Source organism: Mesorhizobium sp. M1295 (assembly GCF_040318135.1).
Lineage (GTDB): Bacteria > Pseudomonadota > Alphaproteobacteria > Rhizobiales > Rhizobiaceae > Mesorhizobium.
Map to the genome: position 1 here is coordinate 226,229 of NZ_JAMYLU010000004.1, position 55,522 is coordinate 281,750.

Annotated in this window: 57 protein-coding genes and 2 pseudogenes (2 of these 59 cut by a window edge); 29 read left to right on the top strand and 30 right to left on the bottom strand. The window is 63.5% G+C overall.

Annotated elements, in window-relative coordinates:
• Both NKH29_RS08455 and NKH29_RS08460 read right to left on the bottom strand, forming a co-directional pair.
• Nucleotides 1–284 carry the 5' end (the start) of a class I SAM-dependent RNA methyltransferase gene (locus tag NKH29_RS08455; RefSeq protein ID WP_352999371.1) on the bottom strand. The gene continues 958 nt to the left of window position 1, outside the view, so 284 of the gene's 1,242 nt are visible here — the first part of the coding sequence; it begins with the start codon at nt 282–284; its stop codon lies beyond the left edge, outside the window.
• Nucleotides 281–1,090: a TlyA family RNA methyltransferase gene (locus NKH29_RS08460; RefSeq protein ID WP_352999373.1), complete on the bottom strand. Its 810-nt coding sequence runs from the start codon at nt 1,088–1,090 to the stop codon at nt 281–283. Before NKH29_RS08460 ends, NKH29_RS08455 begins: the two co-directional genes overlap by 4 nt.
• Nucleotides 1,091–1,265: 175 nt before the next feature.
• Between NKH29_RS08460 and NKH29_RS08465 the strand changes: the two genes are divergently transcribed.
• Entirely contained in the window at nt 1,266–1,667 is a 402-nt protein-coding gene (locus NKH29_RS08465) for a GFA family protein (RefSeq protein WP_352999374.1), read from the top strand.
• Between the two features lie 3 nt (nt 1,668–1,670).
• Here NKH29_RS08465 and NKH29_RS08470 read toward each other — a convergent pair whose 3' ends face one another.
• The 7 genes from NKH29_RS08470 to NKH29_RS08500 all read right to left on the bottom strand — a co-directional run bounded on the left by NKH29_RS08470 (nt 1,671) and on the right by NKH29_RS08500 (nt 7,432).
• The gene (locus NKH29_RS08470) at nt 1,671–1,964 is read right to left on the bottom strand and encodes a hypothetical protein (protein WP_352999376.1); all 294 of its coding nucleotides are present in this window, start codon (nt 1,962–1,964) and stop codon (nt 1,671–1,673) included.
• A 206-nt stretch (nt 1,965–2,170) separates the two neighbouring features.
• Entirely contained in the window at nt 2,171–4,084 is a 1,914-nt protein-coding gene (gene dxs / locus NKH29_RS08475) for a 1-deoxy-D-xylulose-5-phosphate synthase (protein ID WP_352999377.1), read from the bottom strand.
• Nucleotides 4,085–4,165: 81 nt separating this feature from the next.
• Complete coding sequence (locus NKH29_RS08480) at nt 4,166–5,086, bottom strand: pirin family protein (RefSeq protein ID WP_352999379.1); 921 nt, start codon at nt 5,084–5,086, stop codon at nt 4,166–4,168.
• 9 nt (nt 5,087–5,095) lie between these two features.
• Nucleotides 5,096–5,362: a DUF2277 domain-containing protein gene (locus NKH29_RS08485; protein ID WP_352999380.1), complete on the bottom strand. Its 267-nt coding sequence runs from the start codon at nt 5,360–5,362 to the stop codon at nt 5,096–5,098.
• Between the two features lie 109 nt (nt 5,363–5,471).
• The gene (locus NKH29_RS08490; protein WP_352999382.1) at nt 5,472–5,723 is read right to left on the bottom strand and encodes an exodeoxyribonuclease VII small subunit; all 252 of its coding nucleotides are present in this window, start codon (nt 5,721–5,723) and stop codon (nt 5,472–5,474) included.
• A gap of 3 nt (nt 5,724–5,726) precedes the next feature.
• The gene (locus NKH29_RS08495) at nt 5,727–6,653 is read right to left on the bottom strand and encodes a histone deacetylase family protein (protein WP_352999383.1); all 927 of its coding nucleotides are present in this window, start codon (nt 6,651–6,653) and stop codon (nt 5,727–5,729) included.
• 125 nt (nt 6,654–6,778) lie between these two features.
• Nucleotides 6,779–7,432 (bottom strand): TetR/AcrR family transcriptional regulator, encoded by a 654-nt coding sequence (locus NKH29_RS08500; protein ID WP_352846054.1) that lies wholly within the window; start codon nt 7,430–7,432, stop codon nt 6,779–6,781.
• Nucleotides 7,433–7,550: 118 nt separating this feature from the next.
• Between NKH29_RS08500 and NKH29_RS08505 the strand changes: the two genes are divergently transcribed.
• Nucleotides 7,551–8,774: an MFS transporter gene (locus NKH29_RS08505; protein WP_352846051.1), complete on the top strand. Its 1,224-nt coding sequence runs from the start codon at nt 7,551–7,553 to the stop codon at nt 8,772–8,774.
• Nucleotides 8,775–8,833: 59 nt separating this feature from the next.
• Here NKH29_RS08505 and ribB read toward each other — a convergent pair whose 3' ends face one another.
• Complete coding sequence (ribB, locus tag NKH29_RS08510) at nt 8,834–9,934, bottom strand: 3,4-dihydroxy-2-butanone-4-phosphate synthase (RefSeq protein WP_352483720.1); 1,101 nt, start codon at nt 9,932–9,934, stop codon at nt 8,834–8,836.
• 98 nt (nt 9,935–10,032) lie between these two features.
• Entirely contained in the window at nt 10,033–11,142 is a 1,110-nt protein-coding gene (gene aroC, locus NKH29_RS08515) for a chorismate synthase (protein WP_352483721.1), read from the bottom strand.
• A gap of 276 nt (nt 11,143–11,418) precedes the next feature.
• Here aroC and NKH29_RS08520 point away from each other — a divergent pair, with 276 nt between their 5' ends.
• Nucleotides 11,419–11,682, top strand: a complete 264-nt coding sequence (locus NKH29_RS08520) for a DUF1344 domain-containing protein (RefSeq protein ID WP_023716902.1) — start codon at nt 11,419–11,421, stop codon at nt 11,680–11,682.
• A gap of 52 nt (nt 11,683–11,734) precedes the next feature.
• Here the strand turns inward: NKH29_RS08520 and NKH29_RS08525 are convergent, their stop codons facing one another.
• Both NKH29_RS08525 and fabI read right to left on the bottom strand, forming a co-directional pair.
• The gene (locus tag NKH29_RS08525; protein ID WP_352937181.1) at nt 11,735–12,322 is read right to left on the bottom strand and encodes a histidine phosphatase family protein; all 588 of its coding nucleotides are present in this window, start codon (nt 12,320–12,322) and stop codon (nt 11,735–11,737) included.
• A gap of 31 nt (nt 12,323–12,353) precedes the next feature.
• Nucleotides 12,354–13,172 (bottom strand): enoyl-ACP reductase FabI, encoded by an 819-nt coding sequence (fabI, locus tag NKH29_RS08530; RefSeq protein WP_352937183.1) that lies wholly within the window; start codon nt 13,170–13,172, stop codon nt 12,354–12,356.
• A gap of 440 nt (nt 13,173–13,612) precedes the next feature.
• On the opposite strand from fabI, the gene NKH29_RS08535 reads away from it, so the two are divergent.
• The 7 genes from NKH29_RS08535 to NKH29_RS08565 all read left to right on the top strand — a co-directional run bounded on the left by NKH29_RS08535 (nt 13,613) and on the right by NKH29_RS08565 (nt 23,271).
• Nucleotides 13,613–14,518 carry a tyrosine-type recombinase/integrase gene (locus NKH29_RS08535; RefSeq protein ID WP_352792124.1) on the top strand — a complete coding sequence of 302 codons (906 nt, stop codon included), beginning with the start codon at nt 13,613–13,615 and terminating at the stop codon, nt 14,516–14,518.
• Nucleotides 14,519–14,522: 4 nt separating this feature from the next.
• The gene (locus tag NKH29_RS08540; protein ID WP_502911226.1) at nt 14,523–15,716 is read left to right on the top strand and encodes an IS91 family transposase; all 1,194 of its coding nucleotides are present in this window, start codon (nt 14,523–14,525) and stop codon (nt 15,714–15,716) included.
• 632 nt (nt 15,717–16,348) lie between these two features.
• Nucleotides 16,349–19,375: an ATP-binding protein gene (locus NKH29_RS08545; protein WP_031193359.1), complete on the top strand. Its 3,027-nt coding sequence runs from the start codon at nt 16,349–16,351 to the stop codon at nt 19,373–19,375.
• Nucleotides 19,372–20,604 (top strand): YcaO-like family protein, encoded by a 1,233-nt coding sequence (locus tag NKH29_RS08550; protein ID WP_352483723.1) that lies wholly within the window; start codon nt 19,372–19,374, stop codon nt 20,602–20,604. The genes NKH29_RS08545 and NKH29_RS08550 overlap by 4 nt, the downstream gene beginning before the upstream one ends.
• Nucleotides 20,605–20,606: 2 nt before the next feature.
• Nucleotides 20,607–21,395 carry a TfuA-like protein gene (locus NKH29_RS08555; RefSeq protein ID WP_023716890.1) on the top strand — a complete coding sequence of 263 codons (789 nt, stop codon included), beginning with the start codon at nt 20,607–20,609 and terminating at the stop codon, nt 21,393–21,395.
• A gap of 53 nt (nt 21,396–21,448) precedes the next feature.
• Nucleotides 21,449–22,645 carry a gluzincin family metallopeptidase gene (locus NKH29_RS08560; protein ID WP_023716889.1) on the top strand — a complete coding sequence of 399 codons (1,197 nt, stop codon included), beginning with the start codon at nt 21,449–21,451 and terminating at the stop codon, nt 22,643–22,645.
• A 110-nt stretch (nt 22,646–22,755) separates the two neighbouring features.
• A complete protein-coding gene (locus NKH29_RS08565) occupies nt 22,756–23,271 on the top strand; it encodes a hypothetical protein (protein ID WP_051409559.1) in 516 nt (171 codons plus the stop codon).
• Here NKH29_RS08565 and NKH29_RS08570 read toward each other — a convergent pair.
• Nucleotides 23,268–23,597: a hypothetical protein gene (locus NKH29_RS08570; RefSeq protein WP_023716887.1), complete on the bottom strand. Its 330-nt coding sequence runs from the start codon at nt 23,595–23,597 to the stop codon at nt 23,268–23,270. The two genes, NKH29_RS08565 and NKH29_RS08570, sit on opposite strands and share 4 nt — an antisense overlap.
• Nucleotides 23,598–23,731: 134 nt before the next feature.
• Here NKH29_RS08570 and NKH29_RS08575 point away from each other — a divergent pair.
• Nucleotides 23,732–23,908: pseudogene (locus NKH29_RS08575) on the top strand (hypothetical protein); the annotation flags it as partial.
• Nucleotides 23,909–24,198: 290 nt separating this feature from the next.
• On the opposite strand, the gene NKH29_RS08580 reads toward NKH29_RS08575, so the two are convergent.
• Entirely contained in the window at nt 24,199–25,125 is a 927-nt protein-coding gene (locus NKH29_RS08580; RefSeq protein ID WP_023716886.1) for a DnaJ C-terminal domain-containing protein, read from the bottom strand.
• 100 nt (nt 25,126–25,225) lie between these two features.
• On the bottom strand, nt 25,226–25,687 hold the full coding sequence (locus NKH29_RS08585; RefSeq protein WP_023716885.1) for an RT0821/Lpp0805 family surface protein: 462 nt from the start codon (nt 25,685–25,687) through the stop codon (nt 25,226–25,228).
• 39 nt (nt 25,688–25,726) lie between these two features.
• Here NKH29_RS08585 and pdxH point away from each other — a divergent pair, with 39 nt between their 5' ends.
• The 4 genes and pseudogenes from pdxH to NKH29_RS08605 all read left to right on the top strand — a co-directional run bounded on the left by pdxH (nt 25,727) and on the right by NKH29_RS08605 (nt 27,310).
• Nucleotides 25,727–26,344, top strand: coding sequence for a pyridoxamine 5'-phosphate oxidase (gene pdxH / locus NKH29_RS08590; protein WP_023716884.1), 618 nt, complete (start codon nt 25,727–25,729; stop codon nt 26,342–26,344).
• 27 nt (nt 26,345–26,371) lie between these two features.
• Nucleotides 26,372–26,545 (top strand): annotated as a pseudogene (locus tag NKH29_RS08595) (CopG family ribbon-helix-helix protein); the annotation flags it as partial.
• Between the two features lie 49 nt (nt 26,546–26,594).
• The gene (locus NKH29_RS08600; protein ID WP_245278506.1) at nt 26,595–26,939 is read left to right on the top strand and encodes a type II toxin-antitoxin system RelE/ParE family toxin; all 345 of its coding nucleotides are present in this window, start codon (nt 26,595–26,597) and stop codon (nt 26,937–26,939) included.
• Nucleotides 26,940–27,010: 71 nt separating this feature from the next.
• Nucleotides 27,011–27,310, top strand: a complete 300-nt coding sequence (locus NKH29_RS08605) for a hypothetical protein (RefSeq protein WP_023716881.1) — start codon at nt 27,011–27,013, stop codon at nt 27,308–27,310.
• A 72-nt stretch (nt 27,311–27,382) separates the two neighbouring features.
• Here NKH29_RS08605 and NKH29_RS08610 read toward each other — a convergent pair whose 3' ends face one another.
• Both NKH29_RS08610 and NKH29_RS08615 read right to left on the bottom strand, forming a co-directional pair.
• Entirely contained in the window at nt 27,383–28,135 is a 753-nt protein-coding gene (locus tag NKH29_RS08610; protein ID WP_023716880.1) for a crotonase/enoyl-CoA hydratase family protein, read from the bottom strand.
• Between the two features lie 36 nt (nt 28,136–28,171).
• Nucleotides 28,172–29,935 (bottom strand): acyl-CoA dehydrogenase family protein, encoded by a 1,764-nt coding sequence (locus NKH29_RS08615; RefSeq protein ID WP_023716879.1) that lies wholly within the window; start codon nt 29,933–29,935, stop codon nt 28,172–28,174.
• 554 nt (nt 29,936–30,489) lie between these two features.
• On the opposite strand from NKH29_RS08615, the gene NKH29_RS08625 reads away from it, so the two are divergent.
• Nucleotides 30,490–31,650: a glycoside hydrolase family 25 protein gene (locus NKH29_RS08625; RefSeq protein WP_502906681.1), complete on the top strand. Its 1,161-nt coding sequence runs from the start codon at nt 30,490–30,492 to the stop codon at nt 31,648–31,650.
• Nucleotides 31,651–31,671: 21 nt separating this feature from the next.
• Here NKH29_RS08625 and purD read toward each other — a convergent pair whose 3' ends face one another.
• The gene (purD, locus tag NKH29_RS08630; RefSeq protein ID WP_352999385.1) at nt 31,672–32,949 is read right to left on the bottom strand and encodes a phosphoribosylamine--glycine ligase; all 1,278 of its coding nucleotides are present in this window, start codon (nt 32,947–32,949) and stop codon (nt 31,672–31,674) included.
• Between the two features lie 156 nt (nt 32,950–33,105).
• Between purD and ubiA the strand changes: the two genes are divergently transcribed.
• Nucleotides 33,106–34,089 (top strand): 4-hydroxybenzoate octaprenyltransferase, encoded by a 984-nt coding sequence (gene ubiA / locus NKH29_RS08635; protein ID WP_352588985.1) that lies wholly within the window; start codon nt 33,106–33,108, stop codon nt 34,087–34,089.
• A gap of 172 nt (nt 34,090–34,261) precedes the next feature.
• Here the strand turns inward: ubiA and NKH29_RS08640 are convergent, their stop codons facing one another.
• The 3 genes from NKH29_RS08640 to NKH29_RS08650 all read right to left on the bottom strand — a co-directional run bounded on the left by NKH29_RS08640 (nt 34,262) and on the right by NKH29_RS08650 (nt 37,443).
• Complete coding sequence (locus NKH29_RS08640; RefSeq protein ID WP_023674094.1) at nt 34,262–34,828, bottom strand: DUF6101 family protein; 567 nt, start codon at nt 34,826–34,828, stop codon at nt 34,262–34,264.
• Between the two features lie 185 nt (nt 34,829–35,013).
• A complete protein-coding gene (locus NKH29_RS08645) occupies nt 35,014–36,444 on the bottom strand; it encodes an FAD-binding oxidoreductase (RefSeq protein WP_352548667.1) in 1,431 nt (476 codons plus the stop codon).
• An 18-nt stretch (nt 36,445–36,462) separates the two neighbouring features.
• Entirely contained in the window at nt 36,463–37,443 is a 981-nt protein-coding gene (locus NKH29_RS08650; RefSeq protein WP_352483729.1) for an L-threonylcarbamoyladenylate synthase, read from the bottom strand.
• 159 nt (nt 37,444–37,602) lie between these two features.
• On the opposite strand from NKH29_RS08650, the gene NKH29_RS08655 reads away from it, so the two are divergent.
• Nucleotides 37,603–38,046 (top strand): hypothetical protein, encoded by a 444-nt coding sequence (locus NKH29_RS08655; RefSeq protein ID WP_352548670.1) that lies wholly within the window; start codon nt 37,603–37,605, stop codon nt 38,044–38,046.
• Between the two features lie 29 nt (nt 38,047–38,075).
• Here NKH29_RS08655 and glyS read toward each other — a convergent pair whose 3' ends face one another.
• Complete coding sequence (gene glyS / locus NKH29_RS08660) at nt 38,076–40,658, bottom strand: glycine--tRNA ligase subunit beta (protein ID WP_352483731.1); 2,583 nt, start codon at nt 40,656–40,658, stop codon at nt 38,076–38,078.
• 277 nt (nt 40,659–40,935) lie between these two features.
• Here glyS and NKH29_RS08665 point away from each other — a divergent pair, with 277 nt between their 5' ends.
• Nucleotides 40,936–41,109 carry a hypothetical protein gene (locus NKH29_RS08665; protein WP_023716871.1) on the top strand — a complete coding sequence of 58 codons (174 nt, stop codon included), beginning with the start codon at nt 40,936–40,938 and terminating at the stop codon, nt 41,107–41,109.
• Here the strand turns inward: NKH29_RS08665 and NKH29_RS08670 are convergent.
• Together NKH29_RS08670 and NKH29_RS08675 are read right to left on the bottom strand one after the other, a co-directional pair.
• Nucleotides 41,106–42,050, bottom strand: a complete 945-nt coding sequence (locus NKH29_RS08670; protein ID WP_023716870.1) for a glycine--tRNA ligase subunit alpha — start codon at nt 42,048–42,050, stop codon at nt 41,106–41,108. The two genes, NKH29_RS08665 and NKH29_RS08670, sit on opposite strands and share 4 nt — an antisense overlap.
• Before the next feature lie 64 nt (nt 42,051–42,114).
• Nucleotides 42,115–43,890 (bottom strand): tetratricopeptide repeat protein, encoded by a 1,776-nt coding sequence (locus tag NKH29_RS08675; protein ID WP_023716869.1) that lies wholly within the window; start codon nt 43,888–43,890, stop codon nt 42,115–42,117.
• Nucleotides 43,891–44,213: 323 nt separating this feature from the next.
• Between NKH29_RS08675 and NKH29_RS08680 the strand changes: the two genes are divergently transcribed.
• Nucleotides 44,214–44,336, top strand: coding sequence for a hypothetical protein (locus tag NKH29_RS08680; RefSeq protein WP_352483732.1), 123 nt, complete (start codon nt 44,214–44,216; stop codon nt 44,334–44,336).
• A gap of 18 nt (nt 44,337–44,354) precedes the next feature.
• On the opposite strand, the gene NKH29_RS08685 is transcribed toward NKH29_RS08680, so the two are convergent.
• On the bottom strand, nt 44,355–44,960 hold the full coding sequence (locus tag NKH29_RS08685) for a TetR/AcrR family transcriptional regulator (protein WP_352999387.1): 606 nt from the start codon (nt 44,958–44,960) through the stop codon (nt 44,355–44,357).
• Nucleotides 44,961–45,064: 104 nt separating this feature from the next.
• Here NKH29_RS08685 and NKH29_RS08690 point away from each other — a divergent pair, with 104 nt between their 5' ends.
• On the top strand, nt 45,065–46,501 hold the full coding sequence (locus NKH29_RS08690; RefSeq protein WP_198030447.1) for an MFS transporter: 1,437 nt from the start codon (nt 45,065–45,067) through the stop codon (nt 46,499–46,501).
• Nucleotides 46,502–46,526: 25 nt separating this feature from the next.
• Here NKH29_RS08690 and NKH29_RS08695 read toward each other — a convergent pair whose 3' ends face one another.
• A complete protein-coding gene (locus NKH29_RS08695; protein ID WP_023716865.1) occupies nt 46,527–47,543 on the bottom strand; it encodes a polyprenyl synthetase family protein in 1,017 nt (338 codons plus the stop codon).
• Between the two features lie 160 nt (nt 47,544–47,703).
• Here NKH29_RS08695 and NKH29_RS08700 point away from each other — a divergent pair, with 160 nt between their 5' ends.
• From NKH29_RS08700 to moaB, 6 genes are all read left to right on the top strand, one after another.
• Nucleotides 47,704–47,928, top strand: a complete 225-nt coding sequence (locus NKH29_RS08700; protein ID WP_023716864.1) for a putative signal transducing protein — start codon at nt 47,704–47,706, stop codon at nt 47,926–47,928.
• Nucleotides 47,928–48,728 carry a tRNA1(Val) (adenine(37)-N6)-methyltransferase gene (locus NKH29_RS08705; protein ID WP_352483733.1) on the top strand — a complete coding sequence of 267 codons (801 nt, stop codon included), beginning with the start codon at nt 47,928–47,930 and terminating at the stop codon, nt 48,726–48,728. The genes NKH29_RS08700 and NKH29_RS08705 overlap by 1 nt, the downstream gene beginning before the upstream one ends.
• 86 nt (nt 48,729–48,814) lie before the next feature.
• The gene (locus tag NKH29_RS08710) at nt 48,815–49,672 is read left to right on the top strand and encodes a S49 family peptidase (protein ID WP_023716862.1); all 858 of its coding nucleotides are present in this window, start codon (nt 48,815–48,817) and stop codon (nt 49,670–49,672) included.
• 80 nt (nt 49,673–49,752) lie between these two features.
• Entirely contained in the window at nt 49,753–49,938 is a 186-nt protein-coding gene (locus NKH29_RS08715; RefSeq protein WP_023674078.1) for a membrane protein, read from the top strand.
• 26 nt (nt 49,939–49,964) lie between these two features.
• Entirely contained in the window at nt 49,965–50,867 is a 903-nt protein-coding gene (locus NKH29_RS08720) for a 4-(cytidine 5'-diphospho)-2-C-methyl-D-erythritol kinase (protein WP_352483741.1), read from the top strand.
• Entirely contained in the window at nt 50,854–51,396 is a 543-nt protein-coding gene (gene moaB / locus NKH29_RS08725; RefSeq protein WP_023716860.1) for a molybdenum cofactor biosynthesis protein B, read from the top strand. Before NKH29_RS08720 ends, moaB begins: the two co-directional genes overlap by 14 nt.
• Before the next feature lie 33 nt (nt 51,397–51,429).
• Here moaB and NKH29_RS08730 read toward each other — a convergent pair whose 3' ends face one another.
• Together NKH29_RS08730 and NKH29_RS08735 are read right to left on the bottom strand one after the other, a co-directional pair.
• On the bottom strand, nt 51,430–52,404 hold the full coding sequence (locus NKH29_RS08730; protein WP_023716859.1) for a phytanoyl-CoA dioxygenase family protein: 975 nt from the start codon (nt 52,402–52,404) through the stop codon (nt 51,430–51,432).
• 189 nt (nt 52,405–52,593) lie between these two features.
• Nucleotides 52,594–53,097, bottom strand: a complete 504-nt coding sequence (locus NKH29_RS08735) for a glycosyltransferase (protein WP_023716858.1) — start codon at nt 53,095–53,097, stop codon at nt 52,594–52,596.
• Nucleotides 53,098–53,248: 151 nt separating this feature from the next.
• Here NKH29_RS08735 and NKH29_RS08740 point away from each other — a divergent pair, with 151 nt between their 5' ends.
• Both NKH29_RS08740 and rnhB read left to right on the top strand, forming a co-directional pair.
• Complete coding sequence (locus tag NKH29_RS08740; RefSeq protein WP_352483734.1) at nt 53,249–54,403, top strand: PA0069 family radical SAM protein; 1,155 nt, start codon at nt 53,249–53,251, stop codon at nt 54,401–54,403.
• Nucleotides 54,404–54,569: 166 nt separating this feature from the next.
• The gene (gene rnhB, locus NKH29_RS08745; RefSeq protein ID WP_352483735.1) at nt 54,570–55,265 is read left to right on the top strand and encodes a ribonuclease HII; all 696 of its coding nucleotides are present in this window, start codon (nt 54,570–54,572) and stop codon (nt 55,263–55,265) included.
• Between the two features lie 247 nt (nt 55,266–55,512).
• On the opposite strand, the gene NKH29_RS08750 is transcribed toward rnhB, so the two are convergent.
• A protein-coding gene (locus NKH29_RS08750; RefSeq protein ID WP_352999389.1) for a F0F1 ATP synthase subunit B crosses the window boundary here: on the bottom strand, nt 55,513–55,522 show its end. The gene runs 482 nt beyond the window's last position; 10 of the gene's 492 nt are visible here — the last part of the coding sequence; its start codon lies beyond the right edge, outside the window — the gene reads right to left on this strand; it ends in the stop codon at nt 55,513–55,515.

The following is a 55,522-nucleotide window of genomic DNA, read 5'->3' on the forward strand; positions in this document are numbered from 1 at the left end:
CTCTTCAGCGCATGCACGACCCTTTCGCGCTTCCATTGGTGATAGGCTTCAGTCTCGAGATGCTGGACGGCGCAGCCGCCGCATTCGCCGAAATGGCGGCACGGCGGATCGACTCGCAGCGGCGAGGCCTCAAGCACCGACATCAAGGTAGCGCGATCTTTCTCCCGCCCGGCGGTGACGACCTCTCCCGGCAGCGTAAACGGAATGAAAACCTCGCCGGTCTCGGTCTCGGCGATGCCGTCGCCCTGCGAGCCCAATTTTGCGATCGTGAAACGCGTGCTCATCGCTTCTCAATCCCGGCCCGCCCGATCTTGGCAGGCTTGGTCGCGACGGCCTTGATGCCGCCGAGCAGGAACTCGCGGTTGCCGTCGCCGCCCTCTATCGGCGACAGATGAAGTCCCAACGAGCGCCAGCCGGGAATGGCATCGAGCCAGTCCTGCATCAGGCCGGCAATGCGCGCCGCATCATAGGGGTCCTTCAGCAGGCCGCCCTTGCCGATCGCCTCGCGGCCGGCCTCGAATTGCGGCTTGACCAGAAACACGGCTTTTGCGCCGTTCCTGGCCAAGGCAAGCGCCGGCGGCAGCGCCAGTTTCAGCGATATGAAGCTGACATCCGAGACGATGAAATCCGGCACACGGCCGCCGAGATCGGCGGCCGACAGTTCGCGCGCATTCAGGCCTTCAATCACCGTCACGCGCGGATCGCCGGCAATGTCGGAGTGGATCTGGCCGTGCCCGACATCGATCGCCGTGACATGCGCCGCGCCGCGTTCGAGAAGTACCTGCGTGAAGCCGCCGGTCGAGGCGCCGACATCGAGCGCTTCGCTACCGGTGGGGTCGAGGCCGAAATGGTCGAGACCAGCCTTCAGCTTCAGTGCGGCGCGCGAGACGTAACCTTGCGCCGGATCGTCAACGACGATGTTGCACTCAGGCAGAACGGCCTGGCCCGGCTTGTGGGCGACGATGCCATCGACCGTCACGGTACCGCGCTCGACCGCGTCGCGAGCACGCGACCGGCTGGCAAACAGGCCGCGCTGGACGAGCAATTCGTCGAGCCGCTGGCGTATGCTGGCTGGCGGAAGGGAAGTCATCGGCCTTCATGGCGAATGCCAACGATGATGGCAAGGATATTGGCGATGAGACAAGGCATAGTTGGAAAAGCGGGTGAACTCATCAGCCGCTCCGCTGTTTGTCGAACCTCGCACGAGACCCGACGCAATGCTAAGAAAGAGATGCCGTTTAGCCGTCGAAACGTGGAGGAGGAACATGCTGACGGGAACCTGCCACTGCGGCGCAGCGCACTGGACCCTGGAGGGTGATCCCGGTTCGATCACTGCCTGCAATTGTACGCTTTGCCGTCGCTACGGCACGCTCTGGGCGTATGACTATGTCGACGAACGCATCCGCCTTGCGGGGCCTGTAAGCGCCTATACGCGCGTTGGAAAGGCTCATCCTTCGCTTGAGATTCTCTTCTGTCCAACATGTGCTTGCGTCCTGGCCTGGCGCGGATTGCGCGCCGATGCCGCCGGTCGCCACCGCATCGCCGTCAATGTGAGGCTTGCGCCGCCGGAGGCTGTCGCCGACCTCCCGATCGATCATTTCGACGGTCTCGATACATTCGAGGATCTGCCGAGCGATGGCCGCTGTGTGCGGGACATGTGGTTCTAGTTTCTAGAATATGGTCCGCGAAACCCGCCGTTCGACGGCCGGCGTCAGACCGTCGTTGCTGTCGCCGGACACCTGCGGGCGCGGCCGGTCAACGGAAATGGACGCCTTCGGCAAGGTATCTGGCACGACGACGAATTGCGGCGCCTCCTTGTAGGAGAAGCCGCCACGGATTTGGCCGATCTTGCCGGCGACGATGCCCATCACCGCCTCTTCGAGTTTGCGGTCGTAGCGCGTTTCGGCCACGGCCGACGCGGCGAAGATGGCCGTTAGCGCGATGCCGCCCAAAAGCGATCTCATTGGTCTTCTTTCCCCTGCCGGTCACTTTCTAGCAGGGCGGCGTTGAAAAACGGCCAAAGGACACGGTAAGCAAATCGCCAAATGGCAGCGTAAACAGTATCTTACGACTGTTCGCCGGTAATTTGATTCAAGCAGTTGAGATTTTGATTCAGACTGGCATTTGCAGCCAAGCAGAATCTTTTGGCGTTGCAGAAACGCGGAAACAACTAGGCGCGCTGGGCCTGCGCGGTATGCCCCAACGCCACGAACACTGTGCGCACGATGCCGGCGCTGTCCAGCCCGGCATCGGCATACATCTTTTCCGGCTTGGCATGGTCGACGAAAGTGTCGGGCAGCACCAGCGGGCGCACCTTCAGGCCGCTCTCCAGCAGCCCTTCGTGGGCCAGGAACTGCAGCACATGGCTGGCGAAGCCGCCGACCGCGCCCTCTTCCACCGTCACCAGTATCTCGTGCGAACGGGCCAGCCGCCGGATCAGATCCTCGTCGAGCGGCTTGGCAAAACGGGCATCGGCGACCGTGGTCGAAAGCCCCGCCGCGCCAAGCTCCTCGGCCGCGGCCAGGCAATCCTGCAGCCTGGTGCCGAAGGAAAGCAGCGCAACCTTGGTGCCTTCCCTGACGATCCGGCCCTTGCCGATCTCCAATACCGAGCCGCGCTGCGGCATCTCGACGCCAACGCCGTTGCCGCGCGGATAGCGGAAGGCGATCGGGCCGTCATCGTAGCTTGCAGCGGTGCGTACCATGTGGCGCAGTTCGGCCTCATCGGCCGCCGCCATGACGACGAAACCGGGCAGCGTCGCCAGGAAGGTGGTGTCGAAAGCGCCGCAATGGGTGGCACCATCGGCGCCGACGAAGCCGGCGCGGTCGATCGGAAAGCGCACTGGCAATTTCTGGATCGCCACGTCGTGGACGACCTGGTCGTAGGCGCGCTGCAGGAAGGTCGAGTAGATCGCCGCGAAAGGCTTGAAGCCTTCCGTGGCAAGGCCGGCGGCGAAGGTCACCGCATGCTGCTCGGCGATGCCGACATCAAAGGTCCTCGCCGGGAACACTTCGCCGAAGAGGTCAAGCCCAGTGCCGTTCGGCATGGCGGCGGTGATGGCGACGATGCGGTCGTCCTCTCGGGCCTCCTGGATCAGGCTTTCGGCAAACACCTTGGTGTAGCTCGGCGCATTGGCGGGCGCCTTGGCCTGGGCGCCGGTAATGACGTCGAATTTGTTGACGCCGTGATATTTGTCGGCGGCCGCCTCAGCCGGGGCGTAGCCCTTGCCCTTCTGGGTCACGACGTGGATCAGCACCGGGCCGTCGGCATTGTCGCGGACGTTTTTCAGCACCGGGATCAGGTGCTCGAGGTTGTGACCGTCGATCGGGCCGATGTGGTAGAAACCCATCTCCTCGAACAGCGTGCCGCCGGTGACGTAGCCGCGCGCGTGCTCGACCGCGCGCTTGATGGCGCGATCGGCGCGCTCGCCGAGATAGGAAGTCAGCTTCTTGCCGAAATCGCGCAACCCCAGATAGGTCTTGCCGGAGGCGAGGCGCGCCAGATAGGCGCTCATCGCACCGGTGGGCGGAGCGATCGACATGTCGTTGTCGTTCAAGATGACGATCAGCCGGGCATCGAGTGCGCCGGCATTGTTCATCGCCTCATAGGCCATGCCGGCCGACATGGCACCGTCGCCGATGATGGCAATGACATTGTTGCGGCCATCGGACAGATCGCGCGCCATCGCCATGCCGAGGCCGGCTGAAATCGAGGTCGAGGAGTGGGCTGCGCCGAACGGATCGTATTCGCTCTCGACGCGACGGGTAAAACCGGACAGCCCGCCCTCCTGGCGCAGCGTGCGGATGCGGTCGCGGCGGCCGGTCAGGATCTTGTGCGGATAGGCCTGGTGGCCGACGTCCCAGATCAGCCGGTCGTCCGGCGTGTTGAAGACGTAGTGCAGCGCGACGGTCAGTTCGACGACGCCAAGGCCGGCGCCGAGATGCCCGCCGGTGTGGGAGACGACGTCGATCAGCTCGGCGCGAAGCTCGGAAGCCAGCTGCGGCAGGTCGCCTTCGGCAAGCGTGCGCAAATCGGCTGGGACGCGGACCTTGTCGAGAAGCGGCGTATCGGGCTTTGCGTTCACTGTTTGCGAGCCTGGTCAGATTTTCTGTTCATCGTGAAATATGCCGCTGGCCGGCGAATGTAAATGTGGCGGTAACGCGCATCAGCTTTCGGGCAGCGGGATGAACTCTTGCTCGTCTCCAGGAACGATATCGAAGCGGCCTGTCTTCCATTCTTCTTTCGCCTGTTCGATGCGTTCCTTTGAGGACGATACGAAATTCCACCAGATATAACGTTTCGAACCAAGCGAGGCGCCGCCAAACAGCATGAAATGGGCGCCGCTCTCCGATGAGACAACGATCTCATCGCCGGGCCGGAAAACCAGCAGCCGCTCGGCCGGGAAGCGGTCACCGGATATCGAAACCTCGCCTTCCAGCGTATAGATGGCGCGCTCCTCGGCATCGGCCGGGATTTTCACGCTGGCACCCGGCGCCAGCCTGAGATCGGCATAAAGCGTGTCCGAAGCGGTGGCGACCGGGGAGCGCAGTCCGGAAAACGCACCGATGACGATACGGCCGCTGACCCCCTCGGCATCGATTTCGGGCAGGCGCAGCGCCGCGGTGTTTTCGAAGATGGGCGCGACCTCCTCCTTGCCGTCCGGCAGCGCCAGCCATGTCTGCAGGCCGGAAACCGACATCGGCGCGCCGCGCAGTTCTTCCGGCGTCCGCTCCGAATGGACGATGCCACGACCGGCGGTCATCAGATTCACGTCGCCGGGCTGGATCACCATCTCGGTGCCGAGCGAATCGCGGTGCCTGATCTTGCCGTCGAACAGGTAAGTCACCGTCGACAGTCCGATATGCGGATGCGGACGGACGTCGAGCGCCTGGCCGGCCCGAAGAACTGCCGGACCCATGCGATCGAAGAAGATGAAGGGTCCGACCAGCCGGCGCCTGGCCGTCGGCAAGGCGCGGCGAACCTGAAATCCGCCAATATCCTTGGCGTTCGGAATGACCATCAGCTCGATCTGATCGCTGGCGAAGGCATCGCCCATCTGCGGATCGTTTCCGGGAAAGAAGCTCACGCGGTCCCCTCAGGCGAAGCGAAGTGCGGATTTGGCCTTCGCCTTGGCCGCCACCTCTTCGCGATTGCGCGGATGCTGCGTCGTCTCGAGGCTGTCGAGCAATTCGCGCGCCGAGGCGGCAATGGCCTCGACGGCATGGTCGAACGCATGCTGGTTCTGTTTCGACGGCCGCGCCGTTCCGCTCAGCTTGCGGACAAACTGAAGTGCGGCATCGCGGACCTCGTCATTGGTTGCCGGCGGATCGAAATTGAACAGGGTTTTGATGTTTCTGCACATCGTTCGCAATCTCCTCTCGTCCTGGAGCCGTTTCAAACGGGATGAGTTTTATCGTCAATCATGGTGATGTCCAAAGCCGGTAAGCACAATCGTCGTTCGAGGCCGCGCCTCAATCCGCATCCAACGGCTCTGTCCCCACCGGCTTGCCGTCGCGCGACAGCCTGATTTTCTCGACCTTGTCCTCGGCCGCCTTCAGCAGCCGGTCGCAATGCGCCTTCAGCGCCTCGCCGCGCTCGTAGATGCGGATCGACTGGTCGAGCGGCACGTCGCCGCGCTCCAGATCGTCGACGATCCTCTCCAGCGCGTCGAGCGCCTGCTCGAAGCTCATCGCCTTGATGTCCTCGTTGGTCTCACCAGCCATCGTCTATCCCTTCATCAGCCGCCCGACATGGGCGGCGACTGAAAATGCCAATCCCTGCAGATCGTAGCCGCCCTCGAGCAGGCTGACGACCCGATTGCCGCTAAGGCGCCCGGCGCGTTCGAGCAACTGGCCGGTCGCCCAGTCGAAATCATCCTCGGTCAGGTTGATCTCGGCCAGCGGATCGCGGTGGTGGGCGTCGAAACCGGCGGAGATGATGATAAGATCGGGCGCGAAATTGTCGAGCGCCGGCAGGATGCGCGACAGAAAGGCGTCGCGGAAAACATCACTTCCGCTCTGCGGCGCCAGCGGCGCGTTGACGATGTTGCCGGCGCCGGTTTCGCCCACAGCCCCGGTGCCGGGGTAAAGCGGCATCTGGTGCGTCGAGCAATAGAGCACCGACGGATCGTCCCAGAAGATGTCCTGCGTGCCGTTGCCATGATGCACATCCCAGTCGACGACGGCGACGCGGTCGGCGCCATGGTTCTTCTGCGCGTAGCGTGCCGCGATCGCCGCGGTGTTGAACAGGCAAAAACCCATGGAGGTCGTCTTTTCGGCATGATGGCCAGGCGGCCGTGCGGCAACGAAGACATTGTCGGCACGGCCGGTGAAGACGTCGTCAACAGCAGCGTTGGCAGCCCCGATCGCAGTCACGGCCGCTTGCCAGCTCTTTGGGCTGGCGGTGGTATCGGCGTCGATACGGGCGATGCCGGTGTCCGGTATCGCTGTGCGGACACGTTCGACGAATTCGGGCGGATGCGCGTAAAGGATGGTTGCCTCGTCGCCTTCCGGCGCCTGGACGCGATCGAGCGCCGCGAAGGCCTCGTCGTCAAGCACACGCTCTATGGCGCGCAAACGGTCCGGCCGCTCCGGGTGACCGGGCGGGGTTATGTGCTCGAGGAAAATCGGATGGGTATAAAGTCTCGTGACCATGCCCCGATATAGGCGCGCCTGGCCGCTTTGGCCATGTTTTAGCGTCTCGCTGGTGCGATGTTCAACAGGGTTTAAGCGGCCGGGGCCGGCTGGCGCGAGTCGCCAGATTGCCGGAAAGAACGACCTCAGGCTGGTGATTGATCAATCTCGGGCTGCATCGACGATTGCCGATCAGGCTGGTGCAGCCTGCCGGTCCAGTTGAGCAGCCCTTCCAGAAGAACCTTGAACGCCTTCACGGCCTTCTTCGACGTCGCTTCGGGATCGTTCGAATTTGCGATCCACTGCGCCGCATGCAGCGAGGCGCCGCTGACCAGCCTTGCCGCGGCTTCGGGATCGACGGCAAGAATGGTCCCCTCGTCGCTCAGTCTTTGCAGGCTCTCCGTCATCGAGCGGATGCATGTGCTCTGGCTTGGCCATTGCGATGGATCGCCGAGCACCGCCGGCCCGTCGCGAAGCACAATACGCTGGATCTCCGGCTCCAGCGCCATCTCGATATAGGCGGTGCATTCGTCGACAAAGCCCTGCCAGAGATTGTCCGGCTTGGCCGAAACGACCTTCAGCCGGGCCGACATTTCGGCGTCGATCTCGGCGATGACCGCCTGGAGAAGGCCCTTCTTGTCGCCGAAGTGATGATAGAGCGCACCGCGCGTCAGCCCGGCCGATGCCGTGAAATCATCCATCGAGGCTTCGGCATAGCCGAGCGTGCCGAAGGCCTGGCGTGCCGCGGCAATCAGTTTGCCGCGGGTCTCGGCAATCATCTCCTTGCGTGGTCTGTGCATGCTCTGGCCCTATTAACATACGCTTCGTAAGCCAATTGACATACGCCGCGTATGGTCTATTTAAACTCATACGTTACGTATGTAATCGCCGAACCGTCCCTTGTCCAGGAGCCAGACCATGCAAAATCCCTATACCCAGATCTTTCGCGCGCCCGGCGCCAAAGGCTTCGCCGCGGCTGGGTTCGTTGCCCGGCTGCCGATGGCCATGGCTCCGATCGGGATCGTTGCGATGCTGTCACAGACTGATGGCGAATACTGGCTGGCCGGCGCTGTCTCCGCGACATATGCGCTTGCCAACGCTTTCGTCGCGCCACAGGTATCGCGACTGGTGGATCGCCTCGGTCAGACGCGGATTGTGGTGCCGACCACCGTGATTTCCACGCTCGCTTTCGCGATCCTGATTGCGGCGGCCAATCAGCATTGGCCGATATGGACGCTGTTCGTGTCATCGCTGCTGGCTGCTGTCATGCCCAGCATCCCGGCAATGGTGCGCGCGCGCTGGACGGAGATCTTCCGCAACCGTCCCGAACTGAACACCGCGTTCGCCTTCGAATCGGCGGCGGACGAGCTGGTCTACATCGCCGGCGCATCGCTATCGGTGGGGCTGAGCGTCGCGCTTTTCCCGGAAGCGGGAGTGCTCGCGAGCACATTGTTCCTCGCCCTCGGTTCGACGGCTTTCATCCTGCAGCGTTCGACCGAACCGCGAGCCAGACCGGTGGAACATGGTTCGGGCGGTTCGGCAATCCGCCTGCGGCCTGTCCAGATCCTCACCTTGGCGCTGATCTTCATTGGCGCGACCTTTGCAACCACGGAGGTGAGCACAGTGGCGATCACCAAGGAGCTTGGCCAGCCGGGCGCCGCCAGCTTCGTTATCGGCGTCTACGCGCTCGGATCGTTCGTCGTCGGCATCATTATCGGCGCCCTGAACCTGAAAGTGCCGCTGCAAATTCAACTTGCCATCGCAATCGCCATCATTGCGCTTACCACGCTGCCGCTGCTCGTCGCCGACACCGTGCCGCTGCTGGCACTGGCCGTCTTCGTCAGCGGCGTGGCGATCTCGCCGACCTTCATCACGGCATTCGGTCTGATCGAGCGGCGCGTGCCCGAGGCGGTGCTGACCGAAGGCGTGACCTGGGTGATGACCGGCATTGGCATCGGCATGGCGCTCGGCTCATTCGCCGCCGGCTGGGTGGTGGACGCTTTCGGCGCGCAGAACGGGTTCTGGGTATCGGTGGCGTCGGGCACAATCGCATTGGTCATCGTGCTTGCCGGCCAGCGCAGCCTTGCCGCGCCGGATTGCGACATTGCAGCCTGCGACGCTGCTGCGGTCGCTGCGGAATAGCTTCCGGTGCGTCCGGCCCGAGGCGGGGGCCGGACGCATACCAGCATCGTGAGAACGGTCTAAAGAATCTCGGTCTTGGCGATGTGGATGCCAAAACCTTCGAGGCCGACATAATGGCGCTCGCGCGAGGCGATCAGATTGATCGAGGAAATGCCGAGATCCTTGAGGATTTGCGCGCCGAGGCCGATCTCGCGCCATTCGTTCTCGCGCCGGCGCGCCTCTTCATGGTCCTCGCGGTCGCCGGCAGCCGGCCGCTTGCGCTCCTGATGGGCGACGCCGACCGACCCTTCGCGCAGATAGACGATGACGCCGCGCTTGCGCTCACCCATCGCCTTCATGATGGCGTCCAGCCTGTGGCTGGTGCCGAAGACGTCACTCACCACGTCCTCGGAATGAAGGCGCACCGGCACCTCGACGCCGTCGCGGATATCGCCGAAGACGACCGCCACGTGATGCATGGAATCCCAGGGCAGCGTATAGGTAAAGACCTGCGCCTTGCCGCCGGGCGTCTCGATGTCGGAACAGGCGACGCGTTCGACCAGCGTTTCCTTGCGTTGCCGGTAGGCGATGAGGTCGGCAACCGAGATCTGCTTCAACCCGTGCTTTTCGGCGAAGGCCTGCACCTGCGGGCCGCGCATCACGGTGCCGTCATCGTTGACCAGCTCGGAAATGACGCCGACCGGCGGCAGGCCGGCGAGCTTGCAAAGGTCGACAGCGGCTTCGGTATGGCCCGAACGCATCAGTACGCCGCCCTCGCGCGCGATCAGCGGAAAGATGTGGCCGGGGCGCACGAAATCGGACGCGCCGACATTGTCATTGGCGAGATTGCGCACCGTCAGCGTGCGGTCGTCCGCCGAAATGCCAGTCGTGGTGCCGTGCTTGAAGTCGACGCTGACGGTAAAGGCAGTGGTGTGGGCAGAATCATTGTCGGCCACCATCGGCGACAGGTTGAGCCGCTTGGCTTCCTCGCGCGGCATCGGCGTGCAGACGATGCCTGACGTGTTGCGGACGATGAACGCCATCTTTTCCGGCGTGCAATGGACGGCGGCGACGATCAGGTCGCCCTCGTTCTCGCGCCCGTCATCGTCCATGACGACGACGATCTCGCCGCGCTCGAAGGCGCGCAGGGCTTCAACGATCTTCTTCTGGTCGTAAGGCATAAGCGCTCGTTTCACTCGCAGGGGAGTAGGGGAATAGGGCAGTACGGCAGTAGGGAAAAGGAAAAAATTGGCTGCTTGGCGTGCACCAACATACTCCCCTACTCCCCTACTCCCCTCCCTGTCTGTCCCCGATGCCGCAGATAATGATCGGCAATGGCGCAGGCAACCATCGCCTCGCCGATCGGCACGGCGCGGATGCCGACGCATGGATCGTGCCGGCCCTTGGTCATGATCTCGACGTCGTTGCCGTCCTTGTCGATCGACTTTCGCGGCGTCAGGATCGACGAGGTCGGCTTGACGGCGAAACGCGCGACGATCGCCTGGCCGGTCGAGATGCCACCGAGGATGCCACCGGCATTGTTGGACAGGAAGACCGGTTTGCCGTCATTGCCCATGCGCATCTCGTCGGCATTCTCCTCGCCGGTGATGCGGGCGGCCTCGAAACCGTTGCCGATCTCGACGCCCTTGACGGCGTTGATAGACATCAGGCCGGAGGCGATGTCCTGGTCGAGCTTGGCATAGATCGGCGCGCCAAGCCCCGCCGGCACGCCGTCGGCGACGATCTCGATGACCGCACCGACCGAGGAGCCCGCCTTGCGGATACCGTCCAGATATTTGGTGAAGACGGCGACCGACGCCGGATCGGGAGTGAAGAACGGGTTTTCGGCGTCACCGACGAAATTCCAGTTCCAGTTGGCGCGATCGATCGATCTTTCGCCCATCGACACTAGCGCGCCGCGCACCACCATGCCTGGCACGATTTTGCGGGCAAGCGCCCCGGCCGCCACTCGCGCCGCAGTCTCACGCGCCGAGGAGCGACCGCCGCCGCGGTAATCGCGCAGGCCGTATTTGACCTCGTAAGTGTAGTCGGCATGGCCCGGCCGGAACTGGCGGGCGATGTCGCCATAGTCCTTGGAGCGCTGGTCGACATTCTCGATCAGCATCGACACCGGCGTGCCGGTGGTGATCATCGTCTCCCCGTCCTCATCGACAATAAAGCCGGACAGGACCTTGACCTCGTCAGGTTCGCGACGCTGGGTCACAAAACGTGACTGGCCGGGGCGACGCTTGTCAAGTTCGGCCTGGATCTCGTCGCGAGTGAAGCGGATGCCGGGCGGACAGCCATCGACGACGCAGCCCAGCGCCGGCCCGTGGCTTTCGCCCCAGGTGGTGACGCGGAAGAGATGGCCGAACGTGTTGTGCGACATGGAACCAGCCCTGCCGGCGTCGGAGCCGGCCTAGCGCATGACCTCGAAAATCGGCGCGATTTTCGGAAAGGATCATGCGCAAAAAAATCAAAAGTGCTACAGCGTTCGTTGCGCGCCCAGGAGGACGCGGCGCTGCAGCTTGCCTTCTATTGGCGTTTTCCACAGTGGTCAAACTGTGATCCGGCGGATTTAGTTTTGACACATTCGATTGGTTTCTGCTCAGTTCCGTTCCGTTGGACCGAGCCGCTGTACCGGCAATGATTAAAGAGGACGATGATGCGTATCCTGATTGGCGCTGTTGCCGCCACGCTGTTGATTTCCACCGCCGCCTTCGCCGGCCAGACCGAAGGCCTGATCAAGAAGGTCGACAAGGACGCGCTGACGCTGACGCTGGACGACGGCAAGTCCTACAAGCTGAACGCCGAAACCGATCTCGATGCGCTGAAACCGGGCATGGACATCGTCCTCGCGTATGACGTGACGAATGGCGAGAACGTCGTCACCGACATGGAACTGCCGGACACCGGATCGACCGAGTAGGGCGCGTCGGTGCCGGCCCGACCTGGTCTCAACATACGCTACCTCATCGGTCTCAAAGCCACTCCAGGCGCCGGCCGTCCAGCCTGAGCACGCGGTCCTGCGGCACTTCCATGCTGACCGCATCTTGTTCGGACATCCCCAGCACCAAGCGGAACATTACGCGCATGACGCCACCATGGGTCACGCAGACCGTCTGGCGATCGAGCGCGTCGAACCACGGCTTCACCCGTTCGAGCAGCATCTGATAGCTTTCGGCGCCCTCGCCGGGCGGCTGGAAGTTCCATTTATCGAGGCGTCGGTGCCTGGTCGAACCGGGATCGTTCGCCTCGAGTTCGGCAAAGGTGAAACCCTGCCAGTCGCCAAAGCTCAATTCTACGAGTAGCGGCTCGGTACGATAGGTGTGCGGATCGAGCTTCATCGCCGCGCGCAGGCGCTCCATCGTCTCGCACGTGCGCCGCATCGGGCTGGCGACAAAGTCGAAATCTTCGGGCTTGTCGATGAGTTCGGCCAGCCTGCGCCCGTTGCGGCTAGCCTGCTCGCGGCCAAGCTCGTTGAGGTCGGTATCGGCCTGCCCCTGCAGCCGGGCCTCGGCGTTCCACGCCGTCTGGCCGTGGCGCACGATATAGACGAGCGGGTACATCAGGTCTTCCGGAAGAGGTCAGGCGGTGGCGTCAGTCCTTGACCGTCGAAATATCCGGCGCGTCGACCGCCTTCATGCCGACGACATGATAGCCGGAATCGACATGATGGATCTCGCCGGTGACGCCGCGCGAAAGGTCGGACAGGAAATAGACGCCGGAATCGCCGACCTCCTCCTGCGTCACCGTCTGCTTCAACGGCGAATTGTATTCGTTCCACTTCAGGATATAGCGGAAATCGCCGATGCCGGATGCGGCAAGCGTCTTGATCGGGCCGGCGGAGATCGCGTTGACGCGGATCTTCTTGGCGCCGAGGTCGACGGCCAGATAGCGCACGCTGGCCTCGAGTGCCGCCTTGGCGACACCCATGACGTTGTAGTGCGGCATCACCTTTTCCGCGCCGTAATAGGTCAGCGTCAGCAGCGAGCCGCCCTCGGTCATCAAAGGCTCGGCACGTTTGGCGATGGTGGTGAAGGAATAGACCGAAATATCCATGGTGCGCAGGAAATTGTCGCGCGTCGTCTCGACATAGCGGCCGGTCAACTCGTCCTTGTCGGAGAAGGCGATGGCGTGGACGAGGAAATCGAGCTTGCCCCAATGACTGGCGATATCGGCGAACACCGCATCGAGGCTGGCCGGGTCGGTCACGTCGCAATGGCCGGCGACATGCGCGCCCAGTTCCGCCGCAAGCGGCTCGACGCGTTTCTTGAACGCCTCGCCCTGATAGGTCAGCGCGATCTCGGCGCCGTGGTCGACACAGGCCTTGGCTATGCCGTAAGCGATCGAGCGATTGTTGGCGATGCCAAGGATAAGGCCGCGCTTGCCGGCCATAAGGCCCCGTCCACCCGCCATGTCAGCGCTCTCCGCAAGGTTCTCTACGTTGTGGAGTGCCTATCGCACAGCCACAGTGCCCCTTCAAGCGTTCAAAGCGGACAGTTCGGGGGACAAAGCCGTTGGTCTACAGAGCCGCGCATGCCTTGGACGCGCAAAGAATGCTGGAGCGCTTTGACCTTGCGGGCGTGGGCCAGTGGAAAAATCCGACACTTGGTATCGGTGTGGCATGGCGGAAGATGACCCTTTGGCGGAAGTTTCGTTGGCCAGCGGCCGAAGTCACGCTCATGCCCCCAAGCCGACTTCATGATTTGAGCTGTGGACGACCGGTTTGCGCCTAATGCACGAACCCGCTTCGCGGGAGTGTCGCCTGGTTCTGAGATGGCGCGGTATTCATAGGCCTTGAGCGGGTAGAGCCCGCGATCCGACCATGGAGTTCCCTTCAACGAGAGGAACTTGCCATGGCCACCTTGTCGACCGATGCTCCGACTACGCCGCTTCGCCAGCGCATGCAGCAAGATATGCTGATGCGGGGTCTGGGACCCCATACGCAGCAGGACTACGTTCGTCATGTCCGGCGCTTCGCCGCGTTCCTTGGTCGCGCCCCCGACACCGCGACGACCGAGGACATCCGACGCTTCCAGCTGCGCCAGCATGAGAACGGCCTGGGCCCGGCGACGATCAACGGTGCGGTCTCGGCGTTGCGATTCCTGTTCACGGTGACGCTGAGGCGGCGCGATCTGGCGCGCGCGCTGGTGGTCACGCGATATGCGCGCAAGCTGCCCGATGTGCTGAGCGTTGAGGAAGCGGCGCGGCTGCTCGAAGCGGCGCCAGGCATCAAGTACAAGGCCGCGCTCGGTGTCGCCTATGGCGCGGGCCTGCGCGTATCCGAGGTCGCGCATCTGAAGGTCGACGACATCGATTCGACACGCATGCTGATCCGCGTCGAACAGGGCAAGGGACGCAGGGACCGCAACGCCATGCTCTCGCCGCAACTGCTGGAACTGCTGCGGCTGTGGTGGCGCGAAGGCAAGCGGCGCGGGGTGATGCTCCCCCATGGCTGGCTGTTCCCGGGGCGCGGCTGCACAGCGCCGATCTCGTCGCGGCAGCTGCATCGCGCGGTCCAGGAAGCAGCCGAAGTCGCCGGCATCCGCAAGCGCGTCAGTCCGCACACGCTGCGTCACAGCTTCGCCACCCACTTGCTTGAGCAGGATGTCGACATCCGCGTCATCCAGGTGCTGCTCGGGCACAGCAAGCTCGATACCACCGCGCTCTACACCAAGGTCTCGACCCGGACGATCCACGCGGTCGCGGGGCCGCTCGACCGGCTGATGGCGCTGATGGAAGGCAAGACCCCTCCCGGCTGAACCGGTGCGGGCGGACCTGGAGGTCGCCGATATCTTCCGTGCTGCCGGCCCCGGATACCGGGTCGCCCATGCAGGGCATCTGAGCCTGCAGCAGCTCAAGGTCATGTCGGCGATCGAACACTGCCGCACCGCTGCATTGGGTGGTCATGTCGAAGCCTGTGCGGACTGCGGCCAATGGCGGATCGCTTACAACAGCTGCCGCAACCGGCACTGTCCCAGGTGCCAGGGCGCGGCCGCCCGTACATGGCTCGCCGAGCGCGAAGCCGACCTGCTGCCAGTCGGCTACTTCCACGTCGTGTTCACGCTGCCCGCCGAGGTCGCCGTCATCGCGTTCCACAACAAGGCGCTGGTCTATGATCTGCTGTTCAAGGCGGCATCGGAGACGATGCTGACGATCGCGGCGGATCCCAAGCACCTCGGCGCGCGCATCGGCATCACCGCCGTGCTCCACACATGGGGCTCGGCAATGACCCACCATCCCCATGTCCACATGATCGTGCCGGGCGGCGGCATCGCGCCGGACGGGTCACGCTGGATATCGTCGCGGCCGGCCTTCCTTCTCCCAGTCAGAGTACTGGGCAAGCTGTTCCGCCGTCTGTTCCTGACCCGGCTGGTCGCGCTGCACGACGCCGGTCGGCTCGCCCTCTTCGGATCGGCGGCACACCTGGCCGACCGTCGCGCCTTCCTGCGTCATCTGAAGCCTGTTCGCAGCAAGCGCTGGGTGGTCTATGCCAAGCCGCCCTTCGCCGGCCCCCAAGCGGTGCTCGCCTACCTGTCGCGCTACACTCACCGGGTCGCCATCTCGAACCGCCGCCTGATCGCCTTCGACGAGGCTGGAGTCACCTTCCGCTACAAGGACTATCGCCGCGACGGTGCCGAGCGCCAGCGCGCCATGACGCTTGCCGCCGACGAGTTCATCCGCCGCGTCCTGCTCCATGTCCTGCCGTGTGGGTTCCACCGCATCCGTCACTATGGGCTGCTCGCCAGCTCCGCCCGCAAAGCCAGCCTCGCACTCGCGCGCGAACTGCTGAACGTCGCTCCGCCGCCCCAAGACGACACTCCGGAAGAACCGGCTGACGTCCGCCCGCCTTGCCCCTGCTGCGGCGGACGCATGGTCGTCATCGAGAGGTTCGAACGGTGGTGCCAGCCTCGTGCACCGCCTGCCTCAAGAGCGCCGAACCGGGAGAACGCCCCATGACCCGGCATGGCCAAGTTGCTCGTACGACCGCGCCACGCCGACGCCGGTCAACGGGATGTTATGTGCACGTTGCCGTGGCGCCGGTCGTCACGCACACCAATCCCGTCGGAATCAACAATACACGCTCTGCGACCTGGCCCAGAAGCCGCTTCCACGACATGCCCACCGCATCCTATGCGGAAGTTCGCCCCAGGCGCTGGCACACCCCGAAACACAAATCCCCATAGCTCACCGCGTGCGGCACGCGGGTTCCTGCATGAGAGACTTTCGTACGCCTGACGGCACCCGAAACCCTTCAGCAATCTAAGACATTCCGGAGACGCGGCCCTATCCCGGAAGCGGACGTTGCCAGTGAGCGCGCTGGAGACGTGATTGCGCCAAACGTGGACCGCACGCGCGCTCCTCCAGCCGACACTCCTGTTAGGCTAGAGGCACCCCATTCCTGTCGTTGCAGCGAACTGAAAGCCCGCGTTGATGATCACGACTGGATTGCGAACGGATAGCAGACGGGTGGGCTAGGAACCCATTATGCCGTTGCCAATGGGACTATTCTAAGCCTTAGTGCTCACGATGGAGCTTCGATAACATCCGAGAAAGCCGCGTGGCTCTCTCAGCGTGTTGCAGGACGTCCGATGACCACCAGGGAACGAGTTCAGACCGGGTCGCTTGCAGGGGAGCGCAGGCATGTGACCGCGCTGTACTATGACATTGTTGGTTCGACCACTCTGCTAAATCAGCTGGACCCCGAAGAATTCGGCGCTATGCAACGTTCGCTCCACAATGGAGCGGCTGCATTGATCAGCGACTACAATGGCTACCTCGAGCGGGTTCATGGCGACGGCGGCTGCGCCTATTTCGGCTTTCCCGAGTCCAGGGAAGATGCCGCCGAATGTGCGGTCGCGTCGGCAATCGAAATTGTCGAGTGGTGCGAGAAACTGGCGAGACAGTCCGAATCCAGCCTCAAGGTAAGGGTCGGCATCACCACAGGTGTGGTCGTCATCGCTGACGCTTCGAAAACGAACCTTCCGGGCGCCACCGAGATTATTGGCGTCGCGCCGGCACTGGCTGCGCGCATCCAGTCCGAAGCAGCGCCGAACAGTGTTGCTGTCGCAGAAGCCACCTATCGGCTTACCATGGGCGCGTTCGAATTCGAGGAGATCGGTCCAAGGCACCTGAAAGGATTTGGCGAACCGGTACTTTTGTGGCGGCCATTAACTCGCCGGCAGCAGTTCGACCGCTTCACAGCGTATCGGCGCGTTTCCGCGCCGCTAATCGGTCGCGAAGACGAGCTTGAATTGTGTGGCCGGCGTTGGGTTAGAGCCGCAAACGGCAATGGCCAGTTCATTCTTCTCCATGGCGACCCCGGGATCGGAAAATCCCGGCTGATCGCCGAGTTCCGCCGTGATCTTGCCGCTAAGGGTGTGCGGACCCTGGTGTTTCAATGTCAGCCGCGCGGCAATTCGGAACCGCTGCACCCGTTTCTAGAACCTCTCAGAAAGGCAATCGCAGACGCGACCGGCAACGCCGACCCGGATCGAGATGCGGTCACGCGCTACCTGCGGTCACATGGCTCGGAACTTGGCGCGTTGAATGCCGAGATCATCACATTCCTTGTCGCGGGCGAGACGGAGGGGGGCGCTGGCCAAGCCTGGCAGGTCGATCTCTCGAACGAGGAGATCAGGGCGCGTGTTGTCGAGGCCATGCTGTCACTTCTGACGTCGCCGTCCGTTCTTGGACCGCTCCTCCTGATAATCGAGGACGTTCACTGGGCAGACACGCTCACCAAAGCACTTGTCGCCAAGCTGAGCCGGTGGATCGAAACACGGCCGATTCTTGCCGCAGTAACGTCGCGCGAGGCTATCGCGCCGGACGGTTTCGGCGATCCAAACGTGCTTGCCGTCGCCTTGTCTGGCCTGACTGCTCAAGCTACCGCGGAGCTGCTCAGCACGATCTGGGAGGATTATTCGCCACCAGATGAACTGGTCGCCTTTATCTACGAGAAGAGCGATGGCGTGCCCCTGTTTGCCGAACAGCTGGCGCTTTGGATCCGTGAACGAGCGAAGGCTGGCTTGCCAGATCGGGCCGGATTGGAGGCGTTGCTTCGTGCGGATAGCATTCTGGATCTCCGGGATCTTCTCGCAGCCCGCCTCGCCAGCTTGGGGCCATTGAGACGTGTCGCCCAAATCGCAAGCGTCCTAGGGCGACAGTTCCGACGGAAACTGCTGGCTTGTGTGCTTGAACTTGGGCCTCTTGCCATACCTCTGGACGAAGCAATCGAAGGTCTTGTCCAAGCCGGGATTGTCCGTCGGAAGTCTGGCGGTATGGAAATTCGCTTCCGCCACGTGCTGATCCAGGAAGCGGCCTACGAAAGCCTCCTGAAATCCGAGCGGCAGGAAATCCACACAAGCGTTGTAAATCTCATTCAATCAGGTGTTGTTCCGCCGCTCTCCGACGAGACGATGGCATGGCATTTCGGGCAGGCCGGACAGCCTGTGCAGGCGGCGCGCCACGCTATTCAGGCGGCAGAGGCTTGCGATGTTCGGTCAGCAATGCAGGAGGCAGAAAACCTGCTGGATTTCGCTGAGAAACAACTCGCTCAGGCCGGCAGGAATGCCGAGTCGAATGAGCAGCTGCTTCGCCTCCTCACAGTTCGCGGGCCGGTCGTTGCAGCGCTTTTCGGTAGAGGCAGCAAGCAAGCGCGTGCGATCTATGAGCGCGGCGTATCGCTGTGCGCCACGGTTAAGGATCGGGATCGTGCAGAATGGTTCCCGCTTTACTGGGGTTGGTGGTTCACTGCGCCCGACTACCAGACACAGCGCGCAAGATCCGACATCCTCGTGCAGGACCTTGAAGGCTCTGCAGATCCTGAGGTCCGGCTTCAGTCGCTGCATTGCGCATGGGCGACCAACATTGATGCCGGGCTGCATTCGCACTGCCTAAAATGCGTCGAGCAGGGTCTCGTTCTTTACGACGAGGATCGCGCATGTTTCAACCGCGGCCGTTACGGAGGTCATGACGCCAAGGTCTGCGGCCTGGGCGAACGTGCGTTCTCCCTGTGGTTCGTAGGCGACGACAATGGGGCTTCCGAAAGTATAATCGCTGCCAAACGATGGGCCGAGCACATCAATCATCCGAACAGCATGTTGCATGCACTGGAGTTCGAGATCGAGCTGAAACGATATCGAAACGACCATCCCGGTGTGATTGCGGTCTCCGAAAGGATCGGAGAACTCGGGCGGGCAACGCCGGGTGTACTCGCCAAGGCGGCGCTGTTCCGTGCCTGGGCGCAGGGTATGAGCGGGGACGCGGCAGCTGGCGTAGTGGCATTCGAAACCGAGCTGACACGCTGGCGCGAGATCGCGACCTACGAGGGTGCCCCCGTTTTTGAGGGCATGCGTTCGGAGTTGTTAGAACGCGCTGGACGCAACGACGAGGCCTTGTCGATACTGGATAGCATCATCGCGGCTTCGACCAGCAGTGGGCAAGTGTTCTGGCTTGCTGAGTTGCTACGGCAGCGCGGTGTGCTCCGTCATACCCTTGGCGAATCGCAGGAGGCGGTGATGGCCGACCTTCGTCGAGCGCTCGAAGTCAGCACCGAACAGCGGGCCGCACCCCTGGCGTCACGCGTGCGGCTGGACCTCGATCGGCTCCGGCTGTGAAGTCCGACACCGGCTTTGCGCAGGCGCTTGCCATTCCTGCGAATGAGATCGGTCTTAGGCTCGACCGCGAACTCTCCGCCCTTGGCGATGCCCAGTGCACAGACTCCGCAGCCACCGAGAAGCTCGCCCGCGGGCTTTTCTCCGTCCGGAGACGTTTTGGCATAACGCGGATCGGATCGTTGACCCGCCTTGATCGCGCCGGCGTGGCGGTTGCTCAAGCCGTGCGGCCATTGTCGCTCTCCAACGCTGTCTCCCAGGGCAAGGGTGAAACCCTCATAGAGGCAGCGGCCGGGGCACTGATGGAAGCGCTCGAAGGATGGGCAGCGGAGCAGGTCTCGCATGAGCGCATCAGGATCGCAAGCGCGCGCGTTCTGGGAGAAGAGATTCGGGCCCTCTATGCCGGCTGCCGAGTCCATGACTTCGACGCCGGCTGGGATCAACTGCAACTCCGGTGGACCGACGGTTATGATATTTTCACCGGCCGGGTGCTGCCAGTTCCTCTCCCCCTGGTCGATACCATCTACACGCTTCCGTCCCCGCATCCCGTGGCGTTTCCCCGATCCACGCGCGGACTCGCCGCCGGGCAAACGCTAGTTTCCGCGATCACCCATGCAGCGCTAGAAATCATCGAGCGCGCGAGCATCGCAGGCGCCAAGCGGTATCCACGTTCCTTTCCGGAAATTCGTATCGACCCCGCCCGTATTGGCGGTCCGTGTTCGTCGCGAATTCTGGCAAGCCTCGCAGCCGCGGATCTCGTTGCCGGAATATGGCTCGTCCCAGGCGATCATGATTTGCCGGTCTTTCGCTGCGCCGTAATGGAATCGGAAGCGCATCAGGAGATTGCGCCGCTGCCGGGCGAGGGGTTTGCGTGCGACTTTACCCATGATGGCGCCTTGGCGAAGGCACTGATGGAGGCGGCACAGGCCCGGGTAACCGCGCTCGCCGGTGCCCGTGAAGATATTACACGTGCCGCTTATCCCGAGTGGTACGACCGAGTGGACCTGGACACGCGTCGACGCTCGTTCCGGGTGCCAGGGAACGCCACCACGCTTCCCGCCGATAGCGTCGGACCGACCTCAGGCGCCAGCAAGCTCGACGCCGTTCTCAAATCGCTAAGGCGCGCCGGAGCGCAGGCGGCCCTTGTCGTGCCGCTCCATAGCAGCACGGATCCCGATATCGAGATTGTCCGTCTCGTCGCCCCTCCGCTCAAAGACCTCATCGGAGGATAGGGATGGCGGACAAGCCGGTCATTTTCCTCGGACCGACACTGCCGCGTGCCCAAGCGGCAGCCATCCTCGACGCCGTTTATCTACCGCCCGCCGAACAGGGTTCGATCGTCCGCGCAATGAGAGCCTATCAACCGAAAGCGATAATCCTCATCGACGGTTCGTTCGGGAAGGTACCGGCAGTTCGTCACAAGGAAATCCTGTGGGCGTTGGGAAACGGAATTCCGGTGTTCGGGGCGGCAAGCATGGGCGCGCTCCGCGCCGCTGAACTGGCGGCGTTCGGCATGCAGGGCCATGGCTTCATCTACCGATGGTACGCGTTGACGCCGCTCGCCGACGACGATGAAGTCGCGGTAGCGATGTGTCCTACTGAACTCGGCGCGGCGGCCCTGAGCGAAGCGCTTATCAACATACGCCTTACGCTAAAGCGGGCATTGCGAGCAGGCATCATCAACGCCGTGGAAAGGCGATCTCTGGAAGTGCTGGCGCGGGACACGCACTTCGTCGATCGCAGCTATCCGAGGCTGCTCGCGGAGGCGCGATCTTCTCTGCCCAGCAAATCCGCAACGGCCCTGGATCGGCTTGCTGACTGGCTCCCCCGATCGGCGATCGACCGCAAACGCGAAGACGCAACCGGCTTGCTGGCGAAACTTGCATGCTGCCCTGAACTTCTGGCGCATGCGCCGATGACCCCGCCTTTCACCCTGACCGAAGCTTGGGCCTATGACCTCGGCGCGGCCGGGCTGTGGGACGACGACATTGGGTCTGTTCTTGCGGAACGGGATGGATTTTGATCTAACAGGAATACTTCAGACTGTCCTTTCAGGAGAGGGGTGGGACTGCCTGCATGGGCGCCAGTGCAAGATGGCAGTCGGGTATTGGATCCGCGGCTTCGCGCCTTGGAACACGCTTTCTTGTTTTTCCCCAACCTCCTTTCATTCAGGGTTACGAACGGCCCGAGATGATTTGGGTCTCCACGCCGCCTGACGCGATCGGCCCCGGGCCAGCCGACCGACGGATGTATGTGATCGACCCGTTGCTTGAAAAGCAGCCATACCAGTTTCCTTACCTGCCTCCTTACGCCGGTGCCCTCAGGCCGCCTGCGGTAGCCGGCCCAGACGGGCACTTCGACAACATTCCGCTGGGCACACCGGAGTTCGAGGCGGCGCATGCCTACGCTTGCGTGCGGCGGGTGCTCGACATCTGCGAGAGCTATGTGGGGCGCGAGATTCCCTGGTTCTTCGAACCGACCTATCCGCGTCTCGAGATTGTGCCGCGGCTGAACTGGGACAACGCCCAGTCGGGTTACGGCTTTCTGGAGATGGGGATCGATGAGGCCCGCGGAACCACGCAGCCCTTCGCGCTCAACTTCGATGCTGTTGCACACGAGATCGGGCATCTGGTGATTTTCGGCGTCATGGGAGTTCCCCGTTTCGATCCGCCGCATGAATACTTCGCCTACCACGAGGCAGTGGCCGATTTCATCGCGCTGATCTCGCTCCTGCACTTCGATACTGCGCTGGATTTGCTTTTGCGGCGCACGCGCGGCAACCTCCTGATCAACAACGAACTGGACCGCTTCGGCGAGCTCTCCGACGAAAAGCAGGTCCGACGGTTCAGCCACTCGCTGCGGATGAGCGACGTCAGCACGGAAGTGCATGACCTTTCCAAGCCCTTCGCGGGCGCACTCTTCGACATCCTTATCGAGATCTACCAGGTGCTGCTGTTCGAACGCGGGCTGTCCGATCTGGATCCGCGTGACTTTCGTGATCTCAGGAGTGAGCTTTCCGAAGAAGAGGTCGAAGACCTGCTTTCGGTTTCACTCGCCGCCAATGACGGCCGCCTCTTCGCATTGAAATCGGCATTGGAAGAAGCCCGCGACCTAGTGGGCGAGATCCTGGTGCGGTCGTGGGAAGAGCTTGATCCGCATGCACTGGACTATCGCGAAGCAGCCGAGGCGATGGTTGTTGCCTGCGAAAGCGGGCGTGCGCGCCGCTTCGCTGACAGCCTTGTCGACAACTTCGCCTGGCGCGAGATTTTTTGAAGGAGAAAGGGATGCCAAAGTCACCAACGCCGACAGGCAACCCACTTAAACCGTCTGGCCCGGGCGGTGGGCCAGGTCGATCGCCAAACAATACTGGAGGGAGAAGCATTATGTCGTCCGATATTCCTGCGCCACCCAGCGCGCAAAACTATTCGCCGGATCAGATTACGCTCTATGGCGTCAGGTTGAATTTCGATAATGTGGGCAAAGTTAGTCACAGAACAGCGACTTTGCCGTTGAATGAAAACTTACTTCGCATGTCCATTGTCAAGAAACGCGATGACCTCGAGCCTATAATTCCAACCAAGGAGGTGATTGCTGTCGTCTATGGATATGCCTTTGAAGGTCAATGCTACCGCAATGACAAACCAAAACTACTCATTTTTCATCCAACGTCACGAGAAACCGCCGCGACAGGATGCGGATTTGATGACCTGGGATACGTCATGTGGGGAGTTACAAAGAAAACCCCGATCATGGAACTTGCCACAAGTACTGACTTCGCCGAAGAAATCATCTTGAATGCAAACCTTCCCGGCAACCGCAGCCCAAACACTTACGGGAACAGCTTCATGCTGGCACATCGCGGCGGCCGGCTAAGCCGCGGAGGGGGGAGCCAAAGTTAGTTCTTGGTATCTTCCTTGGCGGCTTCTTGCTTCGACTTCGAGGGTGGCGGTGGCGGGAAAGCTTTGTCATCAATATTGTATGTGCTGTCAGCCTCGACCTCCATATTCTCTTCGTGTACAAGCCAATCTTTCTCGTTCTTGCTCACATAGACATCGACACTGCCGACGTTATTGCCTTGGGTCGTAACGGCCACCTCACGTTTGGCATCACGGACTTTCAGGAAAAACTCCGTCGGCGGCGGCTCGGGAAATGGTAGTTTGTCTGTTATTCTCAAAAATTTGTCACTAACCGTCACGGTGAAATATATCGATTCCACGCCTGCCATTGATCCCTCCTGCAGAAGGCCGTGCTCAAATTCGGTGCGAAGCAGTACAGTGCAACCAGTTCGGCTCGTTGTAAAGGCAGTGACTACGGCCTTACCTTTCGGGCACAGAACCCACACGGACAAACCCGACCCCGGTGATCGCCATCGCAGGTCGCCTCTCCACGATTGCCAGGATGGAGCGGATAGTTGTGCTCGATCAGGGACGCATCGTGGAAGAAGGCGGGCCGGACGAACTGGTGGGACAGGATGGCCTGTTTGCCCGTCTGTGGAAACACCAAACCGGTGGCTTTATTCCTTACGAGATAAGCTAACCTACCCCTGTTGCAGGAGCCGACAAAGCTCCAGAGATTTGCGACGGAAATTGGGATTCCCGTTCTGCAGTCGCGAGCGCTCCGATCTACGCTCACGGCGCTTCGTGGCTTGAACGTCGCTCTCATCTATGAAGCTCCATAAGCTGCCCTTCCGCTCGCGGCTCCAAACGCGACGTCTGAGCAGTAGTTCGGCGACAACGCTCCTGGCCCAATCAAGACGTTCGGTGTATAGCAGAAGCGTCCGCAAGTCCGCTTTTCCACACGGCATCAAGCGCCGGCCTTTTCGATCGTCAGCCCTTTCGCCGGCGCATCAGCGCCTCGAGCTCGGCGTCGCCGCCTTCCGGCAGCATCAGCCGCACGTGCGCGTAGAGGTCGCCGTGACCGCCGGCCTTTTCCGGCAGGCCCCTGCCCTTCAGCCGCAGAACCTTGTCCGAGCTCGACCAAGGGGGGACGTTGACCGCAATCCTGCCGGTCGGGGTTTCGACCGCCACCTTGGCGCCGTGCACCGCATCGGCCAGTTCCACCGGCAGGTCGACATGCAGGTCGCGCCCCTCGACGCGGTAGCGCGGGTGCCGGCGGAAACGGATTTTAACCAGCGCATCGCCCGGCTGGCCCGGTCCTTGCTCACCCTGGCCTTTCAGGCGGATGGTCTGGCCGTCCTCGACATAGGCCGGCAACTTGACCGCCATCTTGCGGCCGTCGGGGAACATCGCCGTCACTTTCTCGGCGGTTGCGGCCTCCTCGATGGTGACGTCCAGCGTCACGTTGAGGTCGGCTGCGGTCGGCATCCGGCGGCCGGCGCCCATGCCGGCACCGCGCTGCTGGCTGAAAGCATCGCCGAAGATCTGGCTGAAGATGTCGCTGTTGCCGTCGAACGGGTCACCGCCGGGACGGCCCGTGCGGAATTCGAAATGCGCGCCGCCCGGCCCTTGCTGCCGGCGGAAACCGGCGAAAGGATCGGCGCCGCCGGCCGCACTCTCGAAACCCTGGAACCGCGGTTTGCCTTCGGCGTCGATCTCACCGCGATCGAAAGCCGCGCGGTTCTTCTCGTCGCCGACGATCTCGTAAGCCTGGTTGGCGGCGGCAAAACGCTCCTTTGCCTTGGGATCCGGATTCTGGTCCGGATGATACTTCTTGGCGAGCTTCCGGTACGCCGATTTTATGTCCTTGGCCGATGCGTTCTTGGCAACGCCCAGCACCTCATAGGGGTCGCGCATGCTTACTGCCCTGGAGAAGGAGTGGTTCCATGATCGCCTCCTATATGCGCTTGCATAGGAAGAAATTCCAGTGGCTTACCACTATATCGCCGGCGGAAAATCAGAGCGCCTTGAAGTCCTGCATTCGCCAGGCGCTGCCGCCGGCCAGGCATACTTCGCCTTTGAACAGCGCGACGCCGTCGAAGCTCTCGCGCGACGCGGTGAAGCGACGGCATGTCTCACCGTTAGCCCTGAATTCCGCGAGCTCGGTGATGGAGCCGCGCGAGCCGGTGTCGGCATTCGCCCAGGGAACGGCCTGCCCAGCCAGTTGCTCGACGTCGGCGGAGGACACGGCGTTGCGGATCGTGGCCTGATCGGAGGCGCGGTCCTGATCGAGCGGCGTGACTGAGGCCGGCGTGCTCGAGGTCAGCACCGAGCGGTCGACCTCCGCCTGCTCCAGGCTGAAGCCGCCGCCGCCACAGGCGGTAAGCGGCAGGACGATTATCACGATCATGGCTTTGGCGCTGGCCGAAGCGATAACGCTCCATTGCCCACTGTCAAAAGCTTGCGCGATACGCGACAATCGGCAATCTCCCCAGCCGGCGACAAATTTGGGAAAACTATGAGCGAAACCGGGTTAACAAGCGGTGACTTTACCGAGGCGGCGGAGCCGTTCCGGCTCTTTGCGGCGTGGCTCGACGACGCGACGAAGAGCGAGATCAACGACCCCAACAGCGTGGCGCTGGCGACCGTTGATGCCGAAGGCATGCCGAATGTGCGTATGGTGCTGCTCAAGGGGTTCGATGAGGGCGGATTTGTCTTCTACACGAATTTCGAGAGCGCCAAGGGCCGTGAGATCCTTGGCAGCATGAAAGCGGCGATGTGCTTCCACTGGAAATCGCTGCGCCGGCAGGTGCGAGCGCGCGGCCCGGTGGAGATCGTCACCGACGCCGAAGCCGACGCCTATTACGCGACGCGTCCGCGCGGCAGCCGCATCGGCGCCTGGGCCTCCAAACAGTCGCGGCCGCTGGAGAGCCGCTTCGCGCTGGAAAAGGCGGTCGCCGAATACACGGCGCGCCATGCGATCGGCGAGATCCCGCGGCCAAAACACTGGTCAGGCTTTCGCATCGTGCCGCAGAGCATCGAGTTCTGGCACGACCGTCCGTTCCGGCTGCACGACCGTGTCGTCTTTTCGCGCAACGCCGAGGGCGGCTGGGACAAGGTGAGGCTTTATCCGTAGGGGACGATGCCGCGCTGTTTCAATCGCAGGAGTGACTCCTATGTGGCTGCGCAGGCCATCGAGGATTTTGTAGCCCGTGAGGAATGGCAACTCGCCGAAATAGAGGCAAGATTGGCTGAAGCCTCGCGCGGCGATTTTGCCAGTGCCGGCGAGGTAGCGGCTGTTGTCGGGAAATACGTCAAGTCGACCCGCCAGGCATAAGCCACAGTCAATCCGCTAAACCGAGCGGGCGCTGCGGCGGCTTGATGAAATCGGCGCGCATGGCGAGAAAGACAATCCCGAGGCCGCCGCGAGAGTCATTGCGCGCATCGTAACGGCGGCGGGACATCTCGCCGAACAACCGCGATGGGGCGTGTCGGGCGCATCAACGGGACACGGGAACTCGTCTTGGTCGAAGCCGTATATCATCCCTCATCGCGTCGACGGCGAGACTGTCGAAATCCTCACCGTCATGCACGCCGCCCAGCGGTGGCTTAGGCCTTGTAAGTCGCTCGGCACCCAGGTCAGGCCATACCGCCTGCGCCGAACCACCCGGAACTCCCGGGCTCCAGAGACCTGGCGCTTCCGATCTCACTTCACGATCTCGTGTGCGTGAAACGTTCCAGCTTGCGGGGACGAACCAGGGAAGGGCTCAACGCGCCGCTGGCGCAAATTCAGGAGGACGCAATGCATTCACTCAGGTTGGTCACGATAGCCGGTCTTGCCGGCCTTTTCGCTTCGCAAGCCTTTGCGGAGGACGCGATGGGGACAATGACGGTGATGAAGGGTGGCGAGGTCATGGCGATCATGCCCGATGGGCATATGGGCACCATGATGCCCGACGCGAAGATGAGCGCCGAAATGATGAAAATGGCGAAACCGATCAAGCATTGCATGATGTTGATGACCGACGCCAAAGGCAAGACATTCATGATCGACACGTCTTCGGCAAAGGCCCAGGCCGAATGTAAAAAAATGGCGATGTGACAAAGAGAGCATGGCGAGAAAACCCGCCGGTTGCTGCCGGCGGGTCCACGATGCGAGACAAGGCCAGAAGGTCTAGGCCTTTTTCCTGGTCAAGAAGGCGGTCAAGGCGGCGCGGGCTTCATCGGATTTGAGCCGCTCGCGGAAATGCTGGCTTTCCTGGCCGATGCGCTCGACAAGGTCTTCGCGCGAGCCGCGCATCAGGTCTCGCGCGATCCTCAGCGCTTGCGGCGGCTTGGCCGCGATCTGGCCCGCCGCCGCCAATACCGATGCTTCGAGTGCGTCTTCCTCGACCACCTCGTAGATCAGCCCGGCGGCCTTCGCCCGCTCGGCCGAAAAGCCCTCGCCAAGGCCAAGCAGCGCGAAAGCGCCCTGCCGGCCGAGGATCTGCGGTGCGAGCAGGCTCGAACCGGCCTCCGGCACAAGGCCGAGATCGACGAAGGGCGTCCGGAATATTGTGCGCGGCGTGGCGAACGTCAGGTCGCAATGCAGGTTGAGCGTGGTGCCGATGCCGACCGCAATCCCGTCGACGCCGGAAACCATGGGCTTTTCCACTTTGGCCAACGCCATCAGGAAATCCCAGACTTCGGTACCGGCTTCGCCGCCCGAGGCGATGACCATGAAATCGGCAAGGTCGTTGCCGGACGAGAAGGCACCGGGCACGCCGAGAAAGACATGGACACGGATCGCCGGATCGGCGTCGCCGCCGGTAAGAGCCGCCGACATTGTCGCATACATGGCGCGGGTCAGGGCGTTCTTCTTGTCCGGACGGTTGATGCGGATGATCTGGATGGCGCCCTGGCGTTCGACGAGGATGTGGTCTGTCACGGATTGTCCTTTGTGAATTTCGGGCGTTTGCGAACGTCAGGCGGAAATCAGCGACTTGCCGGCAACGCCAAGGCTGTCGGCGCCGCCGATGACGCGCTCCTTCAGCGCGCCCACCTCGCCCAGCAGGTTCTCGGCGAAGAACCGGCAAAGCGCGATGCGGTTTTGGTCGGCAAGCGCACCGCGCGCCAGATAGGCGCTGCCAGCGGCAAGCGAGATCAGCCTGAGATAAGGCGTGGCGCCGGCCAGCGCCTCGTCGGAACGGCCTTCGGCCTGCAGGTCTTGCAGGAAACAGGTCACCTGTGTGAGGTCGTCGAGCGCCTGGTCGAGGCGATCGGCGGTGCTGCCGAAGCCTTCAAGGTTCGACGCTCGCACCGCATCGGCGACGGCCTTGAGCTCGGCGATGTAGCCATGCACATGCCGACCGCCGCCGAGCGGCAGTTTGCGCGTCACCAGATCGATTGCCTGGATGCCATTGGTGCCTTCGTAAATGGGCGCAATGCGTGCGTCGCGATAAAGCGCTGCAGCCCCCGTCTCCTCGATGAACCCCATGCCGCCATGCACCTGAAGCCCAAGCGAGGCGACTTCGACGCCGACATCGGTGGAAAACGCCTTGGCCAGCGGCGTCAAAAGATTGGCGCGTTCCTGCCAGTGCTTTGCATCCTCGCTCGCGGACGCGAGATCGATGGCGTAGGCGCAGGAATAGCAGATGGCGCGGGCAATCTGGGTCAGCGCCTTCATGGTCAAAAGACTGCGCTGGATGTCGGGGTGATGCACGATCGGCGCCATGCCGGTACCGCGATAGCTTGCCGCCTTGCCTTGCCGGCGCTCGTTGGCGTAGGCCAGCGCCTTCTGCGTCGCCGCCTCGGCGACCGCGACGCCCTGCATGCCGACGGCAAGGCGCGCATTGTTCATCATGGTGAACATGCAGGCGAGGCCTTTGTTCTCCTCGCCGACCAGCCAGCCAATCGCGCCGGGCGTGCTGCCCTCGAAGCCATCGCCATAGATCATGGTGCAGGTCGGCGAAGCGTGGATGCCCAATTTGTGCTCCAGCGCGGAGCAGAAGACGTCATTGCGCCCGCCCAGCGCGCCATCGTCGCCAACCAGGAATTTCGGCACCAGGAACAGCGAAAGGCCACGCGTGCCGGCCGGCGCGTCCGGCAGCCGCGCCAGCACCAGATGGATGATGTTGTCGGTGAAATCGTGCTCGCCATAGGTAATGAAGATCTTTTGCCCGAAGATGCGGTAGGTGCCGTCGCCGGCCGGCTCGGCACGGGTTCGCAAGGCATTCAGGTCCGAGCCGGCCTGCGGCTCGGTCAGATTCATAGTGCCCATCCATTCGCCAGAGACCAGCTTTTCCAGATATTTGGCCTTGAGCGCTTGCGAGCCGTGCTTGTCGAGTGCTTCGACCGCACCCATGGTCAGCGTCGGAGCGATGCCGAACGCCATTGAGGCGGAGTTCCACATTTCGAGCGCGGCGGCGCCGAGCATGGCCGGCAGCGCCTGGCCGCCATACGCTTCCGGCGCGGACAGCGCGTTCCAGCCGCCATCTATCCAGCGGCGATAAAGTTCCTTCCAGCCGGTTGGCGTGGTGACGGCAGCGCCGTTGAGCACCGCGCCTTGCCGGTCGCCGATCTCATAGAGCGGCGCCACCTCCTCACTGGCGAAACGGCCGGCCTCGGCCAGAATGGCGTCGACGAGGTCTTCGCCGAGTTCGCCAAAGGTGCCGGCATCGAGCGCCGCCTTCAAGCCGGCGACATGCTTCAGGGTGAAGGCGATTTCCTCGACCGGTGCCCGATACATGGCGCTCGCTTCTCCTCAGCCTGGCTCTCCTCAGTCCGGCAGGCCAAGTTAAGACCCGTGCCGGCGCAAAATCATCTGCTTTCGGAGTTCCCTGTCCATCTTCTTTTTACGTAAACGTCAAACTTTGTCACGTGGATTTTGCAATTGCCACGACGCAGGCTAAATTCGCCAAGATAGAGCAGAATACCGAAATAGGATTGCCTCGTGCTCGCAGACCTGACGCCCATCGCTGCATCGAATGCGCCTGCTTTGGCGGGCGGCCGGTTTTTGCTATCATGAAGGTAAGGTCGAGAACGGCGCAGCCTATTGGTCGGATCGCGGCACATTGTGCTCACCACCATGCTCGCTGACCCCTCATCGCAAACGCGAGGCCGAGGGAACGCTGTCGCAAGTGCCGGCGCCCAATCCGTTTCATATCCCCTCTCGCCAGTGACAACCATCAAGACCATCGACGGAGAAGCTGTCCGAGCCGTGGCATCCGCGGGCCGCGATCGAAAGCATTTCCTTAACCATGGCGGTTCAGGATTTGGCTTTGGCCAGCAAGGACCTGCTGTTTGAAAACGCCGGCGCACCCCCTTGTCCGCTCAGCGCTTCTCCTTGTCGCGGCCGCGATGACCCTGGCGCTGACGCCGGCAAGGGCCTCGGATTTCTCCGAACCGTGGAAGGATGCGGACCGGGCGCTGGTCGTCGACGCCTACGAATACAATTCCATTGACTGGACCCGGCTAGCTGCCGACAAGCGTCTTGTCGGCTTCATCAACAAGGCATCCGACGGAATGCCGCCACCCTATTTCTGTTTCGGCGACGAGACCGAGATGCGTCTGTGCAAGACGCTTTGGAAGCGCCATGCGATGGCACAGGAACTGTTCCAGACGCGCAAGGTGGTGGCCAAGGCGCTGGGCCTGAAATGGGGTGCCTATCATCTCGCCCGCCCCGGCAACCCCGTGGGACAGGCCAATAATTTCATCAATTTCGTGAAACCCGGGCCGGATGACCTGCTTGCCCTCGACATCGAGGACGATGATCCCACCCAATGGATGTCGCTCGAGGATGCCGAGGAATTCGTGCGCCATGTGCATCGTCGGGTTGGCCGCTTTCCGGTGCTCTACACCAACGGCACGACCGCCAGGCATATCGCCGACAATAAGTATAAATACCCGCTCCTGTCCCGGTTGCCGCTGTGGTATGCGCGCTACAAGCCCGACATCGACGTGCATTTCCCCATAGGCAATTGGCAGAGCTATGCGCTCTGGCAGTTTTCGGCGCGAGCAAATTGCGGCCGGTTCCGCTGTCCTTACAGGGTTGCGGGCACGCCCAATGATATCGATGTCAGCGTCGCACCGATGAACGCGACGGAATTGCGCGCGCGGTGGCCGTTCGGCGGCCTGATCGACGTGCAGCCGGATTACCTCGCCTCGATACCGGTGCCGCTCTCACGCGAGGCGGGGCTCGCCGGCACTGCCATGACCTATGCCACAGTGGCAGCACCCGCGAGCCTCGAGCAACTGGTCGTGGTATTCAGGACGCGCTTGGCCAGGTTCAGCAGCGGCTTTCAAATGCCTGCGGCGAAGGCGGCGCCGAGCCTTCCGCGCGGGATTGCCGAATATGTCGCCTGGACGCGAAACGAAGAGCGCTTGGCATCGGTGTCTGGAATTGCCCCCACCGCCGATGCGGTCAGCAGCGTCTCGACCAGATTCGACCGCGGCCTGCGTTGAGGTCGAGGGCCGCCTTAAGCGTCAGTTCGCCTGCTCGCGCGCCACCGCCAGCCAGCCAATGTCGCGGCGGCAAAAGCCTTGCGGCCAGTCGATCCGGTCGAGCGCGGCGTAAGCCTTCTTCTGCGCCTCGCCGACGGTGCGGCCGGTCGCCGTGATGTTGAGCACGCGACCGCCATTGGCGACGAGTGCGCCGCCGTTGATGGCGGTGCCGGCGTGAAAAATCTCGACGCCGTCGCCGGCCGCTGCCTCGACGCCGCGAATGACCGAGCCCTTTTCCGGCGTGCCGGGATAACCCCTGGCTGCCATCACCACGGTGAGCGCCGCCTCGTCGCGCCAGCGCACCGAGGTGTGCGCCAGCTGGCCGTCGGCGGCGGCGTTGAGTAGGACCAGGAGATCGTCCTTCAGCCGCATCATCAGCACCTGGCATTCCGGGTCGCCGAAACGGGTGTTGTATTCGATCAGCTTCGGCCCGCTGTCTGATATCATCAGCCCGGCGAACAGCACGCCGGAAAACGGCGCGCCTGTTTCAGCCATGCCGCGCATGGTCGGCTCGACGATCTCGCGCATGGTTCGGTCGATCATCTCCGGCGTCATCACCGGCGCCGGCGAATAGGCGCCCATGCCGCCGGTGTTGGGGCCGGTGTCGCCGTCACTGAGGCGCTTATGATCCTGCGCGGTGCCGAAGGGCAGCGCGGTGATGCCGTCGCAAAGGCAGAAGAAGCTTGCCTCTTCGCCGCTGAGAAACTCCTCGACCACCACTTCGGCGCCGGCCTGGCCGAAGGAGCCGTCGAAACAGGCGTCGAGCGCGGCCAGCGCCTCGTCAAGCGTCATGGCGACGGTGACGCCCTTGCCGGCAGCGAGGCCGTCGGCCTTGATGACGATCGGCGCACCCATTCTCTCGACATAGGCCTTGGCCGAAGCCAGATCGCCGAAGCGGCCATAGGCGGCGGTCGGGATGCCGTATTTGGCGCAGAGGTCCTTGGTGAACCCCTTCGAGCCTTCCAGCCGTGCCGCTGCCTTTGACGGGCCGAAGACGCGGATGCCCTCGGCGCGAAGGTCGTCGGCAATGCCGGCGACCAGCGGCCCTTCCGGGCCGACCACGACGAGGTCTATTTCTTTCTCGCGGCAAAACCGGACCACCGCTGCATGATCCGAAACATCGAGCCTCACCAGCTCGGCTTCGCCGCCGATGCCCGGATTGCCGGGCGCCGCGTAGAGTTTGGTCAGCAGCGGCGACGCCGCCATCTTCCAGGCCAACGCATGTTCTCGTCCGCCGGAGCCGATCAGCAAAACACGCATGCCTGGATTCCTTGCCCGTTCCGATCAGGACTGCGCTATTGCGCCCCGGGCGGCGGGTCAAGACATTTGGCTGTCCGCGGCGGCGATTCCGCGCCGCGAGCGGATCCGGCCTGCTTGACGCTTGACGGCATTCGCCTCTGCTGCCACTCCAGCAAAATGGAAACCGTCCAGTCGAAAGCGGCCCAGGGCCGCGTCGCCGATGCGCCGAGCGGCCACTGGGTCTATCGCGCGCTGCCGCGGGGGTTGTGGCCCTATGCGCAGCTTGCCCGATGGGACCGGCCGATCGGCTGGCAATTGCTGCTGTGGCCATGCTGGTGGTCGGCTGCACTTGCCGCGAGCGCCTATCCGCGTCCGACGGACCCGCTGCTCTCGCTGCTGCCGTCGCCGTGGTATCTGCTGCTGTTTTTTCTTGGCGCGTTCGCCATGCGTGGCGCCGGCTGCACCTACAACGACCTGGTCGACGAGGACATCGACAACCAGGTGGAACGCACACGCTCGCGGCCGCTGCCGGCCGGCAAGGTTACGCGCCGGCAGGCCTGGATGTTTGTTGTCTTGCAGGCACTGGTCGGCCTCGCCGTGCTTTTGCAGTTCAACAGCTTGGCCATCTTGCTCGGCATCGGCTCGCTGGTCATCGTCGCCATCTACCCGTTCATGAAGCGGTACACCAATTGGCCGCAACTGGTTCTCGGTCTTGCCTTTTCCTGGGGGGCGCTGATGGGATGGGCGGTCGAGTTCGGCGATCTCGATGGGCCGGCAATCATGCTCTATATCGGCTCGATCCTGTGGGTGATCGGCTATGACACGATCTATGCGCATCAGGACAAGGAGGACGACGCCATCGTCGGCGTGCGCTCGACGGCGCGCCTGTTCGGCGACAACACCAAGGCCTGGCTTGCCGGACTTTATGGCGGAGCGCTGGTCTGCTTCGCCATTGCTTTCGCCTCGGCGCAGGCACCGGTGCCGGCGCTCGCCGGGCTGATTGCCGCCGGCGCCCATCTGGCGCGGCAGATCGGCGTGCTCGACATCGACGATCCGGACCAGTGCCTGAGGCTGTTCAGATCGAACAACCAGGTCGGCTGGCTGATCTTCCTCGGCCTGATCGGCGGCGCGGTTTGGGTGGCGCTGAAGCCGCTGGTTTAGGAGCCTTTTCCCTTCTCCCCCTGTGGGAGAAGGTGGATTGGCGCGTAGCGCCAAGACGGTTGAGGGATGTTGGAAGAAATGAGGCGTTGGCGGTCCCTGGAACACCCCTCATCCGACCGAGCTCCGCTCGGCCACCTTCTCCCACAGGGGGAGAAGGAAGAGGCGCTCAGGCCTATTCCCGCGAAATAAGCTCCTCGCCGCCGATGACCAGCCTGAGGCCGAGGTCGCCGGCGCGGCGGCGGGCGAGGAAGCGCGGGCGGCGCATGGTCGAGACGCGACCTTTGCGACGGTCCTGCGCCGGGAGCGCCTTGATGGCGGCGCCGAGTGATTCTTCCAGCGTGCGAGCAATGCCGTCGGCCTCGATCAGAAGCATCGGCAGGCGGTAGGCGTCGGCCCAGGCGCGCCAGTCGGCGGCGACGTCGTCGAGATCGTCGGCGACCAGCAGCGGCACCGACAGCATCGGGTCGTTGTGCAGAAGCTCAAGCGTCACTGTGACATTGCCATCCGGATCCTCCATGGCGCGGGCGGCGACGCCGCGAAACGCGTTGGCGGGCAGAGCGATGATCGCCGGCACGCCACTCATCTCCAGCGTGCGGCGGATAACCGCGCCGCGCTGATCGATGGTGAAGGTAACGTCGCCATAGTCGTCGCGCGTGGCGTAGCTCACCACCTGCGGCAGGCGGAATGGGTCGAGGCGCATATTGCGCCCGGCCCAGACTGGCTTCAGTCCAGTGTTCATATCGTGCCTTTCCTGTTTCTCCTGAGAGCCGGTGTTTCCGGATCTCCGGGCCGGTTTTCCCAGCCTCGTTGTGGAGAAACATTAGCGCGAGCTTCTTATCCTCGCGCTTAAGAAAGTCGGTTAAATTTTGCTGATCCGAGGCGGATGGTTATCGGAATACGAACCGGCGCGGGCCGGCGAAAGGATCAGATAACCTTACCGGGATTCATGATGCCGGCGGGATCGAAAGCGGCCTTCACCCTGCGCATCAGCTCGATCGCGATCGGCGGCGCCGTCGCGATCAATTCGTCCCGCTTCAACTGGCCGATGCCGTGCTCGGCCGAGATCGAGCCATGAAACGAGCGCACGACGTCGTGCACGGCCTTGTTCATGACGTGGTAAAGGCCGAGAAACGCCTCGTCGTCACCGTCGACCGGCCGGGAAATGTTGTAGTGCAGATTGCCGTCGCCCATGTGGCCGAAGCAGACGACGCGTGCGCCGGGACTGACCGATTGCACGGCGCCGGCGGCCTTTTCGATGAAGGGCGGGATCGACGCCACCGGTACCGAGATGTCGTGCTTGATCGAGGCACCTTCGGGTCTCTGCGCCTCGGGCAGCACTTCGCGGAAATTCCAGAACGCATCGCCCTGGGCGATGCTTGACGCGATCACCGCATCGCCGACGATCCCTTGCTCGAGGCCTGCCTCCAGCACCTCTTCGATCAGCGCCCGTGCATCCTCGGCCGAGCGGCCCGACGAGATCTGCATCAGCACATACCACGGCCAATCGCCGGCCAGCGGCCGCACTACGCCTTGTGCGTGGGCAAGCGTGAAGTCGTAAGGCCTCTGGCCGATCAGCTCGAAGGCGGTGAGCGCTGCCCCTGCACGGTCCATCGCGAGGCTGAACAGCGACAGTGCCGCCTCCGGCGATGACAGGCCGGCAAACGCCACCTCGCGCCCCTTGGGCTTGGGGAAAAGCTTGAGCACGGCGGCGGTGATGATGCCGAGCGTACCCTCGGCGCCGACGAACAGGTCCTTCAGATCATAACCGGTATTGTCCTTCTTCAGCTTGCGCAGATCGTCGAACACTTCGCCGGTCGGCAGCACCACTTCGACGCCGAGGCAGAGTTCGCGCGCATTGCCGTAGGCAAGCACGCCGGTGCCACCGGCGTTGGAAGAGAGATTGCCGCCGATCTGGCAGGAGCCTTGCGCGGCAAGCGACAGCGGAAACAGCCGGTCGGCGGCATCGGCCGCTTCCTGCAGCGTCTGCAGGATGACGCCGGTTTCGACCGTCACCGTGTTGGACAGGGTATCGATCTCACGGATGCGGTTTAGCCGCGACAGCGACAGCACGATCTCGCGGCCGGACGCGTCCGGCACCTGGGCGCCGACCAGCCCGGTGTTGCCGCTTTGCGGTACAATCGGCGTGCCCGTTTCGCTCGCCAGCCGCATGATGCGGCTGACCTCCTCGACGGTCCCCGGCCTCAGCACCAGCGCCGTCCTGCCGTGCCAAAGTCCGCGCCGCTCGGCGAGGTAAGGCGTGATGTCCTGCTGGTCGCGCAGCGCATATTTGTCGCCGACGATTGTCACAAAGCGCGCGATGACGGCAGGATCGAGGTCGGGGGAAATGTCGTTCATGGGTGGAAACTATGGTGCTCAATCCATCTTGTCACGAGGGGCGATCTTGTCACGCGGGGCGGCGGCGCGCGAAAGCCTGTCGTTGATCGCCTCGCCCAGCCCTTCGAACGGGATCGGCTCGACGGCGATGGTTTTGGCGCCGCTGCCATCGAGATCCTGCAGATGAGCGAAGAGATTGCTTGCTGCCTCGCGCAGGTCGCCGGTCTCCGACAAATTGCGCAGTGCGGCTGCATCGCGCCAGCCCTCGGCACGGCGGCGGCCGAAGGCCAGCAAGGCTTCGCCTGTGGCGACCTTGCCGGCATTGAGCCGCACCGCCGCACCCGGAGCGTAATGCGAGGCGAGCATGCCGGGCGCCTCGATGCCCGAAGCGCCGCGCAGCAACTTTGTCCCGGCCACTGCTTCGATCTCTTCGGCGGCAATGCCGCCCGGTCGCAGCAGCCGCAGCTTTCCGGCTTCGACCTTGAGGATCGTCGATTCCAGCCCGACCCGCGTCGCGCCGCCATCGACGATGAGCTTGATCCGGGGACCGAGGTCGGCGGCCACGGCCTCGGCCGTGGTGGCGCTGATCCTGCCCGAGGAATTGGCGCTGGGCGCCGCAAGCGCGCGGCCGAACCTGGCGATCAGCTCGCCGCCAAAGCCTTTCGGCATGCGCAGCGCGATGGTGTCCAGACCGGCGGTGACCAGCGGATGAATGCCGTTGCCGGGCCGCTGCGGGAGAACCAGCGTCAGCGGTCCCGGCCAGAATGCCTGCGCCAATCTTTCCGACAGCGGATCGAACAGCGCGATGCGCTCGGCCATCGTCGGATCGGCTATATGGGCGATCAGCGGGTTGAAGCGCGGGCGACCCTTGGCTTCGAAGATACGAGCCACGGCAACGCCATTGGTCGCGTCGCCGGCCAGCCCATAGACGGTCTCGGTCGGTATGGCGACGACGTCGCCGCTTTCGAGCAGCGCCAACGCCCTTTCCATCGCCTCGCCGACGGTACGAATTTCAGCCACTGTCGTCACCTCACTGATGCGGGTGCCTAATACGGCGACGCCGGGCGAGCAAGCCCAGGCGTTGGCGAATCGCAAATCGCTAAAATGCTATGTTTCCCCGCAAGCCGGCATCAACTGCCCTCGGCTAGGGTGCCGTCTTCTTGGGCAAGGGGAACTATCATGCTTTCGATGCGTATCCTTGGTGCGCTTGGTCTGGCGGTTATGGCCGGCACGGCACAGGCCTCGTCGCTGGTTTTTCTCGGGCAGACGACGGCGACGCCTTCGGTGGTCGGTACGGTGGCCAGTCCCGGCTCGGTCGAGCGGACGAAAACACCGTCGATCGTCGCGCTTGGCGAGAAGCTGGCCAACGTCAATGGAAACGTCACCGATGAAAAGGTCGCGGCAATCCCGAGCCAGCCGAGCCATGGCTTCACCGGAAGCCCGATGATCATTCGCGGCGGTATCGTCGGCGATGCCTTTGCAACGCCCGCGCCCAGAGCCGCGCCGGCCACCGCCGCCGCGCCCGCCGCGAACAGCAAGGCCGATCCAAAGGTCGCCAGCAAAACCCCTGAGCCGGCAGCGCCGCAGCCTGCGCCGCTAGCAGCTCCCGACCAGCCCAAATAGCGCCACAAGCGATGATTTTTTCCCAGACGTCAGCCGGCTATCTTGGAGAAATCCGCGACCCGGTCGGTCGCCGCGCGGATGCGGGCGAGCAATGCCAGGCGATTGGCGCGCACCGCCTGGTCCTCGTCGTTTACCAGGACTTTCTCAAAGAATGAATCAACCGGCTCGCGCAACACGCTAAGCGCCAGCATGGCGGCGGAAAAGTCTTCGTTTTGAATTCCTTCGCCGGCTTGCCTCTCGGCCTGATTCACCGCCGCGAACAGGGTTTTTTCGGCGCCCTCTCGGAACAGAGCCGGCTCAACGCTGCTTGCGATCGCTGTCGCCTTCTTCTCTTCGGCAGCCACGATGTTGGCCGCGCGCTTGGTGCCGGCAAGCAGGTTCTTGCCGTCCTCGGTGTCGAGGAACGAGCCAAGGGCTTCGACCCGGCGGACGATTTGCAGAAGGTCGTCGTTTTGCGAAGCCCCCTCATCCGGCCGCTTCGCGGCCACCTTCTCCCCGAGGGGAGAAGAGGTCGCCAACGCCGGTGCCAGCCTCTTCTCCCCAGCGGGGAGAAGGTGGCCCGAAGGGCCGGATGAGGGGGCAGCGCCACTCGCCAGCACCGCGTCGATCAGGTCGTGCCGCGCACCCTGATCGCGGAGATAGACTTTGAGGCGATCGTGGAAGAAGGAGAGGAGATTGTTGATCTCTTGCTGCTGCCTTTCTCCGGAACGCTCAAAGGTGTTGTTTGAGATTGCGGAATCGCGTTCGATGACGAGATCGGTAAGCGAATCTCCTCCGAGTTGCTGCTCTAGCTCCGCAGCAATTTCGAACTGTCGGTCGAGTTTGGGATCGCGTATGTGACCTGCAATATCTTCGGACGCGATATTGGCCACAGATTTCAGGGACAACCTAATCCCGTTCTCAATCAGTATCCTCGTTACCCCCAGCGCCGCTCTCCGCAGCGCATAGGGGTCCTTCGATCCGGTCGGTTTTTCGTCGATCGCCCAGAACCCGACCAGCGTATCGAGCTTGTCGGCGAGCGCCACGGCGATCGATACCGGATCAGTCGGCACGCGATCTGACGGCCCCTGCGGCTTGTAGTGCTCCTCGATCGCAGCGGCGACCGACGGATGCTCGCGTTGCAGCAGGGCGTATTTGCGACCCATGGCGCCCTGCAGTTCCGGGAATTCGCCAACCACCTCGGTGGTGAGATCGGCCTTGGCGAGGACGGCAGCGCGACGCGCCAGCGCGGTAATCTCCCCCCTTGAGGGGGAGATGTCGCCGAAGGCGACAGAGGGGATCGGTGCGTCCTGACGCGACTCTCTCTTGTGGACCGAGGATGCCGGCGCTTCACGCGAAGCGACCCCCTCTGGCCTGCCGGCCATCTCCCCCTCAAGGGGGGAGATTGCGCGCACCACGATTGGTGCCAGTTCTTCGGCCAAGCGCGCAATCCGCTCCACCCGCTCGCCCTGCGTGCCGAGCTTGGCATGAAACGTCACATTGAGATGGTCGAGGCGGGCCATGCGCTGGTCGAGCGGCTTGTTGAGGTCAAGCCCGAACTTTTCCGCCGATGCCTGCAACTGGTCGAGATCCGGCAGGTCGCCCTGGTCGGTCTTCCAGAAATAGAGCGCGTCGGACAGGCGGGCGCGCACCACCTTGCCGTTGCCATGGGCGATCTCCTTGCCGCCATCCTTGGCCTCGACATTGGCGGTCAGGATGAAGCGGTTGGAGAGCTCTTCGCCCGCGCCATGCGGCCGCGTCACAAAACACTTCTGGTTGGCGCGGATGGTGAGCCGGATCACCTCGGCCGGAATGGCCAGAAAATCCTGCTCGAATTCGCCCATCAGCACGACGGGCCATTCGACCAGGCCCGACACTTCCTCCAGCAGCCCCTCGTCCTCGACGAGGTCGAGCCCGCTGGCGAAGGCGAGGTTCCTGGCATCGGCAAGAATGATCTCCTTGCGTCGGTCGGCATCGAGCACGACCTTGGCCGCTTCAAGCTTGGCGACGTAATCGTCAAAGCGGCGCACCGTGATGGCGCCCGGCGCATGAAAACGGTGGCCGTAGGTGACGTTGCCTGAGCGGATACCGTCGATCTCGAAATCGACCACCACCGGCTCCTCGGTTTCCGGGCCGAAGGTGCACAGGATCGATTGCAGCGGCCGCACCCAGCGCAGCGACCCGGGCTTGGCCGACGCCGGCCCCCAGCGCATCGATTTCGGCCAGGGGAAGTTGCGGATGATGCCCGGCACCAGCTCGGCGATGATCTGCTCCGCCGACCTGCCCGGCCTGGAAATATGGGCGACATAGAAGTCGCCCTTCTTCGGATCGGAATGGACATGCGCCTCGGCAATCGAGGCAAGGCCGGCCTTGCGCAGAAAACCTTGCACCGCCTGCTCGGGCGCCTTGGTCGAGGGGCCCTTGATCTCCTCGCTGATGTCCTTCGAGCGGGCGGTCAGGCCGCGGATGTCGAGCGCCAACCGACGCGGCGTCCAATATTCGCGCGCCGCCTCATAGGTCAGCCCGGCTTCAACCAGACCGTCGGTCAAAAGCTTCCTGAGATCGCCGGCCGCCTTGCGCTGCATGCGAGCGGGGATTTCTTCGGAACGAAGTTCTAGAAGCAGGTCAGGCATTGAAAGAGCTCACGCGACAAAAAACAGCCGCCGCTTCGCGGCGTCCTCCCCCATCGAGGCGGAGGTAAGCGGGGCATAGCAACTCGGTCGGCTGCTGTCACCCTTCCCAGCAAGATCGGGCCAGCACGATCAAGGCGTCCAGCGGCGATTTCCGAAAAAATTCAGCCTCCTGTCGGACACGCGCCGGTCCGCCCGTCCTTGGATCAAAGATTTCCATGAACCGAACGCAGCGCTGAAGCGACCAACGCTCAGGCAGAGAGCTATTGGCTGAACGACCATGAAAACGGCATCGACATTCCTGCAGATCCTCGCGCTCAGCGCCTGTTTTACAGCGCAGGTGCACGGTGCCTTCTCGATGCCCGGCGTCCGGCAGGCGCTGCGGACAATAGCCGGTGCAAGCGGCCAAGGCACGTTGCCAATCAGCGCCCCTGTCGAAATCGCCTGGAGCTAAGCCGCCATTCCACCCGCCTGCGTCAGCAGAAACGCCTCGCCGCAGGCTTTGGCCAGATTGCGCACCCGCAAGATGTAGCTCTGGCGCTCGGTGACGGAAATGACGCCGCGTGCGTCGAGCAGGTTGAAGACATGGCTGGCCTTGATGCACTGGTCGTAGGCGGGGAATACCATCCTGTGCATCGCCAGATTGTCGTTCGACGCCGGCGCGCCGGCTTGTAGCAGCGCCTTGCACTCGGCCTCGGCGTCTTCGAAATGCCTGAGCAGCATCACCGTGTTGGCGAATTCGAAATTGTGGCGCGAATATTCCTGCTCGGCCTGCAGGAAGACGTCGCCATAGGTCACCTTGTCGGCGCCTTCGCGGCCGTTGAAGTTGAGGTCGTAGACATTGTCGACGCCCTGCACATACATGGCCAGCCGTTCCAGCCCGTAAGTGAGCTCACCCGCCACCGGCGCGCATTCGATGCCGCAGACCTGCTGGAAATAGGTGAACTGCGACACCTCCATGCCGTCGCACCAGCACTCCCAGCCCAGTCCCCAGGCGCCCAGTGTCGGGCTTTCCCAGTCGTCCTCGACGAAGCGGATGTCGTGCAGCAGCGGATCGATGCCGATCGCGGCCAGCGAGCCGAGGTAAAGCTCCTGCAAATTGGGCGGATTGGGCTTCAGGATCACCTGGTATTGGTAATAATGCTGCAGCCGGTTCGGATTTTCGCCATAGCGGCCGTCCTTGGGGCGGCGCGAGGGCTGGACATAGGCCGCGTTCCAGCGTTTTGGGCCGAGCGCGCGCAATGTCGTTGCCGGATGAAAGGTACCGGCGCCGACTTCCATGTCGTAAGGCTGGAGGACGACGCAGCCATAGTCCGCCCAATAATTATGCAAGGTCAGGATCAGCCCCTGGAACGAGCGGCTGGGATGCGTGTGGGCAGGGATGTCAACGGTCACGGCGGCCTCCGGCGGGATGCGGCACCTCGTAGAGTGCCGCTCCGCGACCGTCAAGGCGATGGGGTCACCCCTTCGGGGCGGGCGCCGGCTCGGGCTTTACGTTCGGGGTTTCCTGCGCCGTGTTGGATTCGATCGGCGGCAGGCCCTTCATCAGCTTTTGCTGCAAGGCGGCAAGCACGTCCGGGTCCGGCTTCAGGTCGCGGGCCTGGTTCCACTGGAAGGTGGCTTCCAGCTTGCGGCCAACGCGCCAGTAGGCGTCGCCGAGGTGATCGTTGAGCACCGGATCCTCCGGCTTCAACGAAACGGCGCGTTCCATTTCGCGCACAGCGTCGTCGAACTGGCCAAGGCGATAATAGGCCCAGCCCAGCGAATCGACGATGTAGCCGTCGCTCGGCCTCAGGTCGACGGCCTTCTGGATCATCGCGAGGCCTTCCTTGAGGTTCATGTCCTTGTCGACCCAGGAATAGCCGAGATAGTTCAAAACCTGCGGCTGGTCGGGGTAGAGCTCCAGCGCCTTGCGGAAATTCGGCTCGGCCTTCGGCCATTCCTTCAGCCGCTCATAGGCGATGCCGCGCTGGTAGAAGATGTTCCAGTTGACGGCGGTCGGCGTCTTCAGCACCTCGACCGCCTTGTCATAAAGATTGGCGGCGGAGCGGAAATCCTCCTTCGAGGAATAGACCCCGCCGAGCGCCAGATAGGCGCGCATGTCGTCGGGATGCGCATCGACGATGGCCTTGAGGTGGGTGATCGCCTCGTCGTTGCGGTCGAGATCGGCAAGGTTGAGGCCGAGCTGCAGGTCCGAAAGCTCCTTCAGCGGCGAACCGGCGGGAATGCGGCGATAGAGCGCGATGGCGCCCTCGCCGTCCTTCAACTGCTCGGCAACTGCGGCAAGCTGAACGAGCGCCGCGTCATTGTCGGGCCGCAGCGCCAGCGCATATTGCAGATAAAGCCGCACGAACGGCTCGCCGCCGCCGCGGTTGAGCGCGGTGGCGAGATCGAGCAGGATTTCCGAGGCGCCGTCCGACGGGCCGGCAGCGAAGGGTTGGATCCTTTCGCCCTTGTTGATCTTGTCGCGAAGGGCTGCAATCTCGACCTTGCCGGGCGCAAATGTCTCGGCCTGGTCGAGCACCGACAGCGCCTTGGCCTTGTCGCCCTTACGGGCGAGGAAAGAGGCGTAGGCCTGCGCGTTGCGCATCCATGTTTCGGGGGCGGCACCGCCGGCGGCCGTGTCCTGCAGGGTGGCGGTGTAGAGCGCATCCGCCCTGTCGGGCAGGCCGGAGGCGTCGGCAATCAAGGCACGGTGGAAGGACTTGAACAGGCCGAACCAGTCGGGGCCCTGCAGCTTGTCGATGGAAGCCATGGCCTCGCCGGCGTCACCCGCACCCTGCTTGGCCCAGCCGGTCATGACGCCGGAAATCAGCCGGTCGAGATCGGATTCGAGCGACAGCTTGAGCCAGTATTCGGCCTTGGAGAAATCCTTCTTGTGGAAGGAATCGATGGCCAGCGCCAGGCGCGAGAAGCGCTCGACATCGGGAACCGCCTTGAGCTTGTCGGCGTAGACCAGGGACTCATCGAAGCGCCCCTGTGCGATCAGCGACAGCATCAGGCTCTGCTGCAGTCCCGTATCGTTCGGATCGAAGGCAAGCGCCTGCTTGTAGTAGGAGACGGCGCTGTCGAGGTCGTTGTCGCCTTCGGCAATCCGGGCGGCGAGATAGGCCCCCGAGAAGGATGTGATCCTGACCGGCTCTGCGGTCTGTTTGGCATGGACCGGCAGAGCCGAGATCGCCATGCCCGTCGCGATTGCCAGCCCCGTCAGCCAGCGCGCATATCCTTGCCGCATCATATCCCTTTCAGCCAAACGCCATCTCCGCGTCAGCGGGATCGCCGTAGACTCGATCTTTACAGGTAAAGCATGGCCTTTTTGGGGTCGTGCTTCAACCCGGCCCGAATTCACAATCGGGTCAAGCAATTAATAAACCATGCCGAAAGGGCCTGAACTGCGACCCTTGACCGCGTGGCGTCCGCTTTGGCGCTGCCTGCGCGTCGCTATTTGCCCGATGCCGTAAGCGATCCATAAGCGCCATCGGTTGAAAGCTTCCGCCATGCAACTTTGCGTGGCAGGATGAGATTTCAATTCTTGCTTCGCCAGCCATGGGGGCGCCGATGCTGGAAGTGCCGCGCGACGAAGAAGCCTTCGCCATCTCGATCGTATCTACGAAGCAGCGTTCGCCGCCGCCGACGCCGGAGGTCAATCCCAGAAGGGCCGCCGAACAAGCCGGTAAGTGAGGCGTCACGGCCCGGAACTCAGGACGTTTGCGAAAGCCTTGCGTCGAGCGCCTGCATGGCGACGGTGACAAGATCGTGCAGCCGTTTTTTCGGAATGCCGTCGCGTGCCTGCACCGAAAGGCCGTGCATCAGCGTGGCATAATAATCGCCCAACGCCGCGGCGTCGGTGGCCGGCTTCAATTCGCCATCGCGCACGGCCTTTTTCAATCGCTCGACGATCGATGCGGTACGTGCCAGCCGGTGCTCCGCCAGCCATTGCAGCACGGCGTCATTTTCGACGGCGCAATTGGTCGCGGCCGTCACCACCATGCAGCCCTGCGGCCGCCCCGGCGGCGTATAGATTTCGACGGCGTCGCGAAGCATGCGCTCGATGACGCGCCGGACGTTTGGTTCTTCCTGCAGCGCGCGCGTGGCGAAGCCGCCCTCATTGGCTTCGTAAAGCGCCACCGCTTCGCGAAACAGGTCCTCCTTCGAGCCGAAGGCGGCATAGATGCGCGCCGATGCGAGGCCAAGCGCCGATACGAGATCGGCCATCGAGGTGCCCTCGTAGCCGCGTCTCCAAAAGGCGTCGCGGGCTTTCTCAAGCGCCTGGTCGCGGTCGAATTCCCTAGGCCTGCCTGCCATGGCGGTCTCCAATTTTTGTCGATCAACAAATAATCCGCTTGACTTCGGATTGCAAATCTCAATTCTTTGTCGATCATTAAATAATTGTCGACAAGGAGACCGGCATGAGTTCACTCGATCAAGGCGCGCCGCTCGGGGCGATGGCAGCGCAAGGAACAACCAGCGCGAAGCGCGGCGCAACGCTGGCGCTGCTCGCCTTCGCGCAGCTCATCATCGCGCTCGACCTCAACATCGTCTTCGTGGCGTTGCCGGAGATCGGCGCCGGCCTCGGATTTTCAGGCCAGACCCTGCAATGGGTGGTCAGCGCCTATACCGTGTTCACCGGCGGCTTCCTACTGTTCGGCGGCCGGGCCGCCGACCTGATCGGCCAGCGCCGCGTCTTCATCTTCGCGCTCTGGCTCTACGCGCTCTCGTCCCTGGTCGGCGGCCTCGCATGGTCGCCGCAAATCATCATTGCGGCCCGCGCCGTGCAAGGCATCGGCGGCGCCTTCCTGTTTCCGGCGACGCTGTCGCTGATCAACCGTCTGTTCGCCGAAGGACCGGAACGCAACCGGGCGCTCGCCGTCTGGGGTGGCGCAGGCGCCAGCGGCCTGACGCTCGGTTCGCTTGCCGGCGGGTTTCTGACCAGCGCCTTCGGCTGGCCGTCGGTCTTCTACGTCAACGTGCTTTTGGCCGGGATCGCCATCATCGCGGCTTTCGCCATCATTCCGCGCGATCCGAAGCCGCACGAGCACCGCAGCTTCGATCTGCCGGGCGCGCTGACCGTCACCGCCGGCGCGACCTTGCTTGTCTTCACACTGGTTCAGGGGCCCGAATATGGCTGGGGATCGACCGCAATCATCGTCAGTGCAGCACTGGCGGCATTCTTCCTGATCGCTTTCACGATGATCGAGGCGAAGAGCGCCGATCCGCTGATGCCGCTGCGCCTGTTCCACAACCGCAGCCTCGTCGCCGGCATGACGATCACCTTCCTCTACATGGCCACTTTCGGAGCGCTGCCCTACTTCCTCACCGTGCTGTTGCAGAACGTGCACGGCTTCACCGCCTTGCAGACGGGCCTCGCCTTTCTCGTGCCGTCGGTCGCCATCGCCACCGGCACGCAAGCCGGCGAGCGTCTGGCGACGCGCTTTTCGACGCGCAGCACGCTGGTCGGCGGCATGATCGTCGGCGCGGTAGGCACAGCATTGATGGTATCAGGCGCGACCGCGGAGAGCAGCTATCTGTCCCTCGTACCCGGCCTGATCGTCTCCGGCGTCGGACAAGGCATCGTCTGGACAGCAATGTGGATTGCCGCCGCTTCCGGCGTTGCGCATGATCAGCAAGGCGTCGCCTCGGGGATGGCTTCGACGACACTCAATGTCGGCAACGCCGTCGGCATGGCCGTGCTGATTGCGATTGCGAACAGCCAAATCGGCGAATTGTCCGGCAATGCCTTGAAAATTGCCGTCGCCGACGGCATCCAGGTCGCCTTCTGGCTCGCGGCGGCGGGCATCGTCGTCAGCCTGCTCGCAGCAATGGTTCTTCCGGCAAAGGCGCGATGAGAACAGGCGCGGGCGCCGACGCCTCTCAGTTCACCCGGCTGATGCAGAAATCGATGACGTCGATCAGCGCCGATTTCTGCGGCGTCGCCTCGAGCGGCGCCAGTGCGTCGCGGGCGATCTCGCCGAAGTGGCGGGCGCGTCCGATGGTGTCGGCAATTGCGCCGTGGCGGAGCATCAGGCCGACGGCCTTCTCCAGTCCGGCATCGTCGGCGGCATTGTCCTCGATGGCGCGTTTCCAGAAGCTGCGCTCGGCCTTTGTGCCGCGCCGATAGGCGAGGATCACCGGCAGCGTCACCTTGCCCTCGCGGAAATCGTCGCCGACATTCTTGCCGAGGTCCTTGCTGGTGCCGCCGTAATCCAGCGCATCATCGATCAGTTGGAAGGCAAGGCCGAGATTCATGCCGTAGGAGCGGAGTGCTGCGCGATCATTGCGCGTCGCCTGGGCGATGACCGGGCCGACCTCGGCGGCGGCCGAAAACAGCGCCGCGGTCTTGGCCTTGATCACGGCGAAATGCTCATCCTCGGTGGTCTCGAGGTTTTTGGCGGCGGCGAGCTGCATCACCTCGCCTTCGGCGATGACCGAAGCCGCACTCGACAGGATGTCGAGCGCTTCCAGCGAGCCGACATCGACCATCATGCGAAAGGCCTGGCCGAGCAGGAAATCGCCGACCAAAACACTGGCCTGGTTACCCCAGATCATGCGCGCCGTCTTCTTGCCGCGCCGCATGCCGCTTTCGTCGACAACGTCGTCGTGGAGAAGTGTCGCGGTGTGCATGAATTCGACCGAGGTGGCGAGCTTGACGTGGCCGTCACCGGAATAGCCGAACATCTGGGCGGCGGCGAGCGTCAGCATCGGCCGCAGCCGTTTGCCGCCGGACGAGATCAAGTGGTTGGCAATCTCCGGGATCATCTCGACGTCGGAGCCGGCCTTCGACAGGATCAGTTCATTGACGCGCCCCATGTCGGCGGCGGTCAGGTCGATAAGGTCCTTGATCGAGGCGGCTTCCCGCTTCCCGTTTTCAATGTTGAGAACGACACCCACGGCAAAACTCCCAACCTCGATATGCACGACGGCAACATGGTCCCTGGACAGACTCTAGGGCGGCAGCCACCGGTGCGGCAAGAGGCGAATTGGCGCGGCGGCTCTGGTACATAATCACGTCCACGTTTACATCAACGCCGCAAACTGCGAGTTTCATTCGATGATAGAGCTCATCCGCACCAACGACGCCGTCATCATTTCCTTTGTCGAATCGCTGATGCGCGATGCCGGCATCGGCTTTTTCGTCGCCGACCAGAACATGAGCGTGCTCGACGGCTCGATCGGCATTCTGCCCCGCCGTGTCATGGTGGACGCCGACAAGGCCGATGCGGCGCGGCGCATCCTGACGGATGCCGGCATCGCCAACGAGATCCGCCAAAAATAATGTCCGCGTCGCCCGCTGCCCTTGTCCCGGACATGCCGGCTCATACGGTCGATGCCTTCCATCGCGGTCGCTTCTGGCTGGTGCAGCCGAGAAAGGCAGGCCACCGCGCCGGCATGGATGCGATGATGCTGGCGGCTGCCGTGCCGTCCTCGTTCGCCGGGCGGCTTGCAGACTTTGGCGCGGGTGCCGGTGCCGCCGGCCTGGCGGTACTGTCGCGCTGCCCCGGTGCCGAGGCAGTGCTCGTCGAGCGTTCTCCGGAAATGGCGGCCTTCGCCACAACCACGCTTGCCCATCCCGGCAACGCGCATCTCAGCGACCGCGCCTCGGTGCTCGTCGCCGATGTCGCGCTGTCGGGCCGGGCGCGAATGGCCGCCGGCCTCGAGGATAACAGCTTCGATTTCGTCATCATGAACCCGCCGTTCAATGCCGCCGAGGATCGCGCGACGCCCGATCCGCTGAGAAAGGCCGCGCATGTCGCGGAGGACGGGCTGTTCGACAGCTGGATCCGCAGCGCGGCGGCGGTGGTCAGGCCGGGCGGCGGGCTGGCCGTCATTGCCCGGCCGGAACAGCTCGGCGCCATCCTCGATGCCATTGCCGGCCGCTTCGGCGATGCCGAGATGCTGGCCGTCCATCCTCGCCCCGAAGCGGCAGCGATCCGCATCGTCGTCCGGGCAGCACTCGGCGCACGCGGCAAGCTGTCGATCCGGCCGCCGCTGATGCTGCATGCCTATTCAGGCAATGGCCCCTCGGAACGGGCAGAGCTGATCAATAACGGGTTGGCGTCGCTGTTCGGAGACTGATCCATTTTGATTGCCGGGTGACGGCATTGCCGTTGGCCGGCGAATTCCTACATGCCTCAAGCAAATCGACCGGAGACAGCCCCCTCGTGAAACGTCTTTTCAATCGCCTGCTGCCGAAATCCTGGCGCTCGAACGTCGTCACCATTCCGGTCATCCGGCTGCACGGCACCATCATGCCCGGCGGCGGCCAGTTCCGGCCGAGCCTGTCGCTGGCGTCGACTGCCGGCCTTCTCGAAAAGCTGTTTTCCTTCGACGCGCCGGCGGTCGCCATCTCGATCAATTCGCCAGGCGGCTCGCCGGTGCAGTCGCGGCTGATTTTCAGGCGCATCCGCGACCTGGCAACGGAGAAAAACAAGAAGGTCCTGGTCTTCGTCGAGGACGTGGCGGCATCGGGCGGCTACATGATCGCGGTCGCCGGCGACGAGATCTTTGCCGACCCGTCCTCCATCGTCGGCTCGATCGGCGTGGTGTCGGCCTCGTTCGGCTTTCCGGAGCTGTTGAAGAAGATCGGCGTCGAGCGCCGCGTCCACACCGCCGGCCAGAACAAGGCGGTGCTCGACCCGTTCAAACCGGAAAAGAAGGAAGACGTCGAGCGCCTGAAGGCGCTGCAGCTCGAGGTCCACGAGACCTTCATCGATCTCGTCAAGGATAGGCGCGGCAGCAAGCTCAAGGACGATCCCGACCTGTTCACCGGCCTGTTCTGGACGGCCAAGAAGGGGCTCGAGCTCGGGCTGGTCGATGCCCTCGGCGACATGCGCAGCGTGCTGAAAAGCCGTTTCGGGCCGAAGACCCAGCTCAAGCTGATCACCGCGCCGCGCGGCCTGTTCGGCCGCTTCGGCCTGTTCGGCTCGAGTTTTTCGGCGCCCGATATTGCCGCCGCCGCGGCAAGCGGCGTCATCGATGCGGCGGAAGAGCGCGCGCTGTGGGCGCGCTTCGGGCTTTGAAAAGCCGGTGAAAGCGTCTAGCATAAATCATCAACCGACCCGACCGGCCGTCTTGCCGGCCTTGCGAGGGAGAGTTTGACATGCCGCAGATCATCTTCTTCGCCGTCGTCGGCATTGCCGCCTATTTCGGCTACCGCTCCTTCGTCAGGGAAGCCGAGCGGGTGACCGCCAAGGTGCGGCGTACCGAAAAGCAAGCCGCCAACGGTACGATGGGAACGCTGGTCAAGGATCCGAAGACCGGCGAATACCGTCTGGCCAAGGATTGACCGTCGTCTCCCTCGCGGCCGAGCCAGTGGATTCCGAGACCAGCATCCGGGCATCGCATGCGCACGCCAAGATAAATCTCGCGCTGCACGTCACCGGCCGGCGCGCCGACGGTTATCACACGATCGAAAGCCTGGCTGTGTTCACGCGCTTCGGCGACCGCATCGAGACGGAACTTGCCGACAGCGACGGGTTTTCCGTGTCCGGCAAATACGCCTCCGCGGTACCGGCCGACGACAATAATCTGGTGGCGAAAGCGCGCGACGCGCTGCGTCGCGAGGCCGGTCCCCAGCATGCGCCGGCTGTCGCCATCAGGCTCGAAAAGAACCTGCCGGTCGCGTCCGGCGTCGGCGGCGGGTCAAGCGACGCGGCGGCTGTGCTGCGTGCTCTGGTCCAGGCCTGGAGGCTCGACATCGGCGATGCCGAACTGGCGCGGATCGGCCTGTCGCTTGGCGCCGACGTGCCGATGTGCCTCGCCGCCAGGCCGCTGATAGCCCGCGGCATCGGCGACGAGCTGACGCTCGTGCGGAGTTTCCCGGCCCTGGGTCTGGTGCTCGTCAATCCAGGAACTGCCGTCTCGACGGCCGAAGTGTTCGAGGCGCTTGGCCGCCGCGACAATGCGGGGCTGCCGCCGCTGCCGCACAGCCTCGACTTCCACAGCATCCGCAACTGGCTGGAGATCACCCGCAACGATCTCGAGCCTGCGGCGCGTGCAATCCAGCCCGCCATCGGCAAGGCGCTTTCTGTGCTCAACAAGGCTGGAGCCGGTTTTGCCAGAATGTCTGGTTCCGGCGCCACCTGTTTCGGGCTGTTCGAGACCGGCAATGTGGCCAAGCGCGCGGCCGTCGATATCCGCAGCCGCCATCCCGACTGGTTTGTCGCCGCGACGCGAAGCATGACATCGGAGGCTGAGGCGCATGGCCAGGATTGACGAGAGCCGCCCCTTCGTTCCCGTACGCATCGCGGTACTGACCGTTTCAGATACGCGCAGCCTCGCCGACGACAAATCCGGGCAGACCCTGGCCGACCGCATCACCGAGGCCGGCCACATCCTCGCCGCTCGTGACATCGTCACCGACGACCGCGACAAGATCCGCGACAAGGTTTTGGGCTGGTCGAAGGACGATGCGATCGATGTCGTCATCACCACCGGCGGCACCGGCTTCACCGGCCGCGACGTGACGCCGGAGGCGCTGGAGCCGATCTTCGAAAAGCGCATGGACGGCTTTTCCGAAGTGTTCCACCGCATCTCCTACGACAAGATCGGCACTTCGACGATCCAGAGCCGGGCAACCGGCGGCGTCGTCAACGCCACCTTCGTCTTCGTGTTGCCGGGCTCGCCCGGCGCCTGCAAGGACGCCTGGGACGGCATTTTGAAGCCGCAGCTCGACTATCGGCACATGCCCTGCAACTTCGTCGAGATCATGCCGCGCCTGGACGAGCATTTGCGGCGCGGCTGAGACGGAGCGAGGTATCAGCCGGGCGATCCCGCCTCAGCGAATGACCGGCTCGCCGTGAAACCGCCGGCGCGACGGCGGCGAGACGCCGAAGCCGACTTCCATCATCAGTCGTGGCGTGCGCGTCGGCACGGTACCCATATGGAAGCCGAACGGATCCTCGACAAAGCCGAGACCGGCCTGCCCCGTCAGCGTGACCGGGCTCTGCTCGCCATAGACGCCCAGCACCTCTTCCGCCGAATGGCCGACCAGAAGCGTCAGCTGATGCTTCAGGATGCGGCGGTTGTGGGAGCCGCGGACATAGACATGCGGCCCGGTGTCGTTGTCGACCGGCACCAGGTAGAAAAAGAACTTCAGCATGCGCCAGTCGTCGAGGTCGAAATGGTATTTGCCGAGCGAAGCCATGTTCTTGTCGGCGTCCGAGACGCCACCGGTCGGAAAGCTCCACCAGACGCGGGTGGTGATCAGCTTGGCCTGGCTGCCGAGATAGTGCGCTGCGATGTCGAGGAGTAGCGGATCGCGCTGCACGGCGACCGCAGCGTTGCAGTCGAGGACCCGCTCGAAATAGTGGCCGCTGAGCAGCGGGCGGCCGAAATGCTTTTCTGCATCGGCGTGTTTTTCGGGCAGGAATTCCAGCCGGCGGTCGAAATTGCCGAAGCATGGCGTGTGCTCGGCGAAGCGGGCGATCTCCTCATGGATGGCGGCTGGCAGCGTCAGGCCCGAATAGAGCCCCTCCGTCCGCAGCGCGCCGACGACGGCATCGCGATCGACGCCGGCGAACATCGTTTCACTGACATTGCGCGCCGGCCGAACCGGCTTCGCACCGCGCCAGTGCAGCCGCCGCGCCGGCATGGTGCGCGCCAGCATGAACATCGGCAGCCATGCCGGATTCTCGCGAAGGTCGGAAAGATAGGTCGGAATGCGGGCGGCGATGCGGCGCAGCGTACCGCCGTTGCGTGCGATCGCCTCGAGGCTTGCAGCGCCGGACTTGTCAGGGCTTGAAAGGGTCATCGGGGTCCTCAAATGTCGAGGGAACAGCATCGACGATAGTCGTCGTCGCCGCTCCGGCACACCCCAAACCCATTCGCCCGTATCGCTGGGAATGGTAACCCCCGGCCAGATTTTGTGCAATGCACAATAAACGACAACCCGCCAGAAAATTTGCTTGGGCGGCGTTTCCTAGGCCGGGATGGTAAGCCGTCACTTCCGCGGCGCCACCCAGATCTCGGCGTGGAGCCTTCTTGTCGCCAGGCCGCGGGCGATCGCTTCGGCGCTGCGGGCGCTCTTAGACAGCGCGGCGGCCTGACGCTTGCTGATCACCAAGCCTTCGGCGAGAGCGCGATTTCCGGCAAAGACCCGCGACAGGAACGGCGCGCGGCTGCCGCGTGCCCGTGAAAATCGCGCCGCCATGGTTTGCCTGGCCGTATGGGCGACGACCTCGTCGATCCAGCCCTCCCCCAGCCGCGCTCCCGGTTCCAGCAAAAGCAGCCAGTCGCCCTTGGCCTGCCTGATGCCGGCGGCGATGCCGCCGCTGACATAGTGGCAGCCGGCATGTTCGGCGACGCGGTGCGTCTGATCGGTCGAGCCGGTGTCGCAGACGAGAACGTCGCGCACCACGCCTTCGACCGCGCCGCCGATCAGCGAGGCGAGCGTGCGGGCGAGGCCCTCCTCGTCATTCAGGGTTTCGATCAGGACGCTGAGCATGTTTAGCCGAATAGCGGAAAGCGGTGGGCAGCGCCAGTTTTTGCGGCACGCCGCGAGAAAGTTCTTGCTTTGTTCCACTCGGTGCGATAGGAATACATTCATGAGCAGAGCGATTCGACAGCGGGCGGACAGTCCCTGGGAAAGGGCCAAAATGGAACAGATCGTGCGTGCCGACATTGCCGCCTTCGGCGCTGGCAGGGCCGAGATGGCGAATGCGATGATCGAGCAGAGCGGCATGCGCGTCCGCCCAGACCGCAATCGCGGCAGGTCGGCGGGCATCAATCCGTCCGGCCGTTTCGAGCCGGTCAGCCGGCATGTGTTCGACGACGGCTGGAATTCGCTGGAGGAGCTGCCGCCCTTCAAGACCGAGGTACAGGTCGAGAAGCCGCGCACCATCATCACCCGCAACGAATCGCCCGACATCTCCTTCGACCGCTCGATCAATCCCTATCGCGGCTGCGAACATGGCTGCGTCTATTGCTTCGCGCGGCCGACGCACAGCTTCATGGGCCTGTCGCCGGGGCTGGATTTCGAATCGAAGCTGTTTGCCAAGCCGGATGCGGCGCGGCTGCTCGACAAGGAATTGTCCAGGGATAATTACCAGCCGCGCACCATCGCCATCGGCACCAACACCGATCCCTACCAGCCGATCGAGAAGCAATACCGGATTATGCGCGAGATCCTCGAAGTGCTGGAGGCGCGCGGGCATCCGGTCGGCATCGTCACCAAGTCAGCGCTGGTGACACGCGACATCGACATTCTGTCACGCATGGCCGAACGCGGGCTGGCCAAGGTGGCACTGTCGGTGACGACATTGGACAGGATGCTGGCCAGAACGATGGAGCCGCGCGCGTCGACGCCGACCAAGCGGCTGGAGGCGATCAGGCAGCTTTCGGACGCCGGCATTCCGGCCTCGGTGATGGTCGCGCCGATCATCCCCGGACTGACCGACTCGGAAATGGAGCGCATTCTCGATTCGGCGCAGGCAGCGGGCGCGCGTGAAGCGGGCTATGTGCTGCTGCGCCTGCCGCTGGAGGTCGCGCCGATCTTCAAGGACTGGCTGCTGCGCCACTATCCCGACCGCTATCGCCACGTCATGTCGCTGATCCGTTCGATGCGCGACGGCAAGGACTACGATTCGGAATGGGGCAAGCGCATGAAAGGCTCCGGCCCTTATGCCTGGCAGATCGGCCGCCGTTTCGAGATCGCCGCCAAACGGCTCGGCCTCAATGCCGAGCGGCGCTCGCTGAGGACCGACCGGTTCGTCCCCGCCGCCAAGGCAACCGAGCAGCTGATGCTGCTGTGACAAAGCGTCTCGCGCCAGCCGCTTGAAGCGGCCGCAGCAGGCGAAAAATCCCGTCCGGCCTGTCCTGTCCCCGGGCTTGCAGACGGTAGCCCCTCCTGGTCCGGTGCCCCGCCCGACCCGGAGGGGACTTGCGGAGAATCGGAGCCGATGCGAACCTCGCCGCACCATGGCTCGCCCGCGTTCCGATTCTCCGCTTCTCTTCGAAATCGTCGAGAAACCCGACTTCTCGTTCGAGACGAAGGCGATGGCCGAAGGCCTGTGGCCGGTGGCGGGGATGGACGAGGCCGGCCGCGGCCCGCTCGCCGGGCCGGTGGTGGCTGCAGCGGTGGTGCTCGATCCCGCCAACATCCCCGACGGCCTCGATGATTCCAAGCGGCTGACGCATTTGCAGCGCGAGGCGCTGTTCCTGAAAATCCTCGGCTCCGCACTCGCCGTATCGATGGCCTCGGTCAGCGCCGAAGGCATCGATGCCTCCAACATCCTCAAGGCCAGCCTGGAGGCGATGCGCCGTGCAGTGGCCGGCCTGTCAATCCGGCCGAAGCTGGCGCTGGCCGACGGCCGCGACGTGCCGCCCGGCCTGCCCTGCGAGGGCAAAGCGCTGATCAAGGGCGACCAGCGCTCGCAGTCGATCGCTGCAGCCTCGATCGTCGCCAAGGTGTTGCGCGACCGCATGATGTGCGGCTGCGGCAGCCATCATGCGCGTTACGGCTTCGAGCTGCATATGGGCTACGCCACTGTGCGCCATCGCACGGCGATCGATCTGCACGGGCCAGTGGCACGGCTGCACCGCGCCTCCTTCGCGCCGTTCCGGTTCGGCGGCACCGAGGTGCTGGAGGAAGAGGGCCTTTCGGGCCTGGATTGAGCGAAAGCGGCTAGGCGTAATCTCCCCCTCGAGGGGGAGATGGCCAGGCCAGAGGGGGTCGCCTCGCGTGAAGCGCCAACCTTCTCTTTCGTCCCACATGGCGTCGCGCCAGGACGTACTGACCCCCTCTGTCGCCTTCGGCGACATCTCCCCCTCGAGGGGGGAGATTTGCGCTCAGCCGCTTTCGCTAACAAAAAAGCCGCCAGGTTTCCCAGGCGGCCTTGGATGAATTTCTCGACGACGTCGCTTAATTCAGC

Coding starts and splice junctions, on each gene's coding strand:
- NKH29_RS08565 (WP_051409559.1), top strand. CDS start 22,756: ATGTCGTCCGATATTCCTGCGCCACCCAGCGCGCAAAACTATTCGCCG.
- NKH29_RS08485 (WP_352999380.1), bottom strand. CDS start 5,362: ATGTGCAGAAACATCAAAACCCTGTTCAATTTCGATCCGCCGGCAACC.
- NKH29_RS08690 (WP_198030447.1), top strand. CDS start 45,065: ATGAGTTCACTCGATCAAGGCGCGCCGCTCGGGGCGATGGCAGCGCAA.
- NKH29_RS08675 (WP_023716869.1), bottom strand. CDS start 43,890: ATGCGGCAAGGATATGCGCGCTGGCTGACGGGGCTGGCAATCGCGACG.
- NKH29_RS08685 (WP_352999387.1), bottom strand. CDS start 44,960: ATGGCAGGCAGGCCTAGGGAATTCGACCGCGACCAGGCGCTTGAGAAA.
- ribB (WP_352483720.1), bottom strand. CDS start 9,934: ATGCCTTACGACCAGAAGAAGATCGTTGAAGCCCTGCGCGCCTTCGAG.
- glyS (WP_352483731.1), bottom strand. CDS start 40,658: ATGCCTGACCTGCTTCTAGAACTTCGTTCCGAAGAAATCCCCGCTCGC.
- NKH29_RS08705 (WP_352483733.1), top strand. CDS start 47,928: ATGTCCGCGTCGCCCGCTGCCCTTGTCCCGGACATGCCGGCTCATACG.
- NKH29_RS08570 (WP_023716887.1), bottom strand. CDS start 23,597: ATGGCAGGCGTGGAATCGATATATTTCACCGTGACGGTTAGTGACAAA.
- pdxH (WP_023716884.1), top strand. CDS start 25,727: ATGAGCGAAACCGGGTTAACAAGCGGTGACTTTACCGAGGCGGCGGAG.
- NKH29_RS08465 (WP_352999374.1), top strand. CDS start 1,266: ATGCTGACGGGAACCTGCCACTGCGGCGCAGCGCACTGGACCCTGGAG.
- NKH29_RS08490 (WP_352999382.1), bottom strand. CDS start 5,723: ATGGCTGGTGAGACCAACGAGGACATCAAGGCGATGAGCTTCGAGCAG.
- NKH29_RS08545 (WP_031193359.1), top strand. CDS start 16,349: ATGACCACCAGGGAACGAGTTCAGACCGGGTCGCTTGCAGGGGAGCGC.
- NKH29_RS08640 (WP_023674094.1), bottom strand. CDS start 34,828: ATGAACACTGGACTGAAGCCAGTCTGGGCCGGGCGCAATATGCGCCTC.
- NKH29_RS08665 (WP_023716871.1), top strand. CDS start 40,936: ATGAAAACGGCATCGACATTCCTGCAGATCCTCGCGCTCAGCGCCTGT.
- NKH29_RS08700 (WP_023716864.1), top strand. CDS start 47,704: ATGATAGAGCTCATCCGCACCAACGACGCCGTCATCATTTCCTTTGTC.
- fabI (WP_352937183.1), bottom strand. CDS start 13,172: ATGGCGGGTGGACGGGGCCTTATGGCCGGCAAGCGCGGCCTTATCCTT.
- NKH29_RS08605 (WP_023716881.1), top strand. CDS start 27,011: ATGCATTCACTCAGGTTGGTCACGATAGCCGGTCTTGCCGGCCTTTTC.
- NKH29_RS08525 (WP_352937181.1), bottom strand. CDS start 12,322: ATGTACCCGCTCGTCTATATCGTGCGCCACGGCCAGACGGCGTGGAAC.
- NKH29_RS08580 (WP_023716886.1), bottom strand. CDS start 25,125: ATGCGCGACCCCTATGAGGTGCTGGGCGTTGCCAAGAACGCATCGGCC.
- NKH29_RS08520 (WP_023716902.1), top strand. CDS start 11,419: ATGCGTATCCTGATTGGCGCTGTTGCCGCCACGCTGTTGATTTCCACC.
- NKH29_RS08730 (WP_023716859.1), bottom strand. CDS start 52,404: ATGACCCTTTCAAGCCCTGACAAGTCCGGCGCTGCAAGCCTCGAGGCG.
- aroC (WP_352483721.1), bottom strand. CDS start 11,142: ATGTCGCACAACACGTTCGGCCATCTCTTCCGCGTCACCACCTGGGGC.
- NKH29_RS08615 (WP_023716879.1), bottom strand. CDS start 29,935: ATGTATCGGGCACCGGTCGAGGAAATCGCCTTCACCCTGAAGCATGTC.
- NKH29_RS08735 (WP_023716858.1), bottom strand. CDS start 53,097: ATGCTCAGCGTCCTGATCGAAACCCTGAATGACGAGGAGGGCCTCGCC.
- NKH29_RS08500 (WP_352846054.1), bottom strand. CDS start 7,432: ATGCACAGACCACGCAAGGAGATGATTGCCGAGACCCGCGGCAAACTG.
- NKH29_RS08555 (WP_023716890.1), top strand. CDS start 20,607: ATGGCGGACAAGCCGGTCATTTTCCTCGGACCGACACTGCCGCGTGCC.
- NKH29_RS08645 (WP_352548667.1), bottom strand. CDS start 36,444: ATGAACGACATTTCCCCCGACCTCGATCCTGCCGTCATCGCGCGCTTT.
- rnhB (WP_352483735.1), top strand. CDS start 54,570: ATGGCTCGCCCGCGTTCCGATTCTCCGCTTCTCTTCGAAATCGTCGAG.
- NKH29_RS08560 (WP_023716889.1), top strand. CDS start 21,449: ATGGGCGCCAGTGCAAGATGGCAGTCGGGTATTGGATCCGCGGCTTCG.
- NKH29_RS08505 (WP_352846051.1), top strand. CDS start 7,551: ATGCAAAATCCCTATACCCAGATCTTTCGCGCGCCCGGCGCCAAAGGC.
- NKH29_RS08460 (WP_352999373.1), bottom strand. CDS start 1,090: ATGACTTCCCTTCCGCCAGCCAGCATACGCCAGCGGCTCGACGAATTG.
- NKH29_RS08655 (WP_352548670.1), top strand. CDS start 37,603: ATGCTTTCGATGCGTATCCTTGGTGCGCTTGGTCTGGCGGTTATGGCC.
- moaB (WP_023716860.1), top strand. CDS start 50,854: ATGGCCAGGATTGACGAGAGCCGCCCCTTCGTTCCCGTACGCATCGCG.
- NKH29_RS08740 (WP_352483734.1), top strand. CDS start 53,249: ATGGAACAGATCGTGCGTGCCGACATTGCCGCCTTCGGCGCTGGCAGG.
- purD (WP_352999385.1), bottom strand. CDS start 32,949: ATGCGTGTTTTGCTGATCGGCTCCGGCGGACGAGAACATGCGTTGGCC.
- NKH29_RS08535 (WP_352792124.1), top strand. CDS start 13,613: ATGGCCACCTTGTCGACCGATGCTCCGACTACGCCGCTTCGCCAGCGC.
- NKH29_RS08680 (WP_352483732.1), top strand. CDS start 44,214: ATGCTGGAAGTGCCGCGCGACGAAGAAGCCTTCGCCATCTCGATCGTA.
- NKH29_RS08495 (WP_352999383.1), bottom strand. CDS start 6,653: ATGGTCACGAGACTTTATACCCATCCGATTTTCCTCGAGCACATAACC.
- ubiA (WP_352588985.1), top strand. CDS start 33,106: ATGGAAACCGTCCAGTCGAAAGCGGCCCAGGGCCGCGTCGCCGATGCG.
- NKH29_RS08715 (WP_023674078.1), top strand. CDS start 49,753: ATGCCGCAGATCATCTTCTTCGCCGTCGTCGGCATTGCCGCCTATTTC.
- NKH29_RS08470 (WP_352999376.1), bottom strand. CDS start 1,964: ATGAGATCGCTTTTGGGCGGCATCGCGCTAACGGCCATCTTCGCCGCG.